45 protein-coding genes and 3 riboswitches (1 of these 48 running past the window's edge) are annotated in these 57671 nt (G+C 75.5%); of the genes, 11 read left to right on the forward strand and 34 right to left on the reverse strand.

Translation table 11 applies throughout. The features are described from left to right. Nucleotides 1-144: 144 nt before the first annotated feature. From ACVUH9_RS17200 to ACVUH9_RS17210, 3 genes are read right to left on the reverse strand one after another with little or no spacing between them, the layout of a single operon-like run. On the reverse strand, nt 145-1482 hold the full coding sequence (locus ACVUH9_RS17200; protein ID WP_475759092.1) for a hypothetical protein: 1338 nt from the start codon (nt 1480-1482) through the stop codon (nt 145-147). Next, nucleotides 1479-2846, reverse strand: a complete 1368-nt coding sequence (locus ACVUH9_RS17205; protein WP_475759094.1) for a hypothetical protein — start codon at nt 2844-2846, stop codon at nt 1479-1481. Before ACVUH9_RS17205 ends, ACVUH9_RS17200 begins: the two co-directional genes overlap by 4 nt. Continuing rightward, entirely contained in the window at nt 2843-3403 is a 561-nt protein-coding gene (locus ACVUH9_RS17210) for an RNA polymerase sigma factor (RefSeq protein WP_475759096.1), read from the reverse strand. The genes ACVUH9_RS17205 and ACVUH9_RS17210 overlap by 4 nt, the downstream gene beginning before the upstream one ends. A 644-nt stretch (nt 3404-4047) precedes the next feature. Between ACVUH9_RS17210 and ACVUH9_RS17215 the strand changes: the two genes are divergently transcribed. Beyond that, nucleotides 4048-5106, forward strand: coding sequence for a fatty acid desaturase (locus ACVUH9_RS17215; RefSeq protein ID WP_475759098.1), 1059 nt, complete (start codon nt 4048-4050; stop codon nt 5104-5106). A 120-nt stretch (nt 5107-5226) separates the two neighbouring features. Here the strand turns inward: ACVUH9_RS17215 and ACVUH9_RS17220 are convergent, their stop codons facing one another. From ACVUH9_RS17220 to ACVUH9_RS17245, 6 genes are all read right to left on the reverse strand, one after another. Next, nucleotides 5227-6255, reverse strand: a complete 1029-nt coding sequence (locus tag ACVUH9_RS17220; protein WP_475759100.1) for an LLM class F420-dependent oxidoreductase — start codon at nt 6253-6255, stop codon at nt 5227-5229. 32 nt (nt 6256-6287) lie between these two features. Beyond that, on the reverse strand, nt 6288-7172 hold the full coding sequence (locus tag ACVUH9_RS17225) for a polysaccharide deacetylase family protein (RefSeq protein WP_475759102.1): 885 nt from the start codon (nt 7170-7172) through the stop codon (nt 6288-6290). Between the two features lie 53 nt (nt 7173-7225). Beyond that, nucleotides 7226-8038 carry an SDR family NAD(P)-dependent oxidoreductase gene (locus ACVUH9_RS17230; RefSeq protein ID WP_475759104.1) on the reverse strand — a complete coding sequence of 271 codons (813 nt, stop codon included), beginning with the start codon at nt 8036-8038 and terminating at the stop codon, nt 7226-7228. Continuing rightward, on the reverse strand, nt 8038-8736 hold the full coding sequence (locus ACVUH9_RS17235; protein ID WP_475759106.1) for an SDR family NAD(P)-dependent oxidoreductase: 699 nt from the start codon (nt 8734-8736) through the stop codon (nt 8038-8040). Before ACVUH9_RS17235 ends, ACVUH9_RS17230 begins: the two co-directional genes overlap by 1 nt. Then, the gene (locus ACVUH9_RS17240; RefSeq protein WP_475759108.1) at nt 8733-10235 is read right to left on the reverse strand and encodes an APC family permease; all 1503 of its coding nucleotides are present in this window, start codon (nt 10233-10235) and stop codon (nt 8733-8735) included. The genes ACVUH9_RS17235 and ACVUH9_RS17240 overlap by 4 nt, the downstream gene beginning before the upstream one ends. Before the next feature lie 125 nt (nt 10236-10360). Then, nucleotides 10361-11860, reverse strand: coding sequence for a helix-turn-helix domain-containing protein (locus ACVUH9_RS17245; protein WP_475759109.1), 1500 nt, complete (start codon nt 11858-11860; stop codon nt 10361-10363). Between the two features lie 74 nt (nt 11861-11934). On the opposite strand from ACVUH9_RS17245, the gene speB reads away from it, so the two are divergent. Continuing rightward, on the forward strand, nt 11935-12906 hold the full coding sequence (gene speB / locus ACVUH9_RS17250; RefSeq protein ID WP_475759111.1) for an agmatinase: 972 nt from the start codon (nt 11935-11937) through the stop codon (nt 12904-12906). Between the two features lie 103 nt (nt 12907-13009). Here the strand turns inward: speB and polX are convergent, their stop codons facing one another. The 5 genes from polX to ACVUH9_RS17275 all read right to left on the reverse strand — a co-directional run bounded on the left by polX (nt 13010) and on the right by ACVUH9_RS17275 (nt 18813). Further along, a complete protein-coding gene (gene polX, locus ACVUH9_RS17255) occupies nt 13010-14749 on the reverse strand; it encodes a DNA polymerase/3'-5' exonuclease PolX (RefSeq protein WP_475759113.1) in 1740 nt (579 codons plus the stop codon). Between the two features lie 147 nt (nt 14750-14896). Beyond that, the gene (locus ACVUH9_RS17260; RefSeq protein ID WP_475759115.1) at nt 14897-16177 is read right to left on the reverse strand and encodes a HipA domain-containing protein; all 1281 of its coding nucleotides are present in this window, start codon (nt 16175-16177) and stop codon (nt 14897-14899) included. Continuing rightward, on the reverse strand, nt 16170-16385 hold the full coding sequence (locus ACVUH9_RS17265; protein ID WP_475759117.1) for a helix-turn-helix domain-containing protein: 216 nt from the start codon (nt 16383-16385) through the stop codon (nt 16170-16172). Before ACVUH9_RS17265 ends, ACVUH9_RS17260 begins: the two co-directional genes overlap by 8 nt. A 183-nt stretch (nt 16386-16568) precedes the next feature. Continuing rightward, nucleotides 16569-17306 carry an acyl-ACP thioesterase domain-containing protein gene (locus ACVUH9_RS17270; RefSeq protein ID WP_475759119.1) on the reverse strand — a complete coding sequence of 246 codons (738 nt, stop codon included), beginning with the start codon at nt 17304-17306 and terminating at the stop codon, nt 16569-16571. Between the two features lie 10 nt (nt 17307-17316). Next, nucleotides 17317-18813 (reverse strand): oxygenase MpaB family protein, encoded by a 1497-nt coding sequence (locus tag ACVUH9_RS17275; RefSeq protein WP_475759121.1) that lies wholly within the window; start codon nt 18811-18813, stop codon nt 17317-17319. Between the two features lie 74 nt (nt 18814-18887). Here ACVUH9_RS17275 and ACVUH9_RS17280 point away from each other — a divergent pair, with 74 nt between their 5' ends. The 4 genes from ACVUH9_RS17280 to ACVUH9_RS17295 all read left to right on the forward strand — a co-directional run bounded on the left by ACVUH9_RS17280 (nt 18888) and on the right by ACVUH9_RS17295 (nt 22398). Further along, nucleotides 18888-19544 (forward strand): TetR/AcrR family transcriptional regulator, encoded by a 657-nt coding sequence (locus tag ACVUH9_RS17280; protein ID WP_475759123.1) that lies wholly within the window; start codon nt 18888-18890, stop codon nt 19542-19544. A 102-nt stretch (nt 19545-19646) separates the two neighbouring features. After that, entirely contained in the window at nt 19647-20567 is a 921-nt protein-coding gene (locus ACVUH9_RS17285) for a metal ABC transporter substrate-binding protein (RefSeq protein WP_475759125.1), read from the forward strand. 2 nt (nt 20568-20569) lie between these two features. Then, nucleotides 20570-21535: a metal ABC transporter ATP-binding protein gene (locus ACVUH9_RS17290; RefSeq protein WP_475759241.1), complete on the forward strand. Its 966-nt coding sequence runs from the start codon at nt 20570-20572 to the stop codon at nt 21533-21535. After that, complete coding sequence (locus ACVUH9_RS17295) at nt 21532-22398, forward strand: metal ABC transporter permease (RefSeq protein WP_475759127.1); 867 nt, start codon at nt 21532-21534, stop codon at nt 22396-22398. Before ACVUH9_RS17290 ends, ACVUH9_RS17295 begins: the two co-directional genes overlap by 4 nt. Nucleotides 22399-22796: 398 nt before the next feature. Here the strand turns inward: ACVUH9_RS17295 and ACVUH9_RS17300 are convergent, their stop codons facing one another. After that, a complete protein-coding gene (locus ACVUH9_RS17300) occupies nt 22797-23279 on the reverse strand; it encodes an HPP family protein (RefSeq protein ID WP_475759129.1) in 483 nt (160 codons plus the stop codon). Nucleotides 23280-23442: 163 nt separating this feature from the next. Between ACVUH9_RS17300 and ACVUH9_RS17305 the strand changes: the two genes are divergently transcribed. Beyond that, the gene (locus tag ACVUH9_RS17305; RefSeq protein ID WP_475759131.1) at nt 23443-24372 is read left to right on the forward strand and encodes a LysR family transcriptional regulator; all 930 of its coding nucleotides are present in this window, start codon (nt 23443-23445) and stop codon (nt 24370-24372) included. A gap of 177 nt (nt 24373-24549) precedes the next feature. Here the strand turns inward: ACVUH9_RS17305 and ACVUH9_RS17310 are convergent, their stop codons facing one another. The 10 genes from ACVUH9_RS17310 to ACVUH9_RS17355 all read right to left on the reverse strand — a co-directional run bounded on the left by ACVUH9_RS17310 (nt 24550) and on the right by ACVUH9_RS17355 (nt 39506). Further along, nucleotides 24550-25377 (reverse strand): hypothetical protein, encoded by an 828-nt coding sequence (locus ACVUH9_RS17310; protein ID WP_475759133.1) that lies wholly within the window; start codon nt 25375-25377, stop codon nt 24550-24552. A gap of 155 nt (nt 25378-25532) precedes the next feature. After that, complete coding sequence (locus ACVUH9_RS17315; protein ID WP_475759135.1) at nt 25533-27389, reverse strand: FG-GAP repeat domain-containing protein; 1857 nt, start codon at nt 27387-27389, stop codon at nt 25533-25535. 45 nt (nt 27390-27434) lie between these two features. Then, nucleotides 27435-29171 (reverse strand): hypothetical protein, encoded by a 1737-nt coding sequence (locus ACVUH9_RS17320; protein WP_475759136.1) that lies wholly within the window; start codon nt 29169-29171, stop codon nt 27435-27437. Between the two features lie 88 nt (nt 29172-29259). After that, complete coding sequence (locus ACVUH9_RS17325; RefSeq protein WP_475759138.1) at nt 29260-31323, reverse strand: FG-GAP-like repeat-containing protein; 2064 nt, start codon at nt 31321-31323, stop codon at nt 29260-29262. 208 nt (nt 31324-31531) lie between these two features. Then, nucleotides 31532-31710: riboswitch (cobalamin riboswitch) on the reverse strand. A 220-nt stretch (nt 31711-31930) separates the two neighbouring features. After that, complete coding sequence (locus tag ACVUH9_RS17330) at nt 31931-32650, reverse strand: aspartate/glutamate racemase family protein (RefSeq protein WP_475759140.1); 720 nt, start codon at nt 32648-32650, stop codon at nt 31931-31933. A 3-nt stretch (nt 32651-32653) separates the two neighbouring features. After that, nucleotides 32654-34027, reverse strand: a complete 1374-nt coding sequence (gene hydA / locus ACVUH9_RS17335; protein ID WP_475759142.1) for a dihydropyrimidinase — start codon at nt 34025-34027, stop codon at nt 32654-32656. After that, nucleotides 34027-35160 (reverse strand): diaminopropionate ammonia-lyase, encoded by a 1134-nt coding sequence (locus tag ACVUH9_RS17340; protein WP_475759144.1) that lies wholly within the window; start codon nt 35158-35160, stop codon nt 34027-34029. Before ACVUH9_RS17340 ends, hydA begins: the two co-directional genes overlap by 1 nt. After that, nucleotides 35157-36371 carry a YgeY family selenium metabolism-linked hydrolase gene (locus ACVUH9_RS17345; RefSeq protein WP_475759146.1) on the reverse strand — a complete coding sequence of 405 codons (1215 nt, stop codon included), beginning with the start codon at nt 36369-36371 and terminating at the stop codon, nt 35157-35159. The genes ACVUH9_RS17340 and ACVUH9_RS17345 overlap by 4 nt, the downstream gene beginning before the upstream one ends. Beyond that, the gene (locus ACVUH9_RS17350; RefSeq protein ID WP_475759148.1) at nt 36368-37975 is read right to left on the reverse strand and encodes an N-acyl-D-amino-acid deacylase family protein; all 1608 of its coding nucleotides are present in this window, start codon (nt 37973-37975) and stop codon (nt 36368-36370) included. The genes ACVUH9_RS17345 and ACVUH9_RS17350 overlap by 4 nt, the downstream gene beginning before the upstream one ends. Next, entirely contained in the window at nt 37965-39506 is a 1542-nt protein-coding gene (locus tag ACVUH9_RS17355) for an NCS1 family nucleobase:cation symporter-1 (protein ID WP_475759150.1), read from the reverse strand. The genes ACVUH9_RS17350 and ACVUH9_RS17355 overlap by 11 nt, the downstream gene beginning before the upstream one ends. Nucleotides 39507-39640: 134 nt before the next feature. Here ACVUH9_RS17355 and ACVUH9_RS17360 point away from each other — a divergent pair, with 134 nt between their 5' ends. Then, the gene (locus ACVUH9_RS17360; protein WP_475759152.1) at nt 39641-40432 is read left to right on the forward strand and encodes a GntR family transcriptional regulator; all 792 of its coding nucleotides are present in this window, start codon (nt 39641-39643) and stop codon (nt 40430-40432) included. A gap of 93 nt (nt 40433-40525) precedes the next feature. Here the strand turns inward: ACVUH9_RS17360 and ACVUH9_RS17365 are convergent, their stop codons facing one another. Continuing rightward, complete coding sequence (locus ACVUH9_RS17365; protein ID WP_475759153.1) at nt 40526-41992, reverse strand: pyridoxal phosphate-dependent decarboxylase family protein; 1467 nt, start codon at nt 41990-41992, stop codon at nt 40526-40528. Between the two features lie 282 nt (nt 41993-42274). Between ACVUH9_RS17365 and ACVUH9_RS17370 the strand changes: the two genes are divergently transcribed. After that, nucleotides 42275-42820 (forward strand): thermonuclease family protein, encoded by a 546-nt coding sequence (locus ACVUH9_RS17370; protein ID WP_475759242.1) that lies wholly within the window; start codon nt 42275-42277, stop codon nt 42818-42820. Nucleotides 42821-42860: 40 nt separating this feature from the next. On the opposite strand, the gene ACVUH9_RS17375 is transcribed toward ACVUH9_RS17370, so the two are convergent. The 6 genes from ACVUH9_RS17375 to ACVUH9_RS17400 all read right to left on the reverse strand — a co-directional run bounded on the left by ACVUH9_RS17375 (nt 42861) and on the right by ACVUH9_RS17400 (nt 50932). Beyond that, a complete protein-coding gene (locus ACVUH9_RS17375; RefSeq protein WP_475759155.1) occupies nt 42861-43496 on the reverse strand; it encodes an ECF transporter S component in 636 nt (211 codons plus the stop codon). Continuing rightward, nucleotides 43493-45568 carry an ABC transporter ATP-binding protein gene (locus ACVUH9_RS17380; protein ID WP_475759157.1) on the reverse strand — a complete coding sequence of 692 codons (2076 nt, stop codon included), beginning with the start codon at nt 45566-45568 and terminating at the stop codon, nt 43493-43495. Before ACVUH9_RS17380 ends, ACVUH9_RS17375 begins: the two co-directional genes overlap by 4 nt. Continuing rightward, nucleotides 45565-46599 carry an energy-coupling factor transporter transmembrane component T gene (locus ACVUH9_RS17385; RefSeq protein WP_475759159.1) on the reverse strand — a complete coding sequence of 345 codons (1035 nt, stop codon included), beginning with the start codon at nt 46597-46599 and terminating at the stop codon, nt 45565-45567. The genes ACVUH9_RS17380 and ACVUH9_RS17385 overlap by 4 nt, the downstream gene beginning before the upstream one ends. After that, nucleotides 46596-47510: a DUF4430 domain-containing protein gene (locus ACVUH9_RS17390; RefSeq protein ID WP_475759161.1), complete on the reverse strand. Its 915-nt coding sequence runs from the start codon at nt 47508-47510 to the stop codon at nt 46596-46598. Before ACVUH9_RS17390 ends, ACVUH9_RS17385 begins: the two co-directional genes overlap by 4 nt. Beyond that, nucleotides 47507-49243: a prenyltransferase/squalene oxidase repeat-containing protein gene (locus tag ACVUH9_RS17395; protein ID WP_475759163.1), complete on the reverse strand. Its 1737-nt coding sequence runs from the start codon at nt 49241-49243 to the stop codon at nt 47507-47509. The genes ACVUH9_RS17390 and ACVUH9_RS17395 overlap by 4 nt, the downstream gene beginning before the upstream one ends. 69 nt (nt 49244-49312) lie before the next feature. Beyond that, entirely contained in the window at nt 49313-50932 is a 1620-nt protein-coding gene (locus ACVUH9_RS17400) for a hypothetical protein (RefSeq protein ID WP_475759165.1), read from the reverse strand. 28 nt (nt 50933-50960) lie between these two features. Beyond that, nucleotides 50961-51167, reverse strand: a riboswitch (cobalamin riboswitch). Between the two features lie 3 nt (nt 51168-51170). Then, a riboswitch (cobalamin riboswitch) is annotated at nt 51171-51350 on the forward strand. Nucleotides 51351-51423: 73 nt separating this feature from the next. Between ACVUH9_RS17400 and ACVUH9_RS17405 the strand changes: the two genes are divergently transcribed. Together ACVUH9_RS17405 and ACVUH9_RS17410 are read left to right on the forward strand one after the other, a co-directional pair. Continuing rightward, nucleotides 51424-53520: a hypothetical protein gene (locus tag ACVUH9_RS17405; protein ID WP_475759167.1), complete on the forward strand. Its 2097-nt coding sequence runs from the start codon at nt 51424-51426 to the stop codon at nt 53518-53520. After that, nucleotides 53517-55205 (forward strand): choice-of-anchor D domain-containing protein, encoded by a 1689-nt coding sequence (locus ACVUH9_RS17410; RefSeq protein ID WP_475759169.1) that lies wholly within the window; start codon nt 53517-53519, stop codon nt 55203-55205. Before ACVUH9_RS17405 ends, ACVUH9_RS17410 begins: the two co-directional genes overlap by 4 nt. 152 nt (nt 55206-55357) lie before the next feature. On the opposite strand, the gene ACVUH9_RS17415 is transcribed toward ACVUH9_RS17410, so the two are convergent. After that, entirely contained in the window at nt 55358-56395 is a 1038-nt protein-coding gene (locus tag ACVUH9_RS17415; RefSeq protein ID WP_475759171.1) for a uroporphyrinogen decarboxylase/cobalamine-independent methonine synthase family protein, read from the reverse strand. Nucleotides 56396-56480: 85 nt separating this feature from the next. Continuing rightward, nucleotides 56481-57671, reverse strand: partial view of a 5-methyltetrahydropteroyltriglutamate--homocysteine S-methyltransferase gene (gene metE / locus ACVUH9_RS17420; protein WP_475759173.1) — the 3' portion only. 1173 nt of this gene lie beyond the right edge of the window; the window shows 1191 of its 2364 coding nt (coding positions 1174-2364); the start codon falls outside the window, past its right edge — the gene reads right to left on this strand; the stop codon is at nt 56481-56483.

Here is a 57671-nt window from a genome sequence, read left to right on the forward strand (position 1 = left end):
GCGCGGCGTCCGGAGGCGGGGGCCGATGCGGGTTGGCGTTGTATTCCGCATCAGCCAGGGTGCGCGGGCGAGCTGATGCGGATTTCCTGTCGTATAGGCCACAAATCCGCATCAGCTCGCCGCCCCGCCCCGCCGCGCGCCGCCTCAGAACCCGAGCGGCGTGCGGTCGCGCGCGGTCGCGCCGTCGGTGAAGGTCGCGGTGGACTCCAGGTGGCCGGACGGGAAGCTGCCGTCGTAGACGACCAGGAACGCGTGGGCGTCGTCGTCGGGGACCAGCGTCCGTACGTCGCGCGGGGTCCGCAGGGTCACCGACCGCACGTCGTCGTGGGTCCGCCCCGCGAGCCAGGTCAGGCCCGGCAGGGTCCGCCGGGCGACCCGGCCGGGCACCGGATCGTCCTCGACCCACATCGGCTCCTGCCCGAGGTCCTGCCCGCCCCGCGCGATCATGATCGGCTGGCGACGGGTCGGCGTGCCCTGGGACAGGCAGGAGGTCCCGCTGGGCCGGACCTCGGTGAAGGTCCCGCGCCGGAAGTCGACCGTCCCGACCCGGTCGTCGACCACCCGCCCGGGATTCCCGACGCACCATCCGCGACGCGCCTTGACCGCGACCAGGCCGTAGGGCAGGCCCCCGTTGGGGTCCGCGGCCCGGGCCACGACCTTCGTCTCGACGTTCGACCCCGGAGCCGTCCGATGCTGCTCCGCCGCCGCCCGCCGCCGCATCCATGCCGGCATCCGCGACCAGTCCTCCTGGCGCGGCCCGGCGGTGTCGACGGCCGGGCCGGTCGGATAGGTGACGAGCGCCGACGTCCGTCCCGCGTCGAGTCGATGGTCGCCGACGGCGAGGAACGCACCCGCGGTCCCGCGCTCGGCCGGCAGCGCCTCGCCGCCGACCCGCAGCCGCACGTCGCGGGCCGCCGGACCGGCGATGCCCCAGACGACGGTGCTCGCCAGGTGCGGGCTCGCGCCGGCCAGGCCCACGATCGGGTGCAGGCCCTCCACGAACGGCTCGCGGCCGAGGTCGTCGCGCCGGGAACCGCAGTTGGCAGGACCGCCGAAGAGACTCGGTCGCGTCGGCCGGAACGTGCCGTAGGCGTCGATCCAGCCGAACCGGCCCCGATGCATCCGACCGAGCTGGACGCAGCGGCTGCGACCCACCACACGGATCCGGCTGGGCGTGGCCCGCTCGTCGCGGTAGGTCCGGTCGGCCTCGAAGACCCGCACCGCCCAGTCCGGACCGCCGGCCGGGTCCGCGACCCGGACCGCGATCGCCGGACGCCCGATCACGCGCAGGCGGACCGCGCCCGGCCACGACGGCTCGGGGCGGGCCGCGGCGACCCGTACGACCGGCGTCGCCCGGACCGCCGGCTGCGCGTCACGCTGCGGCGTGTCGTCCGGGATCGCCACCGCCGCCACCGCACCGCCGAGCACACCGACCGTGCCCGCCGCGATCGCCACCCGCAGGACGTTGCGTCGCACGGTCATCCCCCGTTCCTCGTCGTCGCGGCCGCCGACGGCGACCACCCCAGCAGTCCGGTCTGCCCGCGGACGGTCCGCGTGCGCCCGTCGCGCGTCCGGATCCGTATCCGCAGCCGCGCGGGATCCACGCTCGCGGGGAAGACCCCGGCCAGCGCACCGCCCGGCAGGATCCGGACCGGCCGCACCCGGCCGGCCGGGTCGACCGCCGTCACCGAGCGCACCTCGCCGCCGACCATCCCCCAGACCGCCGTCCGGGCGGGTCGCCCGTGCCAGTCGCCCGCGACGCCGACCCTGCTCCCGCCGAGCCTGCGGGTCGACGCCGGGTCCGACGAGAGCCGCCGGACGGCGAGGAAGACCCCACGAAACTCGATCTTCGTGCCCGTGCCGACGACCGACAGGCGACCGCAGGCCGTGGGACTGCGCGGCGCATCGGCGGCGGCGCGGGCCGACGTCAGGCTGCTGCAGCTCGTCGGCCGTCGCGACGGCGTCGTCGTCCCGCTGCTCGCGGGCTGCGCGATCTGCATCGCGTCGGCCTTCCACGCGCCAGCGCCGGCCGGGTCCGGGACGATCCGCGGATCGCGCCCGAAGGTCTCGACCTGCCGGCGGCCGTCGGCGAACCGGAAGCTGACCCGCAGACCGAGGTCCTCCGGGTAGCCGGCGAGCACGGCGACGAACGTCCCGCCGGCGCCGACGCGAGCCGGGGACCTCCCGGCGACCGTCTCGACCTCGACCCGGCGGAGCCCGTCGCCGCCGATCCCGTTGACGATCGTGCGCACGTCACGCGGTCGCTTGCCGGCCAGGACCCGGGCCCCGACCAGGGTCAGGCCGGATCGCTGCTCCTGGCCGCAGGCGTCGGCGAGCCCCGGAGCCATCTCCCGGAAGCGGCCGTCGAGGCCGACCAGCCCGAAGCGCTCCCCCCGGACCTGGCCGACGGTGCTGCAGACGTAGCCGGTGTCGCTGCGGGCCACGCGGACCGTCCACGGCGGGGTGCCGGCCGTCGGGTCCGGGATCCGCAGCTCGCTGACCCGGGCGCTCGACGGGACCGGGGTCTGCTCGCGCGGCACGTCGACCGCGGCCGGGGCCGGGATCACGGCGCCCCGAAGCGTGTAGAGCGTCGCGGCGGCGACCGCGGCCGTCGAGAGCAAGACCGCGACCGCCACCGCCACCGCCCGCAGCGACCAGGCCAGCCGTCGGGGCGGGGCGGAGCCGGTCGAGCGGCGTCCCGGCCGACGATGGCGCGCCGCGCCGCCGGCCGGCTCGGGTGCCGCCTCGCCCACGAGCGCGTGCGCCCTCGCCTCGGTGCCGGCCGCCGCCTGCCGCTCGGCCGCCGCGACCAGGTCCTGCTCCAGTCCCTCGATGAAGTCGGTCATCGCCGTGCCTCCCCCAGCTGTCCGCGCAAGAACGCCAATCCACGGCTGACCCGCTTCCGGACCACCGCCTCCGAGACCGCGAGCGTTCCGGCGATCTCCTGGTAGTCCCGCTCCTGCACGATCCGTGCGTGCAGGGCCTCGCGCTGCTCCGGCGGCAGGTCCGCGAGCAGCACGCCGAGATCGTCGCCGTCGCGGTCGAGCAGCTCGTCGATCCGCTCGAGATCGCGGTCGGTCAGCTCACGCGGAGGGATCCCCAGCCGCCGACGAGCGCGATCCTCGACCTGGCCCTGGCGGATCGCGTCGACCAGCTGGTTGCCCGCGATCGCGAACAGCCAGCCCCGCGCCACCCCCCGTGCCGGATCGAACGCGTCGAGCCGCTCGAGCACGGTGGCGAAGGTCTCCGCGCAGACGTCGGCCGCCAGGTCTGGTCGTCCGGTTCGTCGCAGCAGGTACGCGAGCAGGGCCTCGACGTGGCGCCGGTAGAAGACGCCGAACGCCTCCGGCTCGGCCACGGCGGCCGCCAGCAGCTGCTCGTCGGATCGTCGGTCGGCGTGCACGGTGGTACTACGCCCAGGCCCGTCGGTTTGTGACCGCACGGTGGGTGGCGCGGCTTGGGGGCGGCGGGACGGGCGCGGCGGCGAGGCGCGGCGGCGAGGGCTGGTGCGGGTTGGCGTTGCCCGCGAACGGTATTCCGCATCAGTCGGGGGTGCGCGGGCGAGCTGATGCGGATTTCCTGTCGTATAGGCCACAAATCCGCATCAGTCACCCCGCCACCCTCCGCCGACCCCCGCCCCGCCCGCCGCCGACCGCCGGCCCCCGCGCCACCCACCACCCGCCGCCGACCCCCGCGCCACCCGCGCCACCGGCCACCCGCCGCCCGCCGCCGCCCGCCGCCCGCCGACCCCGGGCCACCACCCGCGCCACCACCCCGCCACCCGCCGCCCCGGGCCGCAGCCACCCCCCCCCCCGCCGCCGGGTGATTCCGGCCCCAGTCGGGGGTTAACCCCCGACTCGCTCGGGGCTCCGCCCCAGGGACAGCGGCGCCCCGTCGCGGGACCATGAGGACGAGCGGTGCCTCAGATGCGTCCTTCGGAAACGAAGAATCTACGCAGAAGGGTCCCCGAACATGGACAATCCTCCGGTCGCCTGCCGTCTCGTCACGTCGCAGCGACTCCCGATTCCCGAACACGACGGTAGGACGATGAGCCCCGACACCCTGGTATCCCCGGCGCAGACTGCGTCTCGCGCCTCTCCGGCCCCCTGGAAGCAGAGCCTGGCGCCGTACGCCCAGCCGCATCTCGGGCGCAGCATCCTCGACCTGCTCACGTCGGTCGTGCCATACGTCGTCCTCTTCTACGTGATGTACCTGCTGCTGGACGTCTCGTACTGGCTGGTCCTGGCGATCTCGATCCCGGCCGCCGGCTTCCTGCTGCGCACGTACATCATGTTCCACGACTGCGCCCACGGGAACTTCTTCTCGAGCAAGCGTGCGAACCACTACGTCGGGGTCGTCCTGGCGACGATCGTCTACACCCCCTTCTCCGCCTGGCGCCACAGCCACGCGATGCACCACGCGACCGCCGGCGACCTCGATCGTCGCGGCGACGGCGACGTGCCGACGATGACCGTCGAGGAGTTCCAGAACGCCTCGCGCGGAACCCGGACGATCTACCGCCTGACCCGCAACCCGTTCGTGATGATGACGCTCGGCCCGATCGCCGCTCTGGTGATCCAGCCGCGGCTGTGGAAGAAGAGCGACCGGACGCGGATCAAGCGCAGCGTGATCGGCACCAACATCGCGCTGGTCACGATCATCACCGCGCTCTGCCTGACGATGGGCTGGAAGGAGTTCCTGATGGTCCAGATGCCGATGGTCTGGCTCGCGGGCGGCGCCGGCGTCTGGCTGTTCTACGTCCAGCACCAGTTCGAGGACGCCTACTGGGAGAACTCGGACACCTGGAGCTACGCCGAGGCCGCGCTCCAGGGCAGCTCGTACCTGCGGCTCCCGAAGGTCCTCCAGTACTTCAGCGGCAACATCGGGCTCCACCACGTGCACCACCTGAGCGCGAAGGTCCCGAACTACCACCTCCAGGCCGCGCACGACAGCAGCCCGATCTTCCAGGAGGTGCCGGTGCTGACCCTCCGCGAGGGCATGCGCTCGATGCGGCTCAAGCTCTGGTGCGCCGATCGCGGCCGCCTGGTCACGTTCCGCGAGGCCGCGCAGCCGACAGTCTCCGCCCCGGTGGCCACGGCCGCCTGAGTCCCGGCGGATCAGGCCCGGGCGATTGCGTCCCGGGCCGCCCGCCACCGCGCGTCGCCCGCCCACGCGCGGACGGCCCTCAGGTCCCGGCGCGCCGCGCCGGGACCACCGTCGCAGCGCTCAGCCCTGCGCCGCGGCCAGCAGCTCGACCGTCCGCGAGCGGTCGCTGCCGAAGACGACCGCGCTGAGCGCGTCGACCCCGGCGTCGGCGAACGTCTGCAGGCGCCCCGGCAGCTCGTCCGGGGTGCAGGCGATCGCGGCGACCTCGAGGATGTCGCGCGTCACCGCCCGCATCGCGCCCGCGCGATCCCCGGCGAGGAAGCGGTCCTGGACCTCGTGGGCCGCCTCGCCGAAGCCGTAGCGGGCGCAGAGGTCGACGTAGAAGTTCTTGTCCTTCGCGCCCATCGCGCCGAGGTAGAAGGCGATCCAGGGCCGAACCGCGTCCTCGGCCGCCTCGACGGTGTCCTCGACCGCCAGCGGGACCCCGGCGACGATGTCGACGTCCGCCCGCTGCCGCCCGCCGCGCTCGAGGCCGGCGTCGAGCCGGTCGAAGAGGATCGAGGTGTCGAACGGGTTCAGGAAGGCCGGCAGCCAACCGTCGGCGATCTCCCCCGCCAGCTCGATCGCCTTCGGCCCGATCGCCCCGAGGTAGACCGGGACCTGCGGCTGCGGCGGCTGGATCATCAGCTTCAGCGGCTTGCCGAGCCCGGTCCCGTCCGGCGTCGGCAGCGTCCACTCGCGGCCCTCGTGCTGGACCGGCTCGCGCGACCAGGCCTGGCGGACGATCTCGACGTACTCGCGGGTGCGGCCGAGCGGACGGCTGAACGGCACGCCGTACCAGCCCTCCGAGACCTGCGGACCGGAGACGCCGAGCCCGAGCCGGAAGCGGCCGCCGGAGATCGTGTCGAGCGTGGCCGCCGCCATCGCCGTCGCGGTCGGCTGGCGGGCGGGGATCTGGAGCAGGCCGGAGCCGACGGCGATCCGCTCGGTGCGGTCCGCGATCACGCCGAGCACCGAGACCGCGTCCTGGCCCCAGGCCTCCGAGACCCAGACCCCGCCGAGGCCGAGCCGGTCGGCCTGCTCCGCCATCGCGACCTGCTCCTCGAAGGAGAACCAGGGCCAGTACGCCAGGAACAGCTCGATCCGCATGCGGGCACGCTACCGGCGGTAGCGGTCCGGCGCTACTTCCCGTCGAGCACCCGCTCGGCGACGGTCCCCGCCGCCTCGAACCGGACGTCGCCGCACCCGAGCGCGAAGCGCACGAAGCGATCGAGCGCGCGGATCCGGGAGGGCCGGCCGGAGAGGAACGGGTGGCAGGTCAGGGCGCAGAGCGAGCCGGTCTGGCGCATCGCGTCGAGCTCCTCGATCCAGAGCTCGGCGACCCGGCTCGGAGCGACGATCCGCTGGCCGATCTCGGGCTCGGGCAGGAACGCGTACTGCTCCCAGTCGTCGAGGCACCAGTGGACCGGCAGCTCGGCGAGCGTGCGGCCGCCGACGTCGAGCCGGTAGGGCCGGTCGTCGTCCATCAGCGACGAGTCGTAGCGCAGGCCGTGCTCGGCGAGCAGCTCGAGGGTCAGCGCGGTCTGACGCCAGAGCGGCGCCCGGTAGCCGCGCGGCTCGACGCCGAGCGCCCGCAGCGCCGCCAGCCCGCGCGCGAAGTCGTCCCGCTGCTCGTCGTCGCTCATCCCCGGCAGGGTCGCGTGGGTGTGGCCGTGGAGGCCGACCTCGTGACCGGCATCGACGATCGACCGGACGGTCGTCGGCCAGCGCTCGGCGGTCACCCCCGGGACGAAGAACGTGCCGGGCACGCCGTGGCGTTCGAGCAGCTCGAGGATCCGCGGCACGCCGACCAGCGGCCCGTAGGCCTGGTGCGACATCGCGGAGAGGTCGCGGGCGTGGTGCTGTCCCGCGGCCAGGATCGGGGCCTCCGCGTCGACGTCGAAGCAGAGCGCGACCGTCGCGGCGGCGCCCCGTCCCCAGCCGGCGGGCGCCGGGCTGCGAACGGGACCGTGGGGACGGTCCGGGAGCGGCGGTGGGGTCGCGGCCAGGCCCGCCGACCGCGGCACGTCCGCTCGCCCCGGACCTTCGGCGTCCGGCACCGGGCGCCGCGGGCCGCCAGTCACGCCGGCCCCCGGGTCGTGCCGCCGTTGGGCTGGAGGATCTGACCGACCAGGCCGCCCGCCCCCGGCGAGCAGAGGAAGGCGCCGGCAGCGGCGATCTCGTCGGCGCTCCCGATCCGCCCGAGCGGGGTCTCGCTCGCGTAGCGGCGGCGGATCTCCTCGGCCGAGACCCCGGCGTCGGCGGCGTCGTGGTCCAGCTGCGGCGTGTCGATCACCCCGGGGGCGATCGCGTTGACGAGGATCCCGTCGGGGGCCAGCTCGCGCCCGAGCGACTTGGTCAGGGCGATCAGCCCCGCCTTCGACGCCGAGTAGGCGGTCGCGTTCGGCCAGCCGACGACGCCCCACTCCGAGGCGATCACCACGATCCGCCCGCCCCCGTTCCGACGCATCCCGGGCAGGACAGCGCGGATCGCGTGGTAGGTCCCGCTCAGGTTGACGTCGATCTGGCGCCACCAGGCGTCGTGGTCGTGGTCGCCGAACGGCGCCAGGTCCATCACCGCGGCGTTGGCGACGAGCAGGTCGACCGGACCGAGTCGCTCGGCGGCGGTGGCGGCCGCCGCGGCGATCGCCTCCGGATCGGCGACGTCGGCCGGGACCGCGAGGCCGCCGGTGACGGCCGCCACGTCGTCGAGCGCGGGACCGCCCGTGCGGTCGTTGACGGCGACCTGCGCGCCGTCGCGGGCCAGTCGCTCGGCGATCGCGCGGCCGATCCCCTGGGCGGCGCCGGTCACCAGCGCGACGCGGCCGTCGAGCGGCCGGTGGTCCCCCGTCGAGCCGCTGGCGCCCGCTGCGGAGCGGTCGTCCGCAGCCATCAGATCACCGCCCCGGCGTTCGGGGAGACGACCTGGCCGGCGAAGTAGGTCCCCTCGGCGACGAGGAAGGCGACGGTCTCGGCGACCTCGTCCGGGCGGACCAACCGCCGCAGCGGCAGCGCGTCGAGGTAGGCCGGCGCCCGCCACGGCGAGTCCGCCGCCAGCAGCGGCGTGTCGGTCGGGCCCGGCGCGACCGAGGTCACCCGGATCCCCTCCGGCGCCAGCTCGGCACCGAGGCTGCGGGTGAAGCCGATGATCGCGCCCTTGGCCGCCGCGTAGTGGGCCTCGCCGTCGCCGCCGGCCAACCCCAGCTCGGAGGAGATCGTGACGATCTGACCGCGGCCGGCGCGGCGCATCGCGGGAACGACCGCCGCGCAGGCGTGCATCGTGCCGCCGACGTGGATCCGCAGCATCCGTGCCCAGCGCTCGGGATCGATCTCGGCGAACGGCACGATCTCGTAGATCCCGGCCGCGGTCACCAGCAGCTCGACCTCGCCGAGCTCGGCCGCGATCCGGGCGATCGCGGCCGCGACGGCGGCGCGGTCGGTGACGTCGGCGGCGACCGCCAGCGCGAGGTCGGCGGTCGGCGCGAGGTCGATCCCCGCGACCGTCCAGCCGTCCCGGCCGAGCCGGGCGGCGATCGCCGCCCCGATCCCGCTGGCCGCTCCGGTCACCACCGCCACCCGCTGCTCGCTCATGCCGGCGAGCCTACGGTGACGGGGGCCGGCACCGGCTCGGACTCCGGCGGCACCTCGAGGTGATCGTCGCCGAGCCGAGCACGCTGCTCGCCGGCGGCAGCGATCTGGGTCCGTCGGGTCAGCTGCACGGCCGCCCCGAGCAGGCCGATCACGATCGTCATCAGCAGCACGCCCCACTGCTGGTACCAGGGCAGGTCGGTGGCGCGAGGCCAGGCGATGTTGACCAGCTCGAACAACGCCCAGACCGCGGCCAGCGCCGTCACCGGCAGGCTCCAGCGCCCGAGCGCGAAGACCCCGGGCGTCCAGCGGCCGCGCAGCTGGGTGACCAGCAGGCCGACGACCGGCAGGCTGAAGGCGATGAAGAAGCCGCCGCTGGTGAAGTTGACCAGCGTCGCGAAGACCGCGTCGGCGAGCGTCGTCACCAGCACTAGCGAGGCGACCCCGCCGGCGACCAGGATCGCCGGGATCGGCAGCCGGTCGCGGTCGGACAGCCGCGAGAGGACCCGCGAGCCCGGCAGCGTGTCCTCGCGGGCGAAGGCGAAGATCATCCGCGAGGCCGAGGCCTGGAGCGCCAGCAGGCTGGCGAAGAAGCCGATCACGAACAGCAGGAACAGCGGTCGGGTCACGCCCGAGCCGAGCGCCAGCGTGATCGTGTCGGCGACCGGGTCGGCGATCTGGCCGTCGAGGATCGGCCCGTAGTCGGGGATCGCCAGGATCAGGCCGAGCGCGGAGAACATCACCACGACGGCGATCACGACCAGCGAGAGGATGATCGCCTTCGGCAGCGCCTTGCGCGGCTCGTGGACCTCCTCGGCGATCGCCCCGGCGCTCTCGAAGCCGACGAACGCCCAGCCGATGAAGGCCATCCCGGCGAGCATCCCGCCCCACAGGTAGCCGCCGCTCGCGTTCTCCGCGGCACCCGCGGTGCTGAAGATCTCGCTGATCGGGTGGGCGGTGTGGAAGAGCAGCAGGACCAGGCCGACGCCGACGCTGCCGATCACCTCGGCGCCGATGCTGAGCGCGACGAAGATCTTGAGGCCGCGGCGGCCAGCGGTGTTGAGCAGCGTGGCGGCGACGATCAGGGCGAGCGCGACGAGGAACTGGACGCCGCTGGAGAACGGGTCGATCCCGAGCACCGTCGGCACGAACCCGGCCGCACCGTAGGCGACCGCGGCCATCGCGATCGTCAGCGTCCACATGTACGCCCAGCCGGTGTACCAGCCGTAGCGCTCGCCGACCAGGCGGCGGGCCCACTGGTACAGGCTGCCTTCGTACGGCCAGCGCGAGACCAGCTGCGCGAAGACCAGCGCGAGCAGCATCTGCCCGAGCATCACGAACAGGAAGCCCCACCACGAGGCGGGGCCCCCGGCCTGGACGGTGAAGCCGAAGATCGCGTAGAGCGCGACGATCGGCGAGATGAAGGCGAAGGCCATGGCGAACGCCGACCAGAGCGTGAATTCGCGCTTGAGCGTTCGCGGGGCGTCCTCGGGCGGTGACACGAGCTGTTCTCTTCCTCGGGCGTTGGCGATGGCCGAATCTAGGTCGGGCGACCCGCGGGGCGATAGTGGACGTCCATCCAATCTTGCGCCCCGACGTTGGTCGTTCGTCGCTCGCCGGTGGCCGTCTATCCGTCGGGCGGAACCGCCAACGCCAGGTGCAGGTCGACGCGGTCGGCGGTCAGGTCGAGGTCGCGGCCGGTCAGCGCCTCGACCCGTGCGAGGCGGTGCCGGAGGGTGTTGTGGTGGACGTGGAGCAGCCCGGCCGTCTCCCGCCAGCGCCCGCCGTGAGCCAGGAACGCCCGGACCGTCTCGACCAGGTCGGTGCCGCGCTCGGCGTCCCAGCGCTCGATCGGCCCGAGCACCGACTCGCGGAAGGCCCGCAGGACGTCGGGGTCGACCAGGTCGAGCAGCAGCAGGTGCGAGCCGACGTCGAGCTGCCGCACGACCCGCTCGCCCGCAGGCCGAACCCGGGCCAGGGTCAGGGCCGCCTGGGCCTCGCGGAGCGAGCGGCGCAGTCCCTCGACCCCGCGCCCGGGGCGCCCGCCGCCGAGCACCGGGGGCTCGCCACCGTCCGCGATCGTCACCGCGACCGCGCCGACCGGGTCCTCGCGATCGCCCGGATCGAGCACCACGAGCACGACCCCGTCGCGCTCGGTCGCCGCGTACGGCAGACCGCTCGCCTCGGCCGCGTAGGCGACCGCCGCGGTCGTGTTCGCCGCGGCGATCACCGCCAGCGGCGCCTGCGGGTCGAGCCCGAGCGCCGTCAGTCGCACCGCGAGCGCGGCCTCCCCGAGGTCGCCGCTGCGGACCAGCGCGAGCATCTCGCGCGCGAGTCCGCTGCGCGCCTCACGCCCGGCGCGGGCCCGCGCCTCCTCGAGCGCGGCGTAGGTGACGACTTGGCCGACGACCACGCGGACCTCGTCGGAGATCTCCGGCAGCGGCCGGTCGAGCAGCAGGGTCGAGGCGGGATAGGGGTCGCCCGGGGCCCCGAACGCGCTCAGCTCGTCGCCGATCGCGGACGGCAGGCTGCCGGTGCGGGCCGCCTGGACCGCCGCGCACGCCTGTTCCGGCGTCGGCCGCAAGCCGGCCTCCGCGAGCAGCCGCCCGCCCGGCCCCACCAGCGCGGCAGCGACGCCGGTCTCCCGCTGGAGCAGCGCGATCAGGCCGTCGTAGCCGCCGCCGTCGGCGAGCCCGAGCAGCAGCTCGCGGGTCCGGTCGAGGTGCCGCCGGAGCGCGACCTGCTCGTCCCGCGCGAGCCGCTGGGCGAGGACTGCCTGGATCCGCCCGAACGAGACCGCCTCGGGGACCTCCAGCAGCGGCAGGCCGTGGGCCTCGCAGGCGGCCAGCAGTCCGTCCGGGAAGGCCGCGTGCGGGGTGCCGAGCCCGAACCCGACCGCGACCGCCCCGGCGCCGGCGACCTCGGCGATCCACTCCGCCGCCGACACCTCGGTCGCCCACAGGCCGTTGGTCAGGACCAGCTCGTCGGGCAGCAGGTAGCGCCCGGGCTGCGGCAGGTCCGTGACGTGGGCGCTGCGGATCCCGCGGCCCGGGACGGTCGCCCCCGCGACCTGCCGCAAGGGCAGCGCCGGGTCAGAGACGAGATCACCGATCGTAGGCCGTGCCATTGGACGTCCGACCAATTGTCCCAGACCCGAGGCCGGGCTAGCGTGCCCCCACACCGTCCCCGGAGATCCCCCGTATGTACGAGCCCAGCAACGCCCTCCTGTCCCCCCGCTTCACCGGTCCCCGGACCTTCGCGCGGCTGCCCTACGTGCCCGGGGTCGACGATGCCGACGCGGCGGTCTTCGGGATGCCGTGGGACGGCGCGGCGACCTTCCGCGGCGGGGCCCGCAGCGGCCCCGAGGCGATCCGCAGCGCGTCGGCGCTGCTGCGGCCGTACAACCCCGGCCAGGGCGTCCAGGTCTTCGGCGACCTCAGCGTCGCCGACGCCGGCGACGCGCTGACCGTGCCCGGCTACATCGAGCAGACGCTCGAGCGGATCCAGCAGTTCGTCGGCGGGCTGGCCGCGACCGGCGCGACGACCTTCGGGATGGGCGGCGACCACTCGGTCACGCTCGCCGAGCTGCGGGCGCTGGCCGCGGTCCACGGGCCGCTCGGGCTCGTCCACCTCGACGCCCACGGCGACCTCTGGGACGAGTACTTCGGCCTGCCCTACAACCACGGCACGGTCTTCCGGCGCGCGCTCGAGGAGGGGCTGATCGATCCCGCCCGCACGCTTCAGGCAGGAATGCGCGGGTCGCTCTACACGCCGGAGGACGCCGACCTGCCGCGTCAGCTCGGGCTCCAGGTGCTGCCGTGGGACGAGCTCCGCGAGCTGACCCCGGCGGCGTTCGGCGAGATCGCCCGCGCCCGGCTCGGCGACGGCCCGGCCTTCTTCACCTTCGACGTCGACTTCCTCGACCCGGCCTTCTGCCCCGGCACCGGCACGCCCGAGGTCGGCGGCCCGACCAGCGACCACGCGCTGCGGCTGGTCCGGGCCCTGACCGGGATCGACTTCCGCGGCTTCGACGTCGTCGAGGTCTCCGCGCCCTACGACGGCCCCGGGCAGCCGACCGCGCTGCTGGCCGCGACGGTCCTCTACGAGATGCTCGGCCTGCACGCCCGGCAGCGGGCCGAGTCCGGCGCCGCGAAGCGGGTCGCCGCCGACTGAGCACAGGCCGGCGCTGGGCCGGCCGCCCGGGGAGGCAGGTCGTTTGCCCACCGTAGAGGTGGCGAACACATCAAGGAGCCGGTCGGCCCCGCGCGGGGCCCGCTCAGCGGCCGCCCTTGCGGAGCTTCCGCAGGTCGGCCCACGACCGGGTGTTGGCCACGTCGGCGGCGGACAGCCAGCCGCGGCGGGCGGTCGCCACGCCCCAGCGCGTGTTGCCCAGCGTCTCCGGGCCGTGGGCGTCGGAGTCGATCACCAACAGCACGCCGGCGTCCCGGGCCGCCCGCGCGTGCACGTCGTGGAGGTCGCGCCGCCGTGGCGAGGCGTTGATCTCGAGGAAGGTCCCGGTCCGCTCGGCGGCGGCGATCATCGCGTCGACGTCGAGCGCGTAGGGCGGGCGCTGCTCGATCAGGCGCCCGGTCGGGTGGGCGATCACGTCGACCAGCGGGTGCTCGCAGGCGGCGACGATCCGGGCCGTCGGGTCGTGGTCGAAGGCGGTGTGGACGGAGGCGACCACCCAGTCGAGCTCGGCGAGCAGCTCGTCATCGTAGTCGAGGCCGCCGTCGGTCCCGATGTTGACCTCGCTGCCGGCCAGGACGGTGATCCCGTCGAGCTCGTCGTCGACCGCGCGGACCTCGCCGATCAGCTCGCGCAGCCGGTCCGGGGAGACCGCGTCGCCGAACCCGTGCGAGGCCGAGTGGTCGGTGATCGCGATGTAGTCGAGGCCCAGCTCGCGGGCGGCCTCGGCCATCTCGCGCACGCTGCCGCGGCCGTCGCTGGCGGTGGTGTGCATGTGCAGGTCGCCGCGAAGGTCGGCCTGCTCGATCAGCGGCGGGATCTCGGTCAGGCGCAGCTCGCCGCGGTTCTCGCGCAGCTCCGGCGGGATCCACGGCAGCCCGAGCCGCGCGTAGACCTGCTCCTCGGTCGCGAACCGCTCCGTCTCCCCCGTCGCGTCGTCGAGGATCCCGTACTCCGAGACGTGGAGCCCGCGCTTGACCGCCGCCTCGCGGATCGCGACGTTGTGGTCCTTCGAGCCGCTGAAGTGCTGGAGCAGGTTGCCGAACTGGTCGGGCGCGACCACCCGCAGGTCGACGGCGAGCCCGGACTGGAGCACGCCGTGGGCGCCGTTCGCGCCGGAGCTGGCGACGTCGGCAACCAGCTCGGAGGAGCGGAAGACCTCGATCAGGGCCGCCGCGTCGTCGGCGGTGGCGATGATGTCGAGGTCGTGGACGCTGTCGGCCAGCCGGCGCGCCGAGCCGGCCAGCTCGACCCGGTGGACCCCGGCCGCCGTCCCCCGCTCGCGCAGCTCGGCGACCAGCGCCTCGCCCAGCGGCAGCGCGCGCGACAGCAGCTCGCGGCGCGGGGCCTCGAGCTGGTCGCCGGCCGCGTCGAGCGCGGCCAGCAGCTTCTCCTCCGACTTGGCGCCGAAGCCGGCCAGCTCGCGGACCTGGTGCTGCTCGATCGCCGTCCGCAACGCCGCCGGGCCGTCGACCTGGAGCGCGTCGTAGAGCTTGCGGGCCCGCTTCGCGCCAAGGCCGGGCAGGTGGGTGATGCTGAGCAGGCCGGCCGGGAACTTCGCCCGCAGCTTCACGAGCGCCGGGATCTCCCCGGTCTCGAGCAGCGCGTTCAGCTTCTCCTCCAGCGTCTTGCCGACCCCGGGCAGCTCGGTGACGGTGCCGGCCCGGGCCATCGCCGCGACCGAGCGCGGAGCGTCGCGGACCGCCTTCGCGGCGTTGCGGTAGGCGAGCACGCGGTGGACGACGGCGCCGTCCAGCTCGTAGCGGTCGGCCAGCTCCTCGAAGAGCTCGGCGATCTCGGCGTTGGACGGATCCCGCGGGGCAGCCATGACCGTCGAGGCTACGCGGTGGCCCCGCGGATCCGGGAGATCGGCCGTCGGCGAGGGCCTCGAGGGCGCGGCGGATCTCGTGGCGACGCCCGCGCGGGAGCGCCAGTCGAACTCCGCACGTCCGCCGGCCCCGCGTCGCCCGGGGCCCTACCCCCCGTCGACGATCCCCAGCAGCATCGCCGAGCGCTGGCGGACGATCTCTACGATCCCCTCGAGGACGGGCCGGTCCCACCCGCGGCGCACGAAGTCGTCGTGGACCTGCGCTGCCACGGCCGGTGCCCGCGTCGCCAGCGTCCTGATCCGGCGCCGGGTCGGGCCGAGACCAATCCTGGCGTCCTCGCACATCCGCGCGACGTGGCGCGCCCGGACGTACTCGGGCCGGTCCTCGCCACCGATCCGCATCGCCATCCTCCGCGTCAGGTTGTGCGTTCGCTGGTAGGCGACGGTGCTGAGGATGTCGTAGGCGGGAGCCAGCGAGGCCCGCCGATCACCCCGGCCGTAGAGCAGCGAGTAGTTCTTGCCGTGGGCGTCGTGGTTGCCCACCAGGAAGCTCAGGATCAGGTAGTCGACGAAGCTGGCGACCGCCCGCCCCGCCGCGGCCTCGCGCAGTGCACCGATGCAGGCGGTGACCCCCGGGCCGCCCTCGGTCTCGTACTTCTGGGCGGTCGCGATCCCGAGCGCCTGGCAGAGATCTTCCTGGTGGAGCCGCCGGGTGTCCCCGTCGACCGTCGACCGGTCGTAGCGCGCGACTAGCAGGGCGTCGCGTCCGGCGCAGACGATCGGCGTCGTGTCGACCGTCCGGAACGGCATCGTCCTGCTCGGGTCCAGCGCCGCTCCGAAGTGGAGGCAGAACGCCTCGTTGGCGACGGTGTCCTCCAGCCGCGCGATCGGCGTCTTGAGGATGTGCGTCGAGGGCGCGCGTCCGCGCGTCAGGCCGATCGTCCCGTCGGTGCGGACCACCACCGGCAACTTGTCCTGCGCGCCCGCCAGCGAGAGACGCCACTCACCGTCTGCGTCGGCATGCATCGGGCGGTCCGGCAACTCGTCGATCAGCGTCCCGACCTGGCGCTCGTCGAGCCACTGGACCCCGCCCTCGGTCCCCTCCGGATCCACCTCCGCGGGAAAGACGCTGATCGCGCCCGCCGTGTCGCCGCCGAGGGCGACGAGCATCGAATAGTCGTTCCGTACGCTGACCCCGAGCTTGCGGGCCAGCAGCTCACGCGGCTGTCCTTCGGGCAACAGGCCCCCGAAGAACGCCGTCGCCTGCGCGTCGGAGAACGACCCGTCGAGCGGCAGCGAGAACGAGAGCGGGGGCTGCTGGTCCGCGATCCAACTCGGCGCGTACCGGAAGGCCATGCCGCCGGAACGCGGCGCAAGCAGCCCGGCGATCTGACCGAAGCACCAGACGACGGCGCCCTCCTCAGCCATCTCGGCGCTCCAGCGTGAGCGAGAGGCCGAGGGTCTCGATCACGCGGAGGACGCCGGCCAGCTCGGCGGTCGGCTTGCCGCGCTCGATCTCCCCAACGGCACGCGCACCCAGGTTGGCCTGCAACGCGAGGTCCTCGATCGTCAGGCCCTGGCGCTTGCGTTCGTTGCGGAGCGCCGCCCCCAGCTCGGTCGGACCTCCGGCGAACACACTGAAATCTTCCCGCACGGGAAGAACATACCGCGGAAGCGAGCCGCAGGGCGATCCTTGCCGGAAATCTTCCCGTCCGGGAAGAATGACCCTGAGGTGACGATCCGGCCGAGCGATGACCGCCAGATCTTCCCGAGCGGGAAGAACACTCCGCGGCCGGGGCTCCGCGGCCTCCGCCGCCGCTCAGCCGGCCGGCTGGACCCGCAGCCGGACCGAGGCGCAGCGCTCGTCGGCCGCGTTGTGGATCCAGTGGTACTCGCCCTGCTCGCGGACGCTGGCCGGGCCGGCGTCGGCGGCGGCGTGGTGCTCGATCTCCGCCTCGGCCGGCTGCGCGACGACGACGGCTCCGAGCGCCTCCTCGATCGCCTGCCAGTAGGCGGCGTTGTTGACGTGGCCGGCGACGTCGAGGTCGGCGTTGCGGAACGACCAGGGCCGCACCGTCGCCTCGGGCGGGGCGGGCGGATGGGTCAGCCGCGAGCGGACGCGGCGGTCGCCGGCGGACGGTCCGAAGACCGCGTACATCTCCGGCGGGTTCGGGCGCGGACGCTCAGTCGCGGGGTCGACCGAGACCCACAGCGTCGCGGCCTCGACCAGCGCGCCTTGCTCGCCGATGATCGTCGTCCGCCACTCGGCCGTCAGTCCGGACGCGCCGCTGCACGCCGTGCGCAGCTCGATCTGCTCGCCGAAGGCGGGGAAGCGGTCGACCCGGATCCGGGTCCGGCGGACGATCCAGACGGCGTACGAGAGCATCCCGGCGTCGGCGACGTCGCAGTAGGCCAGGTGCTGGAGCCAGCGGGCGATCGCGTCGAATCGCGCGCGGCCGAGCGGAGTCACGTCCTCGTGCGTGACCCGGCGGGTCTGGCGGTACGTCCGCCCCACCTTCGGGAACGGCACGAGGGCGTCGTCGAAGAGCGCGTGCACTCTCCCCAGACTACGACCGTTCGCCGTCCACCACGAGCGATCCGGGCTGATCTTCCCGCCGTCCGGGCGGGTCCCGATGGTCGTTTCGGTGTAGACGGCGGGGCAGCGGCGGGCGGCGGCTCCACAGCCGTCCGGGACGGCCGAGCCTCGCGGTCGCCGCGGCCGCCGTCGCGGGGCCCTCCCCGGGGGCAGCGACGGGTCCCGTCCGGCGGTTCGCGGCGGTCGCGGAACGCGGATCGTCGACGGCTTCCCCGACCGGATCGGTGCCACGACGCGCCGCCCCGGCGGGCCCCCGTCCGCGACGCGCGGTGATCGCCCCCTCGGCGGCCGTATCGCTCGGCGCGACCGGTGCCGACGGGTCGCCGGCGCGATCGAGCAGGCGACCGACGGCCCCGATCTGCTGCCGGGCGGCCCGCTGCTCGTCGCCCAGCAGACCCGCCGCGAGCGCCAGGACCTGAACCCGCACCAGCGGCCGCAGCAGCGGGACCAGGCGCCCGACCGGCGAGCGCACGAGGCCCAGCTCGTCGGCGACCGGATCGCCGATCCAGCGGCGGACGAGCGCGGAGATCACCGGGGCGCCGAGCGCGCGGGCCGGCCCGACCGCGAACGGCGGCAGGATCCCCTCGAGCGGGAGGCCCTGCCGGACCAGCGCCTCCATCAGCCGCGTGCCGTCCTCGCTCGGGCCCGCCGAGCAGCGCCCGAAGGCGTCGAGCAGCCGCTCGGCCTCGGCCGCGTTGAGCGGCAACAGCTCCGCCGGCACCCCCATCACCGCACCGACCCAGCGCCAGAGCGCGATCCGGGCCTCGCGGTCAGCGGCCGTCGTGCGCACGCCGAGGTCGCGCATCGCGCGCTCCGGCAGCACGTGGAAGCCGCCGATCGCCGTCGCCATCATCCCGGTGGCGCTGATCGGCACGCCCCAGGCGTCGACGTCCCAGGCCCCCGACCGCAGCAGCCGCGCCCGCACCAGCGCGTGCACGACCCGCACCCGCACGCTGCTGGACCAGCCCGCGCCGCCCGGGTGCATCCCGCCGGGGGCGGTCACCGCCAGCGCCCAGCGGCTCGTCTCCCCGATCCGCCGCGAGGCCATCCGCTCCAGCCGCCCGGTCGCCGCCAGCGGCCGCGAGAGGTCGGCGAACTGGTAGCCGAAGGCGAGCGAGCCGTAGACCAGCGCGACCGCCAGCGTCGGCGCTCCCGCCCGCCAGAAGCTCATCGCCCCGGCATCGACCAGCTCGAGGTCGAGCCACGGCGGCGGCCCGGTCGCGTCGGCGAGCAACGCGCGCAGCTCGGGCGGAGCGTCGGGGACCGCGTCGATCCCGTCGGCCAGGGCCGCATCGAGCATCCGCCAGCCGGTCCGGCCCGGCAGCGCGGCGAAGACCTCGACCAGCCGGTCGGCGATCGGGTCGCCGCGGTAGCGACCGGCGACGAGCCGGGCGAGGAGCGCGTCGTCGTCGAGCGCGGAGAGGCCGAGCGACGGCGCGGCAGCCGGTGGAGGAGCGAAAGAGGGCATCAGCGTTTCCTGATCGTAGCGCATGAAGAAACGAGCGTTGCCTCTTTCCTGGACAGCCCTGGGACAATCCTTCGGTGAGCACGCCGCGCACCTACGGAGGACAGACCGCCGACGAGCGCCAGTCAGCGCGGCGCCGACAGCTGCTCGACGCGGCGCTCGAGCTGCTCGGCGGCTCCGGCTGGAGCCAGACCACCGTCCGCGGGATCTGCAAGCAGGCGCAGCTGACCCCACGGTTCTTCTACGAGAGCTTCGAGGACCTCGACCAGCTGGCGGTGGCGCTCTTCGACGAGATCGTCGCCGAGGCCACGCGGGCCGTGATCGCCGCGGTCGCCGCCGCCGGGGAGGACCTCCACGACCAGGCGTTCGCCGCGATCGACACCGGCATCCGCGAGCTGACGCGCGACCCGCGTCGCGCCCGCGTCGTCTTCATCGAGGCCCTCGGCAGCGAACCGCTGATGCAGCGCCGGATGGCGACGATGCGCGCGCTCTCCGAGGTGATCGCCGGCTACGGCCGCGCGGGCTACCGCCCCCCGCCCGAGGCCGAGTCGCTGGTGCGGGTCACCTCCGGCCTGCTCGCCGGCGGCGTCGCCGAGCTGCTGATCGCCTGGCTCGACGGCAGCCTCGACGTCACCCAGGAGCAGCTGGTCGCCGACTGCGCGTCGCTCTTCGTCGGGATCGGCGACGCCGCCGAGGCGATCGTCCGCGGGCGCGGGCAGCAGCCGATCGGCTGACCCGTACGCCCCGGGGCGTCATCTTGGCCGTCGTCTGCTTCAATCTTTGGCATGCCACAACTTGGTCCGACGCTTCGGCGAACTCATCGTTTGGTCACGGCAATGATCGTCGGCGTCCTCCTGGCCGTCGGCGTGACGGCCTGCGGCAGCGGCGAGGACAGCGCCTCCGCCGACGGTCGGCCGCTGGTCCTGACGACCTTCACGGTGATCGCCGACATGGCCCGCGAGGTCGGTGGCGACCGCGTCCAGATCGCCTCGATCACCAAGCCGGGAGCCGAGGTCCACGGCTACGAGCCGACCCCGAGCGACCTCAAGGCCGCCGCCCGCGCCGACCTGGTGCTGGAGAACGGGCTCGGCCTCGAGCGCTGGTTCGAGCAGTTCATCGACCGCGCCCGGACCCCCTCGGCGACGCTGACCGACGGCATCACCCCGATCGCGATCGGCAGCGGCAGCGACGGCCAGGACTCCGAGTACACGGGCAAGCCGAACCCCCACGCCTGGATGTCGGTCGACAACGCCGCGATCTACGTCGAGAACATCCGCAAGGCCCTGACCGACCTCGATCCCGACGGCGCCGCCTTCTACCGCCGCCGCGCCGACGCCTACGCCGCGCGGCTGCGGACGGTCGGGCGGAGCGTCCGCCGGTCCCTGACCGCGCTCCCCCGCGAGCACCGCGCGCTGGTCACCTGCGAGGGCGCGTTCTCCTACCTGGCCCGCGACTTCGCGCTCGACGAGGCGTTCCTGTGGCCGGTCAACGCCGAGCAGGAGGGCACCCCGAAGCAGATCGCCGCCACCGTCGGCTTCGTCCGCCAGCGACAGGTGCCGGGGATCTTCTGCGAGTCGACCGTCAACCACAAGGCCCAGGAGCAGGTCGCGCGCGAGTCCGGCTCGCGGCTCGCCGGGACCCTCTACGTCGACTCGCTCTCGCGCGCCGACGGTCCCGTCCCGACCTACCTCGACCTGCTCCGGCGTGACGCCGAGACGATCGTCGCGGGCCTCGGCGCGAAGGGCGGCACCCGATGAGGATCGGGCAGACGTCCCGCCGCGACGCAGCGGCCCGGACCTCGACCGACGACCGCGGCGAAGGCGGCCACCGGACGCCGAGCACGGTCGCCGACGACGGCGGGGCCACGGGAGGCCCCGTCGTCGAGGTCCGCGAGCTCAGCGTCCGCTACGCCGCGACCCTCGCCCTCGACGGGGTCGAGCTGGAGATCGCGCCCGGGCTCGTGCACGGCCTGATCGGGATGAACGGCTCCGGCAAGTCGACGCTCTTCAAGGCCCTGATGGGCCTCGTCCGGCCGACCACGGGCAGCGTCGCGCTGTTCGGGGGCGACTCGCTCACCGCCCGCAAGGCCGGGCGCGTCGCCTACGCCCCGCAGAACGAGGACGTCGACTGGGCGTTCCCGGTCTCCGTCCGCGACGTCGTCGCGATGGGCCGCTACGGGCGGCTCGGGACGATGCGGCGGCTGCGGCCGGTCGACCGCGCGGCCGTCGACGCCGCGCTCGAGCGGGTCGAGCTGAGCGACCTCGCCGAGCGCCAGATCGGGGCGCTCTCGGGTGGCCAGCGCAAGCGCGCGTTCGTCGCCCGCGGACTCGCCCAGGAGGCCGACCTGCTGCTGCTCGACGAGCCGTTCGCCGGGGTCGACAAGCGCAGCGAGGCGACGATCACCGCCCTGCTGCGGGGACTCGCCGCCGAGGGCCGGACGATCCTCGTCTCGACCCACGACCTGATCGCGGTGCCCGCGCTCTGCGACGAGGTCGCGCTGATCAACCGCCGGATCGTCGCCCAGGGCACGCCCGCCGAGACCTTGCGCCCCGAGCCGCTGGCGGCCGCGTTCGGCGGCTTCGTGCCGGTCGAGGCGCTGGCCGGGACGACGGGCGGGGGCGCGGCCGCCCCACCGCCGCCGTCCGTTCCCGTCGCGGCCGGCTCCCCGGCCCCGGCCGAACCGACCCCCACCAGCCCCGAGCTCCCCGAGGAGAACGCCGCATGACCGTCGTCGAGTGGTTCACCGACCCGCTGCAGTTCGAGTTCATGCAGCGGGCGCTGCTGGTGGCGACGATCTGCGGCCTGGTCTGCGCCGCGCTCTCGTGCTGGCTGACCCTGCTCGGCTGGTCGCTGATGGGCGACGCCGTCTCCCACGCCGTCCTGCCCGGAGTCGTCCTCAGCTACGTCGCCGGGCTGCCGTTCGCGATCGGCGCCTTCATCTTCGGGTCCGGGGCGGTGGCGATGATCGGCGGGCTCAACCGGACCAGTCGGATCAAGGAGGACGCGGCGATCGGGATCGTCTTCACCGGCCTGTTCGCGCTCGGGCTGGTGCTCGTCAGCGTGATCCCCTCGCAGGTCGACCTCTTCCACATCCTGTTCGGGAACGTGCTCGGCGTCAGCGACGGCGACATCGCCCAAGCGGTCGTGATCGGCGTGGTCGCGCTCGGCGCGCTGCTGATCAAGCGCCGCGACCTCGTCCTCTACGCCTTCGACGCGACCCACGCGCACGCGATCGGCCTCTCGCCGCAGCGGCTCGAGGCGCTGCTGCTCGGCGCGCTCGCGCTGACGGTGATCGTGGCCCTGCAGGCGGTCGGGATCGTGCTGGTGGTGGCGATGCTGGTGACCCCCGGGGCGACCGCCTACCTGCTGACCGACCGCTTCGGCCGGATGCTCGGCTGGGCCGCGGCGAGCAGCGTGCTGGCCTGCGTGCTCGGGACGTACCTCAGCTACCACCTCGACGCCTCGACCGGCGGCGCGATCGTCTGCGTCCTGACCCTCCAGTTCGTGCTCGCCTACCTGTTCGGCCCGCGCGGCGTGCTGGCCCGGCGGCGGAGCGAGCGGGCGGTGGTCGTGGCCGAGGCCGCCTGAGGGGGCGGGGGGGGCGCGGGGCGCGAGGCCGCGAGGCGACGGGGCGCGGGGCCTAGGGGCGCGCGAGGCATGGGGCGGCCGGGCGCGGGGAGCGGCCGGACGCGGGGCACGGGCCGAAGGGGCGGGGCCGAGGGGGCGTGAGGGCGAGGGCAGCGGAGGCCTGAGGCGGAGGGCCCTCTCGTTCTCTTTGAGGTTTGCCACCTCTACGGTGGTCAACCTCAAAGAGAACGAGACAGGGTCCCGCTTCGTCCGGCCGCGGCCCTCGCCCTCACGCCCGCCCCCGGGGTTCACCCCACTCCGGCCCCGGCCCCACGCCCAGCCCCACGCCCGACCCCGCCCCAGCCCCACGCCCGACCCGACCCCGGCTCACCCCACCCCGGCCCCACCCGCGCCGCGGCTCAGCCGGCGTTGGTCGCGTCGGCCGTCCGCGGGGCTCGGACCGGGTAGGCGTGCCCGTGCAGCAGCGGCGAGAGGAAGACCGTCGTCGCGACCAGCACCGCCGCGCCCGCGAGCACGACCTGGACCGGGAACCAGTGGTCGCCGTGCTGCTCGACCGCGATGTAGGCGGTCGCGACCGCCGGCGCGTGGAGCACGTCGAGGCCGAGCATCAGGACCGCTGCGACGGCCGCCGCGGCCGCGATCGCGATCGTCCCGTCGCCGAGCAGCGCCCCGACCGTCATCCCCGTCAGCGCCCCGAGCAGGTGCCCGCCGACGACCCGGTGGGGGGCGACCCCGGGGCTGTGTGGCGCGGTGTGCTTGAGTGCCGCGGTCGCCAGCAGCGGGGCGATCAGCAGCGGCTCGCCGGCGGCCGCGCCGACCGCAGCCAGGATCACCGCGCTGACGAACACGCCGGCCCCCAGACGCAGGTGGGGCAGGACCACGTGATGACGGCGAGCAGCGGGCCGCCCCGTTCCGGGGTCGAGATGGGCGGAAGGGCGGCGGGGGCGGAACGACGGCATTGCGGCGAGGGAGCATGGCGACGCCACTGATCGAAGGCAAATATCTTTGGGTGCACCTACGATAAGCAGCACTGATGAGTCGCCGATGATCCTCCGCCAGCTCGAGTACCTCGTCGCGCTCGCCCGCGAGCGCCACTTCGGCCGCGCCGCCGCCGCCTGCCACGTCTCCCAGCCAGCACTCTCGATGGCGGTGCGCAAGCTCGAGGCGGAGCTCGGCCTGCGGCTGGTCGACCGCGGCAGCGGCGGCGTCACGCTGACCGACGAGGGCCGCGAGCTGCTCGGCTGGGCGCAGTCGGCGGTCGGCGCCGCCGACGCGCTCGCCGCCGAGGCCGGGCGGCTGCGCGGCCAGCTGACCGCGACCCTGCGGCTCGGGGTGATCCCGACCGCGGTCGCCGCCGTCCCGAGCGTCGTCGGGCCGCTGCTGCGCGCCCACCCCGGGGTCCGCGTCGAGATGCGGACCTGGCCGACCGAGCGGATCGTCGCCGGGCTGGCCGCCCACGCCCTCGACGCCGGGCTGACCTACGTCGACGAACCGTCCCGCGAGCTCGCGATCGTGCCGCTCTACCGCGAGCGGTTCGTGCTGCTGACCGCCGAGGCGCTGCCCGCCGGCCCCGCACGGTGGGCAGCGATCGTCGACCTGCCGCTCTGCCTGCTGACCGACGACATGCAGCACCGACGGACCGTCGACGCCAGCCTCCGCAGCGTCGGACTGACCGCCCAGCCGCGGATCGAGGCCGACTCGTTCGGGGTCCTGCTCGACCTCGTGCGCGACGGCTGGTCGACCGTGGTCGGGCACGCCTGGCTGGCGGGGCGCGAGCTGCCGCCGGGGGTCGGCGTCCACCCGCTGGTCGATCCGGTGGTCGCCCCGACCGTCGGGCTCGTGACCGCCGGGACCGATCCCGCCTCGCCGATCGTGCGGGCGATCCGGGCCTCGCTGGCCGACGTCGACCTCCAGGAGCGGATGGGCGCTGCCTCGTCCAACACGCCCTCGGCCCCCTGGCCGGCGACCGGTTGACGCCGAGCCTCTCCTAGGCGCTCAAGGTCAACCGGTCACGAACGGCTCGGGCGGAACAGCCGGGCAGCCAGGGCGGGCAGCCGCCGAGGCGCGCGCCACCGCAAGGCGGACCGCACCGCGAGGCGCGCAGCACCGACAGCGCGGGCGGGCGACGGTTGCCGCCCGCCCGTCAGCGGCTCAGCAGGGCTGGACCCCCGAGCTGCTGCGGACGCAGACCGTCCCCGGCAGCGAGCGCGACCAGTTGCCGGTGATCCCGGTCGTGGTCGCGTCGGCCTTGAGGCTGTAGAGCCCGGCCGTCGTGATCGCCAGCGAGGCGACGCCCGACGCGTTGGTGGTCGCGGTGAAGGTCGGGCCGCCGGCCTTCGTGGCCGTCAGCTTGTAGCTGGCGGCGTCGCTCTCGACCATCGGCGGCGACAGCCAGTGGCTGCCCGGGAAGGCCGGATCCTCGTCGTCCGGCACGTTCGGCACGACCCACTTCTTGAGCGAGACGCTGACCGCGGTCGAGGTCGACTGCGGCGTGGTCGGGAAGCTGTTCCAGACCAGCACCGGCGAGTACGGACGCCAGTTGGCGACGGTCATGTTGTCGCCGGCCTGGAGCAGCAGCTCGTCGCCGTCGGCCAGGTGCAGGTCGCAGATCCCCCAGTCGGCGTAGCTCCAGTTCGCGCCCGCCCTCTTGAGGTAGATCGTCCAGCTGTCGGGCGAGAAGCCGTGGTACTCGGAGTTGATCGTGGTGATGTAGGGCGCGCGGTCCCAGTTGCCGCTGACCGCCCGCTCGAGCGCCTGGGCGCCGGTGTCGTCCTTGCAGCCGCCGGGCAGCGCGCCGCTGTTGTCGTACTTCTGCGCCGTGCCCGAGCCGGTGCCGATCGGGACGACGACGCGCGACTGCTGGGTCACGATCTCGCCCTCGACGCGAACGCCGACGTTGGCCGCCGAGGCGCCGGCCGGCAGCGCCAGCATCGCCAGGGCGATCGCTGCGGCGCGCCGCAGGATGGTGGTGGTCCTCATGGGTGTCTCCTTGGTGTGTGGGACGGGACGCGCCGGAGGGCCCGGGCGCCGCCGCATCGGCCGGACGGCCAACGGTGGGACCGGCGCCGACGACCCGCACGCGGGCGTCGGCTCCGGGGTGGCGGTCGTCGGCACGAGCCGGCGACCGCCGGGACTCAGCGCACCCGCACCCGCACGCGCAACGTCGCGCGGACGCTGCTGCCGGGCGCGGTGACCGCCACGCGCGCCTGCGCCGGACGGCCGCGGGTCGCGGCGGGCCGGACCCGCAGGGCGAGCTTGCGGGTGATCGTCCGGCCGGCGGCGATCGCCGGCAGCCGGCCGCAGGCGGGGGCCCGCAGCTGTCGCTTCGGGACGCTCACGCAGAGGCGGGCGCCGCGGATCGGGGTGCGGCCGGGGTTGCGGACGGTCAGCACGAAGCGGGCGCTGCCGCCGCGTGAGGCGCGCACGGTCGCCGGGCGCACCCGCACGACCAGGCCGGGCGCGACGGTCCGGGGCTGCCCCTCCGGCAGCGGGGTCGGTGCGGGCGGAACCGGCGCGGGACCGGGCGCGCCACCCGCGCCGCCGCCGGAGCCGGTCGGGCCGCCGGGCCCCGCCGGGCCGCCCTCGCCCGGCTTCGCCGGCTCCTCCGGCGCGGCCGGGGCCGGGTTGCGCCAGACCGAGATCTGGGTCCGGTTGCGGAGCTGGTGGGCGAGCGCGAGGTCCGCCCGGCCGTCGCCGTCGAGGTCGGCCCCGGCGAGCAGGAACGGCCCCTGGGCGCTGGCCGGCAGCGACCGGCTCAGGTCCGGCACCAGCGAGAAGCCGCCGTCGCCACGACCGTGGAGGACGACGATCCGGCCGTCACGCTCGTTGGCGACCGCCAGGTCCGGGTGGCCGTCGCCGTCGAGGTCGGCGACGTGGGCGTCGAGCGGGAACGGATCGGGCTCGAACGCGTCCGCCGCGTAGACCGGGAACGGGCTTCCCGGCGACGCGGCGAAGCGCCCCGCCCCGTCCCCGCGCAGGACGCTGACCGTCGCGCCGACCGGGTTCGCGTCGAGCCCGCCGGTCGTCGGCGCGTGCTTGTTGATCGTCACCAGGTCGCGGTGGCCGTCGCCGTCGAGGTCGGCGATCTGGAGGTGGGTCGCGTTGACCCCGCCCCCGCCGGCCGCCCCCGGTCCGCCGGTCGAGAACGGGCTCTCGGCCTGTTCCGCGAGACCGCCGAGGCCGTCGCCGCGGAGCACGCTGACGCCGAGCGTTCCCGGCGCGATCCCGGGCATCCGGATCCGCGTGACCAGCACGTCGGCCTTGCCGTCCTCGGTCACGTCGGCGACCGAGACCGACTGCGGGTAGCTGCCGAGGTCGTCGCCGGGCGCCTGCTTCAGCGGCGTCGGCGAGCCGAGCGCGGTGAACGTGCCGTCGCCGGCGCCGAGGAAGCGGCGGATGACGTGGGCGGCCTGGCGCTGGGCCGTCACCACCACCGCGTCGGGCGTGCCGTCGCCGTTCAGGTCACCGACCGCGAGACTGGTGACGTCGCTGAAGGACCCGGACGTGACCGGCGTCCAGCTGACCGGCGCGAACGTCCCGTCGCCGCGGCCGCGCATCACCCCGAAGCCGGAGGCGCCGGCCCCGCCCGCGTCGCCGTAGCCGAAGACCAGGTCGCCGCGCCCGTCGCCGTCGACGTCGGCGACCGCGCCCCGGACGAGCCAGGTCGCTCCCCCGCCCACCGGCGAGAGGGTCGTCGCGCCGAAGCCCCCGCGACCGTCCCCGGGCAGCACGCCGACGGTCGCCTGGGTGCCGTTGCCGTTGAGGGTGACGGCGTCGGGGCGGCCGTCGCCGTCGGCGTCGAAGAGGCCGAGGACGACCGGGTTGCCCTCGTGGACGGGCTGCCCGTCGACGCTGCCCCCGGGCAGCCCGAACGGGCTCCCGGGGACCGGGACGAGCGTCTCGAGCGCGGTCGCGGAGGCCGGCAGGAGCGCGAGCAGCGTCCCCGAGAGCAGCGCGCTGCGGACGAGGATCGATCGGCGTACGGAGGTCATGGAGGTCCCTCGGTCGGTGGGGGTCGCGGGAGCGGGCATCGCCGGTCAGCGGAGGACGACGCGCAGGCGCGTGGTCCGCTTCGGCTCGCGGACGACGAGGACGTAGCGGCCGCGCGGCAGCCGGCGGGCGCTGTGCAACCGCGCAACCGTCCCGCGGGCCGTCGTCCGCCCGGAGCGGGTCAGGCGCAGCGTCGTGGTGGCGGCCAGCCGCGGCGCCGAGCGCGCGGTCCCCCGACGGACGACGCAGCGGACCGCGCGGCGGCGCTGGTCGGTCACACGGCAGCTCGCCCGCAGCGGGGCGGTCGTGGGACGCGGAGCGCGGGCCTTGGGGCGCACGTCCGGGACGAGCGGCGGCGCGATCCCGGGCAGCGGCACGACCGGCGGATCGCCCGGCCCGCCGGTCGGCAGCCCCGGCTCCCCGGTCGGAGGGGTCGGATCGTCGTCGACGCGTCCCGCCGCTGGCCGGGCGAGGGTCAGCGCGACGCTGGCGCCGAAGCGGACCGGCGTCGCGGCGTCGGTCGTCTCCGGGCCGCGGTCGATCGCGCTCCGCCAGCCGCCGGCCGGATCGTCGGAGTAGCGGCCGTTGACGGTCTTCAGGCGACCGTCGGCCACGGTCCAGCCGGTCACGCAGCCGGCGGGCGCGGCGGTCCGGCGGGCCTCGGCGAGGACGCTCGCCAGCGGGCTCCCCGACGGCACGACGACCCGGCAGAAGCGGAGCCCCGCCGGATCGCCGACGTCGACCGACAGCGTCACCGGGACCGGGGTCCCGTCCGCCACCGCCGGGACGGGCCGGACGGCCGGATCGCTGGGGTTGGCGCGGGCCGGCGGCGCGACCGAGAAGCCCGGGGCGACCAGCGCCCGCAGCGCGTCCTGGGTCGTGTAGAGGTTGCCGGTGCTGCCGGAGTACGGCCAGGCGCCGGCGTCGGGGCCACTGCTCAGCTGGGCGGCGAGGATCCGGTCGACGGCCTGCTCGTCGCCGCTCGTCCAGGCGGGGCCACCCCGCGCGATCCCGCACATCGCGAGCCCGTCGATCCCCCAGGCGGTGCTGCTGCTGTTGGCCCCGCCCGCCCCGCGGAGCTTGGCGATCCCGGCCGCGACGACCGGATCGGCGGGGGTCCGCCCGGCCCCGCAGAGCGCGCCGACCGCCGCCCCGGTCAGGTCGACATCGGGGATCCGCCAGACGCCGGCCCCGTCGACCGCGGCATCGGCCAGCGTCTCCGCCGTCCGCGCGACCAGGGCCGGGGCGACCGGCAGCACCAGCAGCGCCTGGAGCGCGAAGATCTGGTGGTTGACCAGCCCGGCCGGCGCGAAGCTGCCGGTCTCCGGGCGGTAGAAGCCGGCGAGGTCGGCGAGCATGTTGCGCGACGCCGAGAGCCGGGTCGGGTCGAGGCCGGCGGAGCGGCCGACGAGGATCGCCCGCTCGTAGTCGGTCGCGGCGGGCGTGCCGAGGCTCGACCACTGCGCGTCCGGGGTCCGGGTCCAGAGGTTGAGGTAGTAGTCCTGGGCGCTCGCGGCCCCCGGCGTGGTGCGGAGGTCGGCGGCGTGGCGGCCGCTGCCCGCGAGCCCGATCAGGGCCCACGACGGGTCGAGCCCGCCGTTCGGGCCGAGCGCACCGCTGGCCAGTTGGCGACCGGCGATCCAGTCGGCCGCGCGGTCGACGGCGGTCGCGATCTGGGGGTCGCTGGCGGCCCCGGCCGCGGCGGGGACGGCGAGCACGGCGGTCGCTGCGGCGAGCGCGGCGCTCCGCCGAAGCAGCGGGACGAGACGGTGTACGGGTGGCATCGGGACCTCTGGCGGTGATGGGACGAGGGGTCGCCGACGGCGCGCGGGTGGCGCGCCGTCGGGAACCGGGAGGAGCGGCGTCGCCGGGCTAGCGGACGCGGACGGCGATCCGGGTGCGACCGGCGCGGAGCGTGTAGCGCCCCGCGGTCACCCGCCGGATCGCGCGCAGCTGCCGGAGCGTGCCGCGGGCGTAGGTGCGGCCGGCGCGGGTCAGGCTCGCGCGGGTGCCCGCCCGGGCCGTCTTCGCCGTCGTGGTGGTGGTGCAGCGGACCTGCTGGCGACCGGCGACCCGCCGGACGCGGCAGCTCACGCGGGCGTCGCGTCCGCGCGGCCCCGTTGCTCCCCGGGCACCAGCTGCTCCCGGCGTGCCCTGGAGCCCGGCGGGCCCCTGCGGGCCGAGCGGGCCGGCGATCCCGACGCCGCCCTCGCCGCGGGCGCCGGTCGCCCCCGCGGGACCGACCGCCCCGTCGCTCCCGTCGGTCCCCCGGTCGCCCTGCGGCCCGGCGGGCGCGGCGATCCCGTTGCCGGTGAGCGGCAGCAGTCCGAGGTCGGCCGCGGTCGACGGGACCGGGGCCGCGGCGAGCGCGACCGGATCCGAGCGCAGCTCCAGCTGACCGCTGGCCGCGCCGAGCACCGACGGGGCGAACGCGAGCTTCACCCGGCAGCTCCGGCCGACCGCGACCGGGCGGCCGGTGCAGCTGTCGGAGACGACCGGGAAGGCGTCGCCGTCGGTGCCCGTCACGCTCGCGTCGTCGACGACCAGCGGCAGCCCGTCGGGCCGGGTGTTGGTGACGGTGAAGCTCTTGGTCGCGCTGATCGTCGCCAGCGTCTGGGGGCCGAAGCCGCCGTCGCCGGCGAGCGTCGACCAGGCGCCGCCCAGCAGCACGCCGACCGCTCCGGAGGGCCGGCCGTTGGGCAGGACGAGGTCCTGGCTGCCGCTGTCGTCGACGTCGACGACGAGCGCCGCGTTCGGCACGCCGACGTCGGCCGGCTTGATCGCCGGCCCGGCCACGAAGCCGCCCTGGCCGTCGCCGCGCATCAGGCAGACCGAGCCGTAGGTGGTGTTGGTGACGACGACGTCGAGCTTGCCGTCGCCGTCGAGGTCGCCGATCCCCGGGGTCCCGGTCGGGGCGCAGCTGGCCATCCCGGTGTAGGGCGGCTTCGGCGGATCGGGGATCGCCGTCGTGACGACCGCGGCGGTGAAGCGACCGCTGCCGTCGTTGCGGGCGACGCTCAGCGACTTGACGCCGGAGCCGTAGTTCGCGGCGACGAGGTCGGGGCGACCGTCGCCGTCGAGGTCGCCCGCCACGATCCGGCCGCGGCCGGGACCGCCGGAGGCGATCGGCCCGGCGGGATCGACGCTGAAGCCGCCGCTGCCGTCGTTGCGCAGGACGGTGATCGTGGCCGGCGCCGCGGCGAGGTCGGCGGTCCGGCTGTTGCCGGTGGCCAGGTCGGGCCTGCCGTCGCCGTCGAGGTCGGCAACGACCAGCGAGCGCGGCGACTGGGTGTCGGCCCCGGTCCCGGTGCCGTTGGCTGCGGTCCGGACCGGGGCGGCGAAGCTCCCGTCGCCGGCGCCGCGGAGCACGCTGACGCCGCCCGGATCGCGCGGGGCGGGGTCGGCCGGCTGGGTCGAGCGGCTGTTGGCGGTCGCGAGGTCGAGCGTGCCGTCGCCGTCGAAGTCGGCGACGACGACCGCGATCGGCTGCTGGCCGGGCGCGGCGACGTCGGCCAGGTCGGGGGCCGCGGTGAAGCCGCCCGCCCCGTTCCCCAGCCGCACGCTGACGGTGTTGGTGGTCGCGCTGGTGGTGACGAAGTCGAGCTTGCCGTCGCCGTCGAGGTCGCCGGTCGCGATCGCCCCCGGGTAGGCGCCGACGCTGATCGCGGAGCCGGTCGCCGGGGCGAAGGCCCCGAAGCCGTCGTTGCGGAGGACGCTGACGCTGCTGGCGGAGGTGCTGACGACGAACAGCGCGCGGCGGGCGCCGGCCGAGGACGAGAGCCGCCCGGTGGCGACCGCGCTCGGGTTGGCGCCGGTCGCGAACGGACCGCCCGGTCCCTGGGTGAGGGTCAGGGCGGACGCCGCGGTGGGCGCGGCGAGCGCGACGGCGAGGGTGCCGAGGACGACGGCGCGTCGACGGCGATGGTGGTGCGGCACGGAGGCCGTCCCTTCTCGAATCGATGAACGGGCATCCGTTCGCGAGAGGACGTCGGAACGCCGGGCAGCGAGGCCAGGGGCGTCCGTCGGGGACGACGGGCGGCGTGAGCCGCGCGGATCTGGGTGCATGTCGGGTTCCTGTCTTCCAGGCGACGAGCACGCACCCCTCCCGAAGGAGCAGCGGAGCCGGCCGTCCAGGATCGCGAGACGGATAACGGTCCCCTGACCGGGTGTTCGGGCTCGGGTTCGGCCTTCCGGATCTCCTTCCCAGGCCCAAGTTCCAGGCCCAGTGGATGCACGATCCAGTCGTCCCCCATACCGCTGCGCGTCAGCCCCGGATTCACACCGGAGTTCCCCGCGTTCAGGAGTTCGGGAAACCTATACCGTCGCGGCCGTTCCCACCACTAATCGGCAAGAACTGGCTTGGAAGCTGGCGGTTTCGGCCGGGGCGGGCCCGCCGAGCGCGCTCCGCGATGCGTTTGCCACCTCCACGGTGGGCAATCGACAGCGCTCCGGCCGCCGGCCGCCACGCGCTGCCGCCCGTCACCCCGCGGCCCACGCACGACGGCGGGCGACCCCGACCCCGACCCCGCCCCGGCGCCGCCGCTCAGCGGGCCGGACGCGGCTGCGACGGCTTCGGGTCGGGCGCCCGAAAGGCCGCCGCGCGGCTGGTCGTCAGGCCGGCGTGGACCAGCCCCTCGAGCAGCGTGACCGCAGCGGCCACGCCGTCGATCACCGGCACCCCGACCCGCGCCGCGACCCGCTCGTCGAGGCCCGCCATCCCCGCGCAGCCGAGGCAGATCGCCTCCGCGTGGTCCTCGTCGATCGCACGCCGGGCGGCGGCCACGATCGCGTCCTCGGTCGCGAGCGGATCCTGCTCCAGCGCGAGCACCGCGAGGCCCGTGGTGCGGACCGACGCGCAGCGCGCCTCGAGCCCGTGCCGCCGAACGGTGTCCTCCATCAGCGGGTGGGCGCGGTCGAGCGCGGCGACGACCGAGAACCGACGGGCGAGCGGCAGCGTCGTCAGCATCGCCGCCTCCGCGATCCCGACCACCGGCACCGGCGAGATCTCGCGCGCCGCCTCCAGCCCCGGGTCGCCGAAGCAGGCGATGATCACGCCGTCGTGGCCCGCGACGTGGTCCGCGATCGCCTCGACCGTGGCGACGGCCGCGACCGCCTCCTCGGCGTGGCTCTCGATCGAGGCCGGCCCCCACGGCGCGGTCAGCGCCGTGATCGCGGTTCCCGGCCGGGCCCGCGCCCGCGCGACCCCGCGGATCGCGTCGGTCATCGCGGTGGTCGTGTTCGGGTTCACCACCAGCAGCCGCACCGCTCAGTCCTCGACCACGTCGCGGCGGAGGTAGCGGCCGCGGCCGGGGCGCGAGACGACCACGCCGTCGCGGACGACGACGTCCCCGCGCGACAGCACCGTGCGCGGCGCGCCCCGCAACGTCCAGCCCTCGAAGGGGTCGTAGTCGGACGCCGAGTGGTGGGTCGCGGCCGAGATCGTCTGCTCCCGCTCGGGGTCGAAGACGACCAGGTCGGCGTCCGCCCCGGGCGCGATCTCGCCCTTGCGCGGGGCCAGCCCGAACCGCCGGGCGGGGTTGGTCGAGGTCGTCGCGACGAGCTCGCCGAGCGTCATCCGGCCCCGGCGGACGCCGCGGTCGTAGAGCACCGACAGCCGGTGCTCGATCGTCGGCAGGCCGTTGGGCATCTTCGAGAAGTCACCCAGCCCCATCGCCTTCTGCTCCAGGGTGAACGGGCAGTGGTCGGTCGAGCAGCTCTCGAGCGCGCCCTGCCGCAGCGCCTGCCACAGGACCTGCTGGTCGTGCTCGGTGCGCAGCGGCGGCGAGCAGACGAACTGCGCGCCCTCGAAGCCGGGCCGCGCCAGCTCCTCGTCGGTCAGGACGAGGTACTGGACGCAGGTCTCGGCGTGGACCGGCTCGCCGCGGTCGCGCGCGGCCTGGATCTCGCGGACCGCGCCCTCGCAGGTCACGTGGACGACGAACAGCGGCCGTCCCGCCCAACGCGCGAGCCGGATCGCGCGGGCGGTCGCCTCGGCCTCGAGGTCGGGCGGACGGGTGATCCCGTGGTACTTCGGGGCGGTGTTGCCCGCGGCCAGCGCCTCGCGCACGTAGACGTCGATCGCGTCGCCGTTCTCGGCGTGGACCTGGAGCATCCCGCCGGTCTCGCCCGTCCGCCGCAGGACCCGCAGCAGCTGGTCGTCGTCGACCATGAACGCGCCCTTGAAGGCCATGAAGACCTTGAAGGTCGAGACGCCCTCGTCGACCGCCTGCTGCATCTCGCGGATCGCCTCGGGGTTGGCGTCGCTGATCGAGAGGTGGAAGCCGTAGTCGATGTGGGCGCGCCCGGCGGCCTTCTCGTGCCAGGCCTCGAGCCCGCGCAGCAGGCTGCCGTCGGTCTGCATCGCGAAGTCGACGATCGTCGTCGTCCCGCCGGCCGCCGCGGCCGCGGTCCCGCTCTCGAAGTCGTCGCAGGTGACCGTCCCCGAGGTCGGCATCGAGAGGTGGGTGTGGTTGTCGATCAGGCCCGGCAGCACCAGGCAGCCGGCGGCCTCGATCGTGGCGTCGACCGACGCCTCCAGGTCGAGCCCGACCTGGAGGATCCGCTCGCCGTCGATCAGGACGTCCGCCCGTCGGGCCCCGGCGGTCGTGACGACCTCGCCCCCGCGCACGAGGGTGCGCATCAGGCGCCCACGGCCGTCGCCTCGACGCCGACGATCTCCGCGTAGCCGACCGGATCGGTCGCGCCCTCGGTCGAGATCACGACCAGCGTCTGGTCGGCCTCGAGCCCGAGCTCCGCGCCGAAGACCAGCAGCCCGGCGAGGCCGGCCGCGCCGCTCTCGCCCGAGACGATCCCGTCCTTCGCCAGCAGCCGCATCGCGTCGCGGGCGGCGTCGTCCTCGACCGCGGCGAACCAGTCGATCCCCTGGACCAGCGCCGGCCAGGCGATCAGCGACGGGCTGCCGCAGTTGAGCCCGGCCATGATCGAGTCGTGGGGGCCGGGGACGGTCGCGATCGTGCCGGCCTCGATCGAGGCGATCGCGCAGTCGGCGCGGGTCGGCTCGACCCCGACGATGGTCGCGCCGTGGGGCCGGAAGTACGAGACCACCGCCGAGGCGAACGCGCCGACGCCGATCTGGGCCGTGACGACGTCGACCTGCTCGACGCCGAGCTCGTGCAGCTGCTCGTCGAGCTCCTGGCCGATCGTCGCGTAGCCGTCGATCACCCAGCCGGGGACCTGCTCGTAGCCGGGCCAGGAGGTGTCGGAGATCACCAGGTGGCGCTCGTCGGCGAGCGCAGCCGAGGCGGCGACCGCCTCGTCGTAGCTGCCGGCGACGATCGTGACCCGCGCGCCCTCCTCCTCGATCCCGGCGATCCGGGCGGGGACCATGTCGTCGGGCACCAGGATGTGCGCGGTCAGCCCCAGCAGCTTCGCCATCCGCGCGACGGCGCGGCCGTGGTTGCCGTCGGTCGCCGCGACCAGCTCGAGCGGCAGCCGCGGCGCGAGCGCGGCCCGCAGCTCGTCGAGCCCGGCGACCGTCTCGGGGGCGCGGTCGAGCAGCGCGCAGAGCGCCCGGAACGTCGCCCACGAGGCGCCGAGGATCTTGAACGACGGCATCCCCAGGCGGGCGGACTCGTCCTTCACCAGCAGCCGCCGGACGCCGAGCGCGGCGGCCGCCGCGGGGGCGTCGACGAGCGGGGACGGGGCGTAGTCCGGGAGCGTGCGGTGGAACCGCAGCGAGTCGTTGCCGGTCGCGGACGCCGCCAGCGGCGACGCGGTGGTGTTGCGGTGCAGCCGTGCCTGGCCCATGCTCATGCCTCCTCGTTGACGTCGAGCGCGAGCAGCGCGTCGACGATCGTCGCGTATCCCTGGGCGCCGGTCCGCAGGTCGGCGAGCTCGATCTGCTCGTCGACGCGGTGCGCCTGGCCCTCGTCGCCCGGCCCGTACCCGATCGTGGGCAGGCCGAGCTGTCCCGCGCTACCGCTGCCGTTGGTGCAGAACGACCAGTGGCTCAGCTCGGCGCCCAGCTCCGCCGCGCGCAGGCCGGCGAGCGCCGCCTGCACGATCGACGCGTCGGGGGACAGCTCCCAGGCGGGCGCGAAGTTCGGGGTCTCCATCGCGGCGCCGGTGTAGGTCTCGTAGCGGTCGATCGCGATCGAGGCCGTGCCGCGGGTGCCGTAGGCGGCGCAGGCGGCGTCGATCGCGGCCTGGATCGGACCGAGCACGTCGGCCTCGCTCTCGCCCGGCAGGGTCCGCCGGTCGAACGTCGCCAGGCAGCGGTCGGGCACGACCGAGAGGCCCGGGTAGGGACGGCTGATCACGTCGGTCAGGACGAGGATCCCGTCGCCGAGCAGGTCGTGGTGGGGCAGCGGCAGCTCGCGGCAGGCACGGATCACGTCGGCCATCACCTCGGCCGCGTTGATCCCGAGGTCGGGACGCGCCGAGTGGGTCGGGCGGCCCTCGACGTCGACCAGGATCTCGGCCCGGCCGCGCTGGGCGACCGACAGCCGCAGGCCGGTCGCCTCGCAGATCACGACCCGGTCGGGGCGGACGCGCTCGAGCACGGGGATCAGCGGCGGGCCCTCGGCCAGCTCCTCGGCGATCGAGGCGGAGATCACGACCCGGCCGCGCTCGAGGCTGCCGCGGAGCGCGGCGGCGCCGATGATCGACGCGGCCAGCGGGCCTTTCATGTCCATCGCGCCGCGGCCGTAGAGGCGGCCGTCGGCGATCTCGCCCTGCGGGTTGCGGGTCCAGACGCCCGGGTCGGTCACGCCGACGGTGTCCATGTGCGAGTCGAGCAGGACGCAGGGGCCGGGGCCAGCGTCGAGGGTGCCGGTGACGTTGCCGAGCGGATCGACCTCGACCTCGAAGTCCAGCGCCTCGAGCGCCTCGCGGACGACGGCGGCGACGGCGCCCTCCTGGCCGGACGGGCTCGCCTCGCGCACCAGGCGCAGGGCGAGGTCGGCGACGGCCTCGCCGTCGATCGCGTCCAGGTCAGGGGTGGGGGTGGTGCGGGGGTGACTCACTGGGGGCTCCGGTCGGAGTTCTGGGGACGAGGGGTGCGGACGACGCCGCCGGGTCGGGCGCCGGTCGTGGCGCCGTCGCGGACGACGGTCTCGCCGGCGATCAGCACCCGTTCGACGCCAGGTGGCGTGCGGCAGGGGTCGTCGTAGGTCGCGATGTCGACGTAGGTCTCCGGGTCGAGCAGCACGAGGTCGGCGCGGAGGCCCTCGCGGATCCGGCCGCGGTCGTGGAGGCCGACCCGGTCGGCGGCGCGCGAGGAGAGCCGGGCGACGGCGTCCTCGACGCTGATCAGCCCGTCGCGGAGGGCGTAGCGGCCGAGCACGCGGGCGGCGGTCCCGTACAGCCGCGGGTGCGGTCGGGTGCCGTAGATGCCGTCCGAGCCGACCAGCCCGAGCCGGTGCGAGAAGAGCGCGCGGACGGTCTCCTCGGTCGCGTAGTGGTCGACCATCGCGACGTCGAGCCGGGTGTCGCGGAGCAGGTCGAGCGCGGCCACCATCGGGTGCCGGCCGCCCTCCTCGGCGACCTCGGCGAGGGTCCGGCCGATCGCCTCGCGGCCGGCGGGGCCAGCGTGCGCGATCACGATCTGCTCGGGCCCGCAGGCGGAGTAGAGGTTCTCCCAGCCGGGCAGGCCGTCGACCGCGTCGCGGACGATCCGCGCACGGGTGTCGGCGTCGTGGAGCCGCGCGAGCACCCGCTCGCCGCCGCCCTCCAGCGCCCAGGCCGGCAGCAGCGCGGTCAGGACCGTGCTGCCGGCGCCGTAGGGGTACTGGTCGAAGCTCAGGTCGACCTCCTCCGAGGCGCGGTCGAGCAGCGCCAACAGCGGCTCGACCAGCTCGGCGTGGCCAACCAGCTTGAGGTGCGAGAGGTGCAGCGGGGCGCCGGTCCGGCGGGCGATCCCGACGAACTCCTCGATCGCCTCGAGCACACCGCCGGCCTCGTTGCGGACGTGCGGCACCAGCGGCGCGCCGAAGCGGGCGGCCTCCTCGGAGATCGCCTCCAGCTCGTCGGTCGCCGCGTACAGCCCGGGCAGGTAGATCATCCCGAACGAGAGCGTGCGGGCCCCCGCCTCGAGGCAGGCCCGGGTCGCGTCGCGCATCCGCCGCAGCTCACCGGCGTCGGGCGCACGATCGTCGCTGCCGATCACGTAGTCGCGGATCGCGCCGTGGCCGGCCGAGGGGACCAGCGTCGTCGCCGGACCGGTCTCGGCCAGCGCCGCCAGGTACTCGTCGAAGCTCGACCAGCTCCACTGCCCGGGACCGCGGCCCTCGAGCCCGACGAGGTACATCCGGCGGTCGTCACGGCGGGCCGGGTCGACCGGGGCCGGCGCGAGCCCGTCCGGATGCAGCAGCTCGGTGGTGAAGCCCTGGGCGACCTTCGGCTCCAGCGCCGGCCGCTCGAACGGCTCGAGCGCCGAGTGGGCGTGCATGTCGACGAAGCCGGGGCAGAGCAGCCTGCCGCGGCCGTCGATCGCCTCGCCGGCGTGCTCGGCCGGAAGCCCGTCGCCGACCGCGACGATCAGGCCGTCGCGGACGGCGACGTCGGTCGTCCGTCGCGGTCCCTCGCCGTCGGCGACGACGGCTCCGGTGATCAGCAGGTCAGCGTCCATCGGTCCCCTCCATGAGGAATTCGGCTTCGGTGCCGGTGTCGCCGGCGGGTCGGAACTCGAGCGGCAGCTCGCCGCGCCGGCGCTTGATCGCGAAGACCGCGGCCAGGTGCAGGACGAAGCCGAGGCCGACGCCGACGAACCAGGCGTAGTCGTAGCTCCAGGCGATCGGGTCGACCAGCTGGCCGAGCAGGCAGAAGACGCTGACCACCGCGAGCACGCCGAGGCTGACCAGGTTGAAGCCGCCCTGGGCCCAGTAGCGGTCGTGGCGCCGGTAGAGCGCGCCGACGTCGATCCGGCGCTTGCGCACGACGTAGAAGTCGGCGAGCATGATCCCGGTCGCCGGCCCGATGATCGCGCCGACGTTGTTGAGGACCCGGAACAGCGTGTCGGGATCCTCCATCAGCTTCCACGGCATGTAGACGAAGCCGAGCACGATCGCGAGGCTGGCCGCGCGCTTGAAGGTGAAGACCCGCGGCAGCAGGTTGGTGATGTCGTAGGCCGGGGAGACGAGGTTGGCCGCGACGTTGACCGAGAGCGTCGCGACGGCGATCAGCAGCGCCCCGACGATCGTGAAGGCCGGGATGTCGATCGCGATCAGGACGTCGGCCGGGTTCCAGATCAGCTTGCCGGTCGCCGCCTGGGTGCCGGAGACGATGATCGCCGCCATCAGGTAGAAGACGACCGTCGCCAGCGGCAGCCCGATCACGGTCCCCCGGACCTGCGCCCGGTTGGAGCGCGCGAACCGCGTCAGGTCGGGCAGGTTGAGGACCATCGTCGCCCAGCTGGCGGAGACGAACAGCGCGACGCCGGGCAGGAACCCGTGGAGCAGGAAGTTGCCGGTGCTCTCGTAGCGCGAGGACTCGGTGAAGACCGGGCCGAGGCCGTCCATCTGGCCGACCGCCCAGATCAGCGCCGGCACCATCACCACGAAGACCGCGGGGCCGGCCCAGCTCTCGAACCGGCGGATCGTCTCCATCCCGTGGCGGATCACCACGAAGTTGACGGCCCAGTAGAGGATCATCGCGACCCAGAGGTTGGCCGCGACCCCGCCGATCACGCTGTCGAAGTTGCGCCAGCTCTCGAAGACGGTGACCAGCAGCGCGTTGATCGCGGTCGCCCCGAGGTAGCTCTGGACGCCGAACCAGCCGATCGCGACGATCCCGCGGGTGACGGCGGGGACGTTGGCGCCGAAGGTCCCGAAGGTCGTGCGGGCCCAGACGGCGTAGGGGATCCCGTAGCGGGCGCCGACCCGGCCGGTCAGGACCATGAAGCCGAGCTGGACGAGGTTGGCGATCAGGACGACGAACAGCGCCTGCCAGGCCGACATGCCGCCGGCGATCATCCCGCCGAGGACGGCGAAGCCGAAGGCGCTGTGGACCATCCCCATCCAGAGCGCGGCGTAGTGCCAGGCGGACCACGTGCGCTGCGACGGGGGCGTCGGCGCGAGGTCGCCGTTGCTCAGGCCGTCGTCGACGTCCCCGAGTGAGCGGGCCGCCAGATCTGGCGGTTCCGCGGTTGCGGTGCTGCTCATCGTCTCTCTCTCGTCCGGGTGATGGCCGGTGCCGGAAGGTCGTTCGGCACCGTGCGGCGCCAGACTCTCAACTTGTAGGACAAATGTCAACTGCTAGCTATCGAATGTCGTTCGTTGACTGGTAAGGTCTGGTCGTGAGCAGTGAGCCGACCACCGGGCGGCGGACCGTCCCGCCCCCGCCGAAGCGCCGCACCCGCCGGTCGCTCGGCGACGAGATCCGCGACGCCGTCTACGCCGACTTCATCGCCACCGGGGCCACCCCGGCCGGCGACCGGCTGCCGACCGAAGCCGAGCTGTGCGACCGCTACGGGGTCTCCCGCGTGACCGTTCGGGCCGCCCTCCGCAGTCTCCAGGAGTCGGGCCTGATCGTGATCCGGCAGGGCCACGGCTCGACCGTCCTCCCCCAGTCCGACACGATCGCCTCCGGCCTCGACCGGCTCTGCTCGTTCGAGACCTTCGCCCGCGACTCCGGCCGCGCGGTGACCAGCGCCGAGCTCGACATCTCCGAGGTCGAGGTGACCGGCGAGGCCGCCAGCCGGCTGAAGGTCGAGCCCGGCAGCCGCGCGATGCTGGTCCAGCGGATCAAGCTCTACGGCGGCGCGCCGGTCGGCTGGATCGTCGACTACGTGCCGGTCGACGTGCTCAGCCCGTCGGCGCTGCTGCGCGAGTTCGACGGCTCGGTCCTCGACGTCCTGCTCGGGCACGAGGAGCTCGAGGTCGAGTACTCCGACTGCGACGTCGTCCCGGTCGTGCTCGACCGCGAGATGGCGCGGCGGCTCGACGCCAAGCCCGGTGCCGCCGCGCTCTACCTCGACGAGCAGACCTGCACCCGCAACGGGCGGGTCGTCAACTGGAGCCAGGCCTGGCTGCTCCCCGAGCACCTGCGCTTCTGCCTCCGGCGACGGAAGCAGTACGCGAGCGCCTGAGCGGGTCGCGGGAGGCCGCCCCGGTCGCCGGCCACGCCGCGTGTCGATCGCCGGGTCGCCCGCGATCGGCCGGTGCCGGCGGCGCTCGCCCGATCAGGCCTCGGCCGCGCCGGCCTCCGCCACCAGCCGCACCAGCGACCGCACGTCGTCGGGCGTCGCGGCCGGGTTCAGCAGCGTCAGCTTCAGCCAGCGCTGGCCGGGCCCCTCGCCCGGGGTCTCGGTCCGGCCGATGACCGCGCGGCCCTCGTGCAGCAGCCGGCGGCGGACCCGCGCGCAACGCTCGTCGCGGGCGACCGGGTCGGGCTCAACCGGGCGGAAGAGCACCGTCGTCAGCGTCGGCGGGCCGTGCAGCTCGAGCGTCGGCTCGGCGGCGACCGCCTCGGCCGCGACCGCCGCCAGCGCGTGGCAGTGCTCGACCAGCGCCGCGATCCCCTCGCGGCCGAGCGCCCGCATCGTCACCAGCAGCTTGAACGCGTCCGGCCGCCGGGTCGTGCGCAGCGAGCGCCCGAGCCGGTCCTCGTAGCCGGCCTCGTCGTCGTCGACGGTGTTGAGGTAGGCGACCTGGAGGTCGATCGGGGCCATCCGCGCGCGCTCGCGGAGCAGCAGCATCCCGGCGGCGACCGGCTGCCAGCCGAGCTTGTGGAGGTCGAGCGAGACGCTGTCGGCGCGTTCGATCCCGCTGAGCAGCGGCGCCAGCCGCGGGGAGAAGAGCGTCCCGCCGCCGTAGGCCGCGTCGACGTGCAGCCAGGCGCCGTGACGGGTGACGACGTCGGCGATCGCCGGCAGCGGGTCGATCGCGCCGAGGTCGGTGGTGCCGGCGGTCGCGACGACGACCCAGTCGCGGTCGGCCTCGTCGGCGAGCAGCGCCTCCAGCGCCGGGACGCGCATCCGCCCGTCGTCGTCGATCGGCACCGCCCGGACCGCGTCGTCGTCGAGGCCGAGGACCTGCGCCGCCCGTCCGACCGAGAAGTGCGCGAGCGTCGAGCAGGCGATCCGTATCGGCCCGCTGGCGGCCTCGCGGGCGAGCAGCAGCGCGGTCAGGGTCGAGGCGGTCCCGCCGGTCGTCATCGTGCCGCCGGCCTCGGCCGGGTCGAAGCCGGCCAGCTCGGCCAGGGCCGCGATCACGCGATCCTCGGCCGCGGCCGACGAGGGCCCCTGGTCCCAGGAGTCGAGCGAGGGGTTGAGCACAGCCGCGGCGAGGTCGGCGGCGACGGCGACCGCCAGCGGCGGGCAGTGCAGGTGGGCGGCGCAGAACGGATCGGCGGGATCGGTGTGGCCGGCGGCCAGCAGCTCGACCAGCTCGGCGAGCGCCTGCTGCCCGCCCCGGCCCCGCTGCGGCAGGGCCCCGGAGGCCTCGGCCGGGCCGTCGTCGAGCAACGCGTCGAGCGCGCGGCGCGGACCGTCGGGGGCCCCGGCCGGCGTCGGGCCGCCGCGTCGTCGTCCCCCCGCGGCGAGCGCGTCGAGCGTCGTCGCCACCAGCGGCCGCAGCGCGTCGTGGTCGGCGGCGAGCGGCGGCGCGCCCTCGGTCGCGGCGGCGGGGGAGCGATCGGGGCGGGTCACACCGGCATGATGGCGCGATCACCGAGCGCCGGGATCGCGGGGGCGTCGGGCGGGTCGGGTCGCCCGGGCCGTCGGCTGGGTCGGGACGGTCGGGACGGTCGGGACGGTCGGCTGGGTTCGGCGCGTGCTCCACGTTCAGTAGGGCCACCCTAACTCGACCGGAGCGCGAAGCGACCGGCCCAATCGCGACCATTCCCCGGTGCTTCTCCGCGGTGCGATCCCCCTCCGACCCCCGATGAGCGGCGCCGAACCAGCCGCGCCGGCCGGGCGGCCGTCGTGAGCATGCGCCGACTCGTCGCCGGAGCCTTGGCCGCGCTCGGCCTGCTGGTCGCGGTCCTCACGGTGCTCGCCGGGGGCGACGGCGACCCGGACGCCGGGGCCGGATCGGTGGGTGGCGAGAGCGGACGGGTCGTCCGAGTCGTCGACGGCGACACGATCCGCGTCCGGCTCGACGGCCAGGACGAGCGGATCCGGCTGGCCCTGATCGACGCGCCCGAGAGCACCGCCCTCCGCTACGGCCACGCCGAGCCGTGCGGCGCCGAGGCGAGCCGCCGGCTGCGGCAGCTGGTCGCCAACCGCCGCGTCAGCCTGACCCGCCCCTCGAGCCAGGACCGCGACCGCTACGGCCGGATGCTGCGCGAGGTCCACGCCGGCGGCCGGAGCGTCGACGAGCAGCTGGTCGTCGAGGGCTGGGCCCGCCCGTACCGGGTCCCCGCGCGCGGCGGGGGCGCAGCGGCCAACCGCCGGATCACGGCCGCAGCCGACGACGCCCGCCGCCACCGCCGGGGCGTCTGGGCCCACTGCGGCGGCTTCGACGAGCGGCGCTGAGCGGCGGCGCGGCCGCCCGCGCCCGCCCGCGCCCCGATCCTCACGGACGCACGGGCAGCTCCTCCGGGGCCACGAACCGGCCCTCGCGCCGCGCCTGCGTCCGCCGCAGCGACAGCAGCAGCGCCGGGCCGAAGGCGAGCGCGAAGACGACGTTGCCGATCGCGTGGGCGGCGTCGAACGGGGCCGCGGTCGCGGCGACCGCGAGCAGCGTGTCCCCGCCCGCGCCGGCGGTGAAGGTCAGCCAGGTCGAGACGTTCATGATCAGGCCGAACAGCAGCCCGGCGACGAGGCACCCCGCCGCCAGCCGCCAGCGACCGAGCCGCTGCCGGAAGACGACCCCGAGGCCGGCGCCGAGCAGGCCGCAGCAGCCCCAGGCGAGCATCTGCCACGGCGTCCACGGGCCCTGGCCGAAGATGATGTTCGAGGCCAGCGCCGCGACCGCCCCGACCGCGAAGCCCGGCGCCGCCCCGAGCGCGACCCCGGCGAGCACGATGATGTCGGTCGTCGGCGTGACGTTGGGGATCGGCGCGAACACCAGCCGCCCGATCGCCGCCAGCGCCGCCAGGGTCCCGACCAGCGCGACCGTCCGCGCCGAGGGCCGCGTCCGCTCGTACCACCAGAGGCTCGCGAGCAGCGCGGCGACGACGATCGCGAGGCTGGAGAGGCCCCAGGTCATCGGTCGCCCCCGGGAACCTCGGTGTCGGCCACGCCACGCGCCGCGTCAGGGGTCGCGGCGTTCGGAGCCGCAGTGTTCGGGGCCGTGGCGTTCGGGATCGCGGCGTTCGTCCGTGGCCCGCGACCGGCGGCGGCCTGGTCGCCCGGGGACGCCGGCCCGGCCTCCGCCGCCGCGAGCTCCCGCAGCCAGGTCCCGCCCCGCTCGGGGGTGACGATCCCGGGCCGGCCGAGGATCCGCGCGGTCTGGGTCGCGAAGTACCAGCCGCCGCCGAGCAGCTCGGCCGGGGGCCCGTCGGCGATCAGGCGGCCAGCCGCGAGCAGCACGACCCGGTCGGCGAAGCTCGCCGCGAACTCGACGTCATGGGTCGCCACGACCACGCCAGCGCCGCCGTCCGCCAGCCGTCCCAGCTCCTCGAGCAGGGCGGAGCGGGCGGCGGCGTCCATCCCCCGGGTCGGCTCGTCGAGGCCGAGTCCGACCGGCGGCTCGCTGCCCCCGAGCACAACCGCCAACGCCAACCGCTGGCGCTCGCCGCCGGAGAGGTCGCGCGGGTGACGGTCGACCAGCGCCGCCAGCCCGACCAGCGCCAGCGCGTGGGCAGGGGCCTCGTCGCCGACCCGGTCGTGGAGCAGCACGTCGCCGGGGTGCTGCGGCAGCAGCCCGAACCGTCCGGCCCCGCTGACCCGCCCGCGGGTCGGGGCGTCGAGTCCGGCGAGCACCCGCAGCAGCGACGACTTGCCCGCGCCGTTGCGGCCCATCAGCGCGATCCGCTCGCCGCGGGCGACGCGCAGATCGATCCCGCGCAGGACGCTCGGGCCGTCGAGGATCTCGCGCCAGACCGCGTGCGCGGCGACGGCGGGACCAGGGGCATCGGTGGGCGCCGCGGGACGGCCCCGGCGACCGAACCAGCCGCGGGAACGGGCGGGGGCAGCCGGGTCGTGATCGTCCGAGGCGGGACCCTCCAAGCCACGACCGACCGGGACCGGGACCATCCCGTCTCCCGCGACTGGATCGATCGCCTCCTTCCGGACCGCCACCTCCGTCGTCCCGGACGTCGCCCCGGGATCCGTCCTCGTGCTCACGGTCGTCCCGACCGGACGCCCATCGGCGGCCAGGCCGGTCCCCGCCGCTCCGTCCCCCACGCGGCTCCCGTCCTCCGGCCCGCCCGCGTCCTCCTGCACGCTCCTGTCCTCCGGCACGCTCCTGTCCTCCGGCACGCCCGCGTCCTCCAGCGCGATCCGCGCGTCCTTGACCCCGACCGGCAGCGGCGTCCGGCCCGCCGCCCGGAACAGGCGCGCGGCCGGCGGCAGCAGGCCCGGCGAGGCCTCGGCCGCCCAGGCCAGGAACGCCGACGGCGGCGCGTCGCAGACGATCCGCCCGCGGTCGAGCGCGATCACCCGGTCGGCGTGGTGCAGGCAGCGGTCGAGTCGGTGCTCGGCCAGCACCACCGCGCAGCCGTGCTCCTCGTTCAGCCGTCGCAGCAGCCAGACCAGCTCGTCACCGGCGACCGGATCCAGCTGCGAGGTCGGCTCGTCGAGCAGGAACAGGCGCACGCCACTGCCCGACGGCGATCCCGCCCCCGCGCCGCCCGCGACCAGCGCCGCGCCGAGCGCGACCCGCTGCAGCTCGCCGCCCGAGAGCTCGTGGGTGCCACGGTCGAGCAGGGCCTCGATCCCGAGCGCCAACGCCGCCTCCTCGACGGCCAGCGCGACCGCCGCCGGCGCCCGCCCGCGCAGCTCCAGCGGCAGCGCCAACTCGGCCCGCACGGTGTTGAGCACGACCTGGGTCTCGGGGTCCTGGAGCACGGTCCCGACGACCTCGGCCAGCGCGCCCGGATCGTGGTCGCGGGTGTCGCGCCCGGCGACCCGCACGTGTCCGGCGAGGGTCCCGCCCTGCTGGTGCGGCGCGAGCCCGCAGGCCGCGCGCAGCAGCGTCGACTTGCCCGAGCCGGAGGATCCGGCCAGCACGACGAACTCGCCGGGCGCGACCGCGAGCGAGACCCCGTCCAGGGCCCGCACCGTCGTGCCCGGGTGCAGGTAGCTGACGTCGTCGAAGGTCAGGACGGGGGCGCTCATCGGCCGGTCCCCCGCCGCAGCGTCAGCGGCAGCAGGGCGACCAGCGGGACCGCCGCGGCCAGCGCGAGCGCGAGCGGGCCGGTCGGGACCTCGACCAGCGGGTCGGTGACGATCGTCCCGGCCCCGGTCACGAGGCCGACGGCGGCGATCGCGAGCAGTCCGAGCGCCGCGGCCAGGATCGCCTGGTCCGGCCGCGACCACGCCGTCCGGAGCCGGCGGACCCGGCGCCGCGGGAGGCCGTGGCCGCGCAGCTCGAGGGTCGCGCCGAGGTCGCTGGCCCGTTCGAGCACCGAGCCGGTCACCGCCCGCAGCACCAGCAGACGCGAGCCCGTGGTGCCGTGGGCGCCCGGGACCCCGGGCGGGCGGCAGCGGCGGGCGTCGGCCATCCGCTGGCCGTCGCGGGCGAGCACCGGGACGATCCGCAGTGCCAGCGCCGAGGTCAGCGCGCCCGACGGCCACCAGCGCCGCGCCGCCATCAGCAGCCCGTCGGGGTCGACCGCGGCCGCGGCGAGGATCCCGCAGAGGATCACCGTCACCAGCCGCAGCGCGAGGATCGCCGCCGACGTCAGGGCCTCGGCGGTGACGTCGAGCTGCCCGAACGGCGGCAGCTCGCCGAGCCGCAGCAGCACCGTCAGGCCGTGGCGGTTGATCAGGGCGTTGATCACGATCAGGACGACGGCCATCGGCAGCGCCAGCAGCAGCGCGCGGCGCTGGGCCGGGAGCGCCCCGACGCGGGCACCGGCGGCGACGACCGCGGCCAGCACCATCGCCAGCACGATCGGGTTCGAGGCCGCCAGCGCGAGCACGCCGAGCGCGGCGCAGTAGGCGGCGCCGACAGCGGGCCGGGCCGCGTGGAGGGCGGTCGCCCGCCGCCGGTAGGCGATCGCCGCCAGCCCGACCAGCGGCCGCGCGCGGGGAGCCAGCGGCGCGTCGTCCGAACGCCGACGACGGCCGAGCCGCGTCCGCCCCCGCGGGGCCGACGGGCGCGGACGGGACGCGCGAGCGTCCTCCCACTGGCGGCTCTCGATCACCGCGTCTCCGGCAGCCCGCTCGGACGGTCGCCGCGGAGCAGGACGGCGAAGCGGCCGGCCAGCGTCGACGCGCGCAGGACGGTGGCGGCGCGGGCGGCGTCGGCCTCGGTCGCTCCGGTCACGACCCAGGTCGGCGGCTCGCTGGTCTTGCGGGTGGCGGCGATCAGACCCCAGCCGCTGCGGACGGCGGGGCCGGCCGCGCCCTGACGGTCGAGCGGCGTGATCCCCGCCTTCGACGGCCGCCCGAAGACGCCGGAGACCTTCGGGCCCGCCTCGATCCGGCGCGCGAGCGGGTCGCGGCGGACGGTCGCCCAGGGCCCGACCAGCAGCCGCAGCGCCTGCGGCTTGGCGTCGGTCCGCCAGCCGACCGAGCGGGCGGTCACCCCGACCTCGCCGAGCCGCGCGACCGTCGTCCGGCAGGCCGCCCCGGACGGCGTCGCGCAGACGACCTCGACCGACTGCCGGCGGCCGTCGGTGCCGTGCAGGAACGGGGCCGGGAACGAGCCGGCGACCGCCATCACCCGCGCGACCCGCCAGTTCTCGCGGTCCCACCAGATCCGGTCGCCGTCGGCGAGCCGGACGGCGGCGGCCCCGCGGTCGGACTGGACGCCGTTGCGGAAGTACAGCCAGTCGTGGGCGTTGCCGTCGCGGTCCTCGCCGCTCGCGAGCCCGTCGATCGACTCGACGAAGCCGCCGCCGGCCCCGGTCTCGACGTCGGCGTTGCGCTGAAGCAGCCGCATCACGGTGTCGTCGCCCTCGACCTTCGGGGCGTCGCGGTCGAGGATCGTCCGGCTCCCGAAGCCATCGCTGACCCGCAGCTGGACGTCGCTCGTCGCCTCCCCGGCGCCGACCCCGCAGCCGGCCAGGACCGTCGCCGCCAGCGGCAGCGCGGCCAGCGCGAGCCGCTTCACAGCACGACCCTCGTCCGGCGGCGCTCGACGCCCGCCCCCACCAACACGCACAACAGGAACATCGTTCCGACTCCGATCGTTGCCCACGGGGGCGTGGTGCCGCCCGCCTTCGCCGAGCGCAGTCCCGGCGCGATCGCCTGCTGCTGCTCGGTCCCCTCGGTCCCGCGCGGCTGCTGGACCACCTGCCCCGCGACCTCGCCGTCGGGCCGCGGCCCGGGCGTCGGGGCCCGACGCCGCTCGCCATTCTGCACGCCGCCGTCGCTGCCCACCCCGCTGGCCGCCGCCGTTCCGGTCGCGCCGCGGTCGCCGCGGGTTCCCCGCTGCCGCTGCTGGCGCCGCTGGGTGTCGCGGACGCCGCCCGTCGTCGCCCCCTGGCTCTGGGGCTGGGGACGGCTGAAGAGGTCGGCACCGCGCCCGCCGCCGCCGGCCTGGGTCGCCCCGCCGCCGGAGGCGAGCTCGCCCGCCTGCCCGCGCGCCGACTCCTCGCGGACCGCCACACGCGTCTGACGCTCGCGCTTCCGGCGGGCGTCGCGGCGAGCCTCCTCGCGCACGACCGCGGCCCGCGGCGGCGCCGGGACCGGCCACGGATGGCCGGCGAAGGCCGGAGCCGAGTAGGCGGTCATCCAGGTCGGGTTGAGGTCGCGGGTCTGCCGCCAGCGGATGCTGCCCTCGCGGCGCTGGAGCGACGCCAGGAAGCCCAACGGGTCGACGCCGCCGGGCCGCTTCCAACGCCGCGGGTCCTCGCCCGCCGACCACAGCGCCTGGACGACCCAGGGGGTGGTGCCGGAGTTCGACTCGCCCCGACGCTCGCCGGGCATGTCGCCGGACATCCAGCCGCCGTCGGCCTGTTGGTTGCTCCGCAGCCAGCGCAGCGCCGTCCGCACGGCGGTGCCCCCGCAGCGGCGCGCAGCGCAGAGCGCCTGGACGGCCGCGCCGGTCATGTCGGTGTTGCTGCCGTCGCCGGGCCGGACGGCGGGCCAGGTGCCGTCGGGGCGCTGCATCGCCTCGATCGCCGCGGCCGCCCGCGCGATCGGGCGGGCCAGCGCCGGATCGCCGACGCCGGCGAGGAAGAAGACGGCGAAGATCGTGTCGTTGACCCCGGGCGCGCGGCCCCCGGCGACGTGCGGGAACCAGCCGGCCGGGACGACCCGCGGCGCGACGGCCCGGTTGCCCATGCCGCCGTTGGCCGCGCCCGGCCCAACCGGCGGCATCCCGTCCCCGGCCCCGCTCGCCGACGCGCCGGCCGGGCCCGTCGCCGGGTCCCAGGCGGTGGTCTGCTGGCGGGCGAGCAGCAGCTTCACGTAGTTGCGGCCGCCGAAGCTGCGGGGGTTCAGCCCGGCGGCGTTGACGAACATCCCGATCCGCTCGAACTCGGTCGTGACCGGCTCCTGGCCCGCTCGACGGGCGGGGCCGTGGTGCTCGAGGTAGGTGGCGACGCTGCGGCCCTTGTCGCCCGGGGGCTTCTGGTCCTGCGGGTTGATCCCGGCCGCGGCCAGGCCGATCCCGACCCAGGCGCTGATCATCGGGTCGGACGCGGCCCCGGGCGAGCCGCCGTAGCCGCCGTCGTCGTTCTGCGTGTCCTGAAGAAAGCGGACGAGGTCGTCGAGTCGCCCCTGGTTGCGGCGGTCGAGCTGCGGACCGTCCCGCTTCGCCGCCGCCCGCGGGGCCGCGTCGGCGGCCGTCGGCACGGGGGCGAGCGGGCCGCCGACGAGCACGCCCAGGCTCAGCGTCACCACCGCGACGACGGCCCGCCCACCGGCCCCCCGCTGCCCGCCCGCCACCCGCACCGTCGGTCGCCGGACTCAGGGCCGGACGGCGACGCCGTCGACCCGCACGCTGCCCGAGAGCACCTTGACCCGAACCGTGCCCGAGCGCTGCTGCCGCCGGCCGCTGACGATCCGCGTCCGGCCGTCCTCGCTGCCGCGGATCGTCAGCCGCTGCGGCTTGCCGCTGGCGCCGCGCAGCTCGATCCGCGCGTTCTTGCGGTCGCTCCGCACGACCAGCGTCGGCCGGCCCGCGGGCAGGCGCGTGCTGAGGGTCGCGCCGCGGCCCATCCGGGTCACGGTCAGCCGCCAGGCGAGCCCGTCCCGCTCCCGCGCGATCCGGCCGCCGAAGCGGACCTGACGGACGCGATCGTCGGTCGGCACGACGACCGACCCGAGCGTCTTGGTGACCGTGGCCCCGTCGGCGGCGAACCGGATCCGCAGGTCGGAGCTGCCGCCGACGGGCAGGTCGAGCAGGGTCGAGAGCTCGCCGGCGCCGCGGGCGGCGAGCTTCCAGCGGGCGCGCCTCTGGCCGGCCGCTCGCGACTCGATCCGCCACGAGCCGATCGCGCCGGAGGCGACCGTCCAGCGGACGCCGATCAGCGCGGTCGGGTTGCCGTCGGTGGTGATCCGCAGACCGCTGACGACGGCCTTGCCGACCCGGAAGTCCGTGAGCGCGCCCTGCTGCTTCGACGTGACCGTCGAGCCGCTGCCGACCGGGGTCGGCTTCGGCTGCGGGACGGGCGACGGCGGCGGGGTCCTCGGCGGGTTGAGCGCGTCGGGACCACAGCCCGCGCCGGGGCTCGGCTCGACGCAGACGTCGAGCCGGTTGGAGCGGACGAAGCGATCGGCGTCGGCCTTGATCCGGTAGATCCCCGGCGTCGACCAGCTCAGCGTGGTGCGGCCGTCGGCGTCGGTCGTCTTCGTCGACGGGTCGCCGCGGAGGACGGTCTGGACGCCGTTCGCCGCGGTCGCGACCGGCGCGACCAGCACGTTCGGGGCCGGCTTGCGGGCGCCGGCCGCGCCGATGTCGCCGGTCGGCTCGTTCTGGATCGCGCGGACCGGGAACGGCTGATCGACCCCGACGGTGAACTGCTGCTGGGTCGGCGCCGTCGACGGGCCGCCCTCGACGTCGGCGGTCGGCTCGCCGATCCCGGCCGGCCCGTCGAGCCGCAGCAGCGGCCGCATGCTGAACGCGTCGTAGACCCAGAACGCCAGGTCGCCCGGGTTCATCCGGTACTGGCAGCCGCCGACCGAGGTGTAGATCCCGTTGACGAGGATCCCCCACGAGGCGCCGATCCCGAGGTCCTCCCGGTCCGGCCCGAAGCGGGTCAGGTAGTAGTCGTCGAAGCCGTCGTACCAGAGCGCGTCGAAGTCGAAGCCGGCCAGCCGCATCGCGTCGTCGGCGGCCGCGGTCGGCGTCGGCCCCGGGGTCGGGTGGGCGCCGTTGTTGGTCCCGTCGCACCGGCGCGGGGTGCGGTCCGAGGACGCCTTCAGCGCGTGGCCGGCGGTCAGGATCGGCCCCTCGAAGAGGGTCGTGGCCCGGCCTTCGATCCGGACGCGCTGCTCGGCTGGTGCCGCGGTGGACGAACTGGGCAGCCCGAGGGCCGCGATCGTGATCGTGGCGGCAGCGAGCCACCACGTGCGTGAGCGCTTCATGTGTCCTCCCCCTGTTCCCGAGGGGTCGTCGACGTTGCCGGATCGGGCAGGTCTCCTGGCTCACGAGTCCGCTCCGCCGCGCCTTCCCAGGGGTGCTGTCCCCCAGTGGCCTACCCCACGACGTGCGTGGTGCGACGGTGCTCTTCGCTCACAGTGGCGGGTCCGCGCCGGTCTCTCACCGGTCTTCCCTTGGCCACGATCCGCTGGTTGTAGAGCCCGGACCGTAGCACGCGTCTCGCGAGGATCGGACTGCTACGGTCCGTGCCGTCACGAGCGGGGAACTCCGGTGGGAATCCGGGGCTGACGCGCAGCGGTATGGGGGACGAGCGGCTCACGAAGCCACCGGGAGCGATCCCGGGAAGGCGAGCCGCGAGGACGATCCCGAGCCCGAATATCCACTCGTGGCCGATCCGATCCACCCCGTCTCGCGTCCAGACGGCCGGTGCCACGCCCCTGCGTGCCGCCTGCCCCTGGAGGACAGGAGCAACGACATGCAGCACCCCGCACGACCTCGTTGGCGCACGCTGACCGCGGTCGCCCTCGCGACCCTCGCGCTGCCGGCCACCGCCGGCGCCGCCGTCACCCAGCCGGAGATCGACCACGCCGTCCAGCAGGGCGGCGCCTGGATCGTCTCCCAGCAGAAGGCCGACGGCTCGCTGACCGGCTTCCAGGGCGACTGGGCCCTGACCACGCTCGCGGCCGCCGGGATCAACGCCGCCGACGTCCGCAGCCCGACCGCGACCCAGTCGCTCCAGGACTACTGGCAGGCCCAGTACGCGACCCCGAGCTACGCGACGCTGCCGAACGCGAACGTCGCCGGCTCGATCGGCAAGGCCGCGCTGCTGGCGCACTCGGCCGGGATCGACCCGACCCGCGTCTCGCCGACGGTCAACCTCGCCGCCTCGCTGGCCAGCCGCTGGAACGTCGCGAAGGGCCAGCTCGGCCCGACCCCCGCGATCAACAGCGACGGCTTCGCGCTGCTCGCCGGCCCGCACCTGAACATGCCCCGCGGCGTCGAGCAGAAGCTGACGGCGATCGTCCGCCGCAGCCAGCACAACGACGGCGGCTGGGTCTACGGCGCCGACGGCAACCTCGCCACGAGCGGCGACATCGACATGACCGGCGCCGCGATGGCGATGATCTGCGGGGCCGGGGCGACCGCCGACGACCCCCAGATCGTCAAGGGCGCGAGCTTCCTCCGCGGCAAGCTCAACGACACGACCGGGGGCTTCGCCGCCGGGCTCGGCACCCAGGCCAACAACATCGCCTCGGCCGGCTGGGCCGTGATCGGCCTCAACGCCTGCGGGATCGACCCGCGGGGGGCGGCCTGGACGACGACCACCGGCCAGACGCCGATCAGCTTCATGCTCGGCCTCCAGCGCGAGAGCGGCAGCTTCCGCTTCGTCCCGTCGGTGACCGCGCCGACCGAGAGCCGCGACATGAACGCGACCGAGGTCGCGACCCGCGCGCTCTCCGGCAAGATCTTCTCCGCCGATCCGCCGGCCCGCCCGGACCCGGCCCAGCCCCGCTGGCGCCCGCTCGCGACCGTCGCCGACGGGACCACCGTGCCGATCGCGCTCGGCGTCGATCCCGGCGACGGCGACGTCCGCTACTGCGCCGTCCAGGTGCCCTCGGGGGCCCCGCTGACCGACGTGCTGGCGGCCGCGAAGACCGCCTCCGTGCCGGCCGGCTGCGTCGACGACTGGTCCGCGACCGGCAACGCGATCACGACCGTCAACGGTGACGCCGCCAGCGACGGCGCCCAGTGGCAGGCCCGGATCGACGGCGGCGCGGCCCGGCAGGCCGCTCGCCAGCCGGTCCGCTTCGGGGGCACCGTCGCGCTCGAGCTGGTCCGTCCGCTGGCCACGACCGACGGCGCGCAGGCGTTCGGCGCGCAGCCCGAGGCGACGCTCGGCGCCGCCCGGACGGTCAGCTTCACCGCGACCCAGGACGCGGTCGAGCTGCGGCGGGCGGTCGTCGCCGGCAGCCACCGCGACGACTTCCTGATCACGCGCGACGGCTGCGCGGGGATCACGCTCGCGCAGGACGAGTCGTGCACGGTCGAGCTCCGCTTCGCCCCGAGCGCCGCGGGCGAGCGCGAGGCCGGGATCCAGGTCCTCGGCGTGGGTGGCACGGTCGTCTCCCCGACGATCGCGCTGACCGGCGTCGGCGGCGCGCTCGCCACCGGCCCGCAGGGCGACCCGGGTGCGCCCGGTCTCGTCGGGGCGCCCGGCCCGATCGGCGTCCCCGGCCCGATCGGCGCTCGTGGCGCGAAGGGCTCCGCCGGCGCGAAGGGCGCGACCGGGCCGCGCGGCAAGGACGCCAGCGTCCGCTGCCGCGTGACCACCAAGCGCAAGGCCCGGACCACGGTCACCTGCACCGTCACGCTCGCGACCACGGGCAAGGCGAAGACCCGCACGGCCACGGCCAAGCTGACCCGCCAGGGCCGCGTCTACGCGACCGGGACCGCCCGCAACGGCCGGACCACGCTCCGCGTCCGCGCCGGGCGCCGGCTGGCCAAGGGCAGCTACACGCTGCGGATCGGCAGCGGCCGCAGCAGCCGCAGCCACCGGATCGTGATCCGATGAGCGGCCTGCGCATGCGCATCCGGCCCGCGACCCGGCTCGCCGCCCTCACCGTCGTCGCGGGCCTGGCCCTCGCCGGGGCCGGCACGACGGCGGCCCAGGCGGGCGCCCCGTCCCCGCGCGCCGAGGTGACGGTCCGCACCGAGGGCTACGACAAGACCCTCTTCGAGGGCCCGATCCTGACCCGCGGCCACGACATCCGGGCCGCGAGCGACAGCGAGAGCCGCCGCTGCGACGGCACCAACAACGGCGCCCACGACGAGCCCGGCCCGACCCCGACCGCCGCGACGGTCGACGGGCAGGCGCTGGTCGGCCGCGGCTTCGACGCGCTCTGGTACGACGGCTTCGACGACTACTTCGTCAAGCAGTTCGGCCCCGACCGTGAGAACAACGACACGAGCCAGTGGTGGGGCGTGCTCGTCAACCGGACCTTCACCTCGGTCGGCGGCTGCCAGTACCGGATGAACCCGGACGACGCGGTGCTGTGGATCGCCGACGCGTTCGGCACCCGCACCCCGCTGCGGCTCGACGGGCCCGAGGGGATCGGCGAGTCGACCTCCGCCGGCGAGGGCTCGCCGTCGGTCGCTCCGGTCAAGAGCACCTTCACCGTCGACCTCGGGGCGCCGCTGGCGGTCACCGCGCGCGACTCGTTCGACAGCTACTCGCCGGGCCTGCTCGCTCCGGCGGCCGGCGTCGACGTCGCGCCGGCCAGCACCGACCCGACGACCGGCGACCAGACCGTGCTCACGGACGATCCGGCGACGGTCGAGACCGACAGCGAGGGTCGCGCGTCGATCCGCTGGTCGACGCCGGGCTGGAAGCGGATCAAGGCCGCGAGCCCCAACCACATCCGCTCGAACCGGCTCGACGTCTGCGTCCGCGACGCCGCCGGCCACGACTGCGGTCCGCTGCCGGCCGACGTCCAGATCCGCGGGCTCGACCTGCCGAGCTTCGGGACCGACGCGGTCGCGCTGGGCCCGGTCGCGACCGGCACGCTCGGCGCGCCGACCACGGTCACGCTCGCCAACCCCGACTCCGCGTCGCTCGACGTTCGCGGCGTGCGGGTCGACGGGGCCGCGGGCGGCGACTTCCTGATCAGCTCGGAGACCTGCAGCGACGCGCCGGTCCCGGCCGGCGGCAGCTGCACGGTCACGGTCCGCTTCTCGCCGTCGGCGAGCGGCCCGCGTGAGGCGAGCCTGCGGGCGTCGCTCGCCGGTCTGCGGCTGGCCCCGAGCGTCACGCTCCGCGGCGCGGGCGGTGCGCTGCCCCAGGGCGAGCGCGGCACGGCCGGCGGCACCGGCCCGCAGGGCGTCCCCGGCGCGGTCGGCCCGAAGGGTGCGATCGGCGCCAAGGGCGCGAAGGGCAGCAAGGGCAAGGCCGGCGCGGGTGGTCCGCAGGGCCGCGACGCGACCGCCAGCTGCCGGGTCAGCACCAAGCGCAAGTCCCGCGCGACGGTCACCTGCACGGTCAAGCCGGCCACGACGGGCAAGGCCAGCGCCCGGGCCACCGGTGCCCGGACGGCCACCGCCAAGCTGACCCGCCAGGGCCGCGTCTACGCGACCGGGACCAGCCGCAACGCCCGCACCACGCTCCGCGTCCGCGCCGGGCGCCGGCTGGCCAAGGGCAGCTACACGCTGCGGATCGACTCCGGCCGCAGCGCGGTCAGCCAGCGGGTCGCGATCCGCTGAGGTCCGCGGCCTGAGCGGCGACCGGTTGAGGTTGCGTGCGGTTAGCGCACACAACCTTGACCGGTCGCCCGCCGCCGGGCCCCACCGCGCCGCGCCGCGCCACGCCGGGCCACGCCCGCCCCGCGCCCGCGCCGCGCCGAGCCGAGCCCGCTTCAGCGAACCGGCAGCGGCGGCCACGCCCGCCAGACCGCCTCGGCGGCCCCGGCCCCGGCGTCGAGCACCGAGGCCACCAGCCGCTCGCGCTCGGGCGAGAGCCGCCCGGTCCCGCAGGAGGGCGTCAGCAGGCTGCGGGAGAACAGCCGCTCGACCGAGGTCCCGGCGGCGGTGACCGCGCCGATCGAGGCCGCGACCCGCGCGAGCAGGTCGCCGACGCCGTCGGGAGTGACCGGATCGAGCGCGCCCCAGGCGACGTGGCCGCCGCCCTCGATCAGGCCGGCGAGGACCGTCGCCCCCTCGCCGCCGACCGCGTAGCGGGTGACGTCGAACGAGAGCAGGTCCGGCTCCGCCGCCCGGACCACCGCCCACGGGACCTGCGAGCAGACGTGCAGGCCCCAGGCCGCGGCGCCCGCGCGCAGCGGGTCCCAGACGCCGACGTCGTCCGCGCCGAGACCGGCGTGGACGAGGCCCGGCTCGTCGACGACGACCACCGCGTCGTAGCCCAACGCCGCCAACCGGGCGATCTGCGCGCCGGCGTTCGCCGCCAGCCAGTGACCGACCTCGGCCGCCAGCTCGACCACCGGCCGGCCGCAGCCGGGGCGTCCGGCCGCCCGCTCCAGCGCCACCGCGAGCGTGACCGGCCCGGTCACCTGGAGCTTGACCAGCCGGTGGTCGCCGACGGCGGACCGGCCGCCCGCGACCGGCCCCTCCCCCGCGACCGGCGCGTCGCCGGCCGCCGAAGCCTGATCCCGGGCCGCCGCCCGTGCGTCGCGCTCGCCGAGCGCGGCGAGGAACGCGTCCCACGCGACCGGCCGCTCACGGTCGCGCTCGCTGGTCCAGCCGCAGCCGGTCGCCCCCGCCCAGCCCGCTCCCAGCCACTCGCTGACCATGTCGCCGTCGTGCCGCGGGAGCTGCGGGCAGAACGGCAGCGCGTAGGCGCGAGTCGCGTGGCGGACGGCCGCCTCCGGCGTGTCGAACGGGAGGCTCCCGACGCCGGTCGTCGCCAGCCCCGGCAGTCGCTCGAGGACGCTCATCGCCGCCCGCCTCCGGCCACCGGGCCGTGGGGCCGCCCACCGAGGGCAGGCGTCCCGTCCCGCCTCGACCGACGCGACCCGCGGCTCATCCGTTCGCTCCCGCCGCCACGGCCGCCCGCCGCCGGTGGGCCGCCGCGACCAGGTTGCGGAGCGCGGGCAGGGTCTCCTCCCAGCCGCGGGTCTTCAGCCCGCAGTCGGGGTTGACCCACAGCTGGCGCGCGCTCAGCCGCGCCTCGGCCTGGCGCAGCAGCTCCTCGATCTCCTCGGTCGACGGCACCCGCGGCGAGTGGATGTCGTAGACGCCGGGGCCGATCTCGCCCGGGTAGTCGAACCGCTCGAAGACCTCGAGCAGCTCCATGCCCGAGCGCGAGGCCTCGATCGAGAGCACGTCGGCGTCGAGCCGGGCGATCTCCTCGATCATCTCGTTGAACGCGGAATAGCACATGTGGGTGTGGATCTGGGTCTCCGGACGGGCCCGCGCCGCGGTCAGCCGGAAGCAGTCGACCGCCCAGCGAACGTAGTCGCCCTGCTCCGCCCGGCGCAAGGGCAGTCCCTCGCGGAGGGCGGCCTCGTCGACCTGGATCACCGCGCAACCGGCGGCCTCGAGGTCCTCGACCTCGTCCTGGATCGCCAGCCCGATCTGGACGCAGGTCTCGCGTCGCGGCTGGTCGTCCCGCACGAACGACCACTGCAGGATCGTGACCGGCCCGGTCAGCATCCCCTTCATCGGCCGCGCCGTGCGCGACTGGGCGTAGCGCCACCAGTCGACGGTCATCGGGCGCGGTCGGGCGACGTCGCCGAACAGGATCGGCGGCTTGACGCAGCGGCTGCCGTAGCTCTGGACCCAGCCCAGCTCGCTGAAGGCGAACCCCTCCAGCTGCTCGCCGAAGTACTCGACCATGTCGTTGCGCTCGGGCTCGCCGTGGACCAGCACGTCGAGGCCCAGCTCCTCCTGGACCGCGACGACGTGGTCGATCTGGCTCTTGACGAAGGTCTCGTAGCCGGCCTCGTCGAGCTCGCCGGTGCGGCGCCGCCGGCGGACCTCGCGGATCTCCCTGGTCTGGGGGTACGAGCCGATCGTGGTGGTCGGCAGCAGCGGCAGGCCGAGCCGCTCGTGCTGGAGCGCCAGCCGCTCGTCGATCGGGGCCGAGCGGTCGTAGTCGCCGGGCCGCAGCGCCCCGGCACGGGTGCGGACGGCCGGATCGTTGGTCCGCGGGGAGCTGCGTCGCGAGGCGTTGCGGGCGCGGGCGTCGGCGAGCAGCTCGTCGCGGCGGCC

The sequence above is a fragment of the Patulibacter ginsengiterrae genome, assembly GCF_056269115.1.

Coding starts and splice junctions, on each gene's coding strand:
- ACVUH9_RS17200 (WP_475759092.1), bottom strand. CDS start 1,482: ATGACCGTGCGACGCAACGTCCTGCGGGTGGCGATCGCGGCGGGCACG.
- ACVUH9_RS17205 (WP_475759094.1), bottom strand. CDS start 2,846: ATGACCGACTTCATCGAGGGACTGGAGCAGGACCTGGTCGCGGCGGCC.
- ACVUH9_RS17215 (WP_475759098.1), top strand. CDS start 4,048: ATGAGCCCCGACACCCTGGTATCCCCGGCGCAGACTGCGTCTCGCGCC.
- ACVUH9_RS17220 (WP_475759100.1), bottom strand. CDS start 6,255: ATGCGGATCGAGCTGTTCCTGGCGTACTGGCCCTGGTTCTCCTTCGAG.
- ACVUH9_RS17230 (WP_475759104.1), bottom strand. CDS start 8,038: ATGGCTGCGGACGACCGCTCCGCAGCGGGCGCCAGCGGCTCGACGGGG.
- ACVUH9_RS17235 (WP_475759106.1), bottom strand. CDS start 8,736: ATGAGCGAGCAGCGGGTGGCGGTGGTGACCGGAGCGGCCAGCGGGATC.
- ACVUH9_RS17245 (WP_475759109.1), bottom strand. CDS start 11,860: ATGGCACGGCCTACGATCGGTGATCTCGTCTCTGACCCGGCGCTGCCC.
- speB (WP_475759111.1), top strand. CDS start 11,935: ATGTACGAGCCCAGCAACGCCCTCCTGTCCCCCCGCTTCACCGGTCCC.
- polX (WP_475759113.1), bottom strand. CDS start 14,749: ATGGCTGCCCCGCGGGATCCGTCCAACGCCGAGATCGCCGAGCTCTTC.
- ACVUH9_RS17260 (WP_475759115.1), bottom strand. CDS start 16,177: ATGGCTGAGGAGGGCGCCGTCGTCTGGTGCTTCGGTCAGATCGCCGGG.
- ACVUH9_RS17275 (WP_475759121.1), bottom strand. CDS start 18,813: ATGCCCTCTTTCGCTCCTCCACCGGCTGCCGCGCCGTCGCTCGGCCTC.
- ACVUH9_RS17285 (WP_475759125.1), top strand. CDS start 19,647: ATGATCGTCGGCGTCCTCCTGGCCGTCGGCGTGACGGCCTGCGGCAGC.
- ACVUH9_RS17295 (WP_475759127.1), top strand. CDS start 21,532: ATGACCGTCGTCGAGTGGTTCACCGACCCGCTGCAGTTCGAGTTCATG.
- ACVUH9_RS17305 (WP_475759131.1), top strand. CDS start 23,443: ATGATCCTCCGCCAGCTCGAGTACCTCGTCGCGCTCGCCCGCGAGCGC.
- ACVUH9_RS17310 (WP_475759133.1), bottom strand. CDS start 25,377: ATGAGGACCACCACCATCCTGCGGCGCGCCGCAGCGATCGCCCTGGCG.
- ACVUH9_RS17315 (WP_475759135.1), bottom strand. CDS start 27,389: ATGACCTCCGTACGCCGATCGATCCTCGTCCGCAGCGCGCTGCTCTCG.
- ACVUH9_RS17320 (WP_475759136.1), bottom strand. CDS start 29,171: ATGCCACCCGTACACCGTCTCGTCCCGCTGCTTCGGCGGAGCGCCGCG.
- hydA (WP_475759142.1), bottom strand. CDS start 34,027: ATGCGCACCCTCGTGCGCGGGGGCGAGGTCGTCACGACCGCCGGGGCC.
- ACVUH9_RS17340 (WP_475759144.1), bottom strand. CDS start 35,160: ATGAGCATGGGCCAGGCACGGCTGCACCGCAACACCACCGCGTCGCCG.
- ACVUH9_RS17350 (WP_475759148.1), bottom strand. CDS start 37,975: ATGGACGCTGACCTGCTGATCACCGGAGCCGTCGTCGCCGACGGCGAG.
- ACVUH9_RS17355 (WP_475759150.1), bottom strand. CDS start 39,506: ATGAGCAGCACCGCAACCGCGGAACCGCCAGATCTGGCGGCCCGCTCA.
- ACVUH9_RS17370 (WP_475759242.1), top strand. CDS start 42,275: ATGCGCCGACTCGTCGCCGGAGCCTTGGCCGCGCTCGGCCTGCTGGTC.
- ACVUH9_RS17375 (WP_475759155.1), bottom strand. CDS start 43,496: ATGACCTGGGGCCTCTCCAGCCTCGCGATCGTCGTCGCCGCGCTGCTC.
- ACVUH9_RS17380 (WP_475759157.1), bottom strand. CDS start 45,568: ATGAGCGCCCCCGTCCTGACCTTCGACGACGTCAGCTACCTGCACCCG.
- ACVUH9_RS17400 (WP_475759165.1), bottom strand. CDS start 50,932: ATGAAGCGCTCACGCACGTGGTGGCTCGCTGCCGCCACGATCACGATC.
- ACVUH9_RS17405 (WP_475759167.1), top strand. CDS start 51,424: ATGCAGCACCCCGCACGACCTCGTTGGCGCACGCTGACCGCGGTCGCC.
- ACVUH9_RS17410 (WP_475759169.1), top strand. CDS start 53,517: ATGAGCGGCCTGCGCATGCGCATCCGGCCCGCGACCCGGCTCGCCGCC.
- ACVUH9_RS17415 (WP_475759171.1), bottom strand. CDS start 56,395: ATGAGCGTCCTCGAGCGACTGCCGGGGCTGGCGACGACCGGCGTCGGG.